48 protein-coding genes, 2 tRNA genes and 2 other annotated features (1 of these 52 only partly in view) are annotated in these 52,685 nt (G+C 56.2%); of the genes, 15 read left to right on the forward strand and 35 right to left on the reverse strand.

Annotation, left to right across the window (positions count from 1 at the left end; translation table 11 throughout):
• The 3 genes from B5F17_RS08705 to B5F17_RS08715 all read left to right on the forward strand — a co-directional run.
• On the forward strand, nucleotides 1–278 hold the 3' end of the coding sequence (locus tag B5F17_RS08705) for a DnaD domain-containing protein (RefSeq protein WP_087373068.1). Its footprint begins 700 nt before the window's first position; 278 of the gene's 978 nt are visible here — the last part of the coding sequence; the start codon falls outside the window, past its left edge; the stop codon is at nucleotides 276–278.
• Between the two features lie 3 nt (nucleotides 279–281).
• Nucleotides 282–1,280 carry an ATP-binding protein gene (locus B5F17_RS08710; RefSeq protein ID WP_087373070.1) on the forward strand — a complete coding sequence of 333 codons (999 nt, stop codon included), beginning with the start codon at nucleotides 282–284 and terminating at the stop codon, nucleotides 1,278–1,280.
• A gap of 348 nt (nucleotides 1,281–1,628) precedes the next feature.
• Nucleotides 1,629–2,720 carry a metallophosphoesterase family protein gene (locus B5F17_RS08715; protein ID WP_087373072.1) on the forward strand — a complete coding sequence of 364 codons (1,092 nt, stop codon included), beginning with the start codon at nucleotides 1,629–1,631 and terminating at the stop codon, nucleotides 2,718–2,720.
• Between the two features lie 416 nt (nucleotides 2,721–3,136).
• Here B5F17_RS08715 and B5F17_RS08720 read toward each other — a convergent pair whose 3' ends face one another.
• Genes B5F17_RS08720 through B5F17_RS08730 form a run of 3 tightly spaced genes read right to left on the reverse strand, consistent with a single transcriptional unit; the run spans nucleotide 3,137 to nucleotide 5,894 of the window.
• Complete coding sequence (locus tag B5F17_RS08720; RefSeq protein ID WP_016146361.1) at nucleotides 3,137–3,955, reverse strand: ABC transporter ATP-binding protein; 819 nt, start codon at nucleotides 3,953–3,955, stop codon at nucleotides 3,137–3,139.
• Nucleotides 3,933–4,847 carry an ABC transporter permease gene (locus B5F17_RS08725; protein ID WP_016146360.1) on the reverse strand — a complete coding sequence of 305 codons (915 nt, stop codon included), beginning with the start codon at nucleotides 4,845–4,847 and terminating at the stop codon, nucleotides 3,933–3,935. Before B5F17_RS08725 ends, B5F17_RS08720 begins: the two co-directional genes overlap by 23 nt.
• A 33-nt stretch (nucleotides 4,848–4,880) precedes the next feature.
• On the reverse strand, nucleotides 4,881–5,894 hold the full coding sequence (locus B5F17_RS08730; protein ID WP_016146359.1) for an ABC transporter substrate-binding protein: 1,014 nt from the start codon (nucleotides 5,892–5,894) through the stop codon (nucleotides 4,881–4,883).
• 102 nt (nucleotides 5,895–5,996) lie between these two features.
• Nucleotides 5,997–6,258, reverse strand: a binding site (T-box leader).
• Between the two features lie 161 nt (nucleotides 6,259–6,419).
• Here B5F17_RS08730 and B5F17_RS08735 point away from each other — a divergent pair.
• Complete coding sequence (locus B5F17_RS08735) at nucleotides 6,420–7,772, forward strand: MATE family efflux transporter (RefSeq protein WP_087373075.1); 1,353 nt, start codon at nucleotides 6,420–6,422, stop codon at nucleotides 7,770–7,772.
• A gap of 42 nt (nucleotides 7,773–7,814) precedes the next feature.
• On the opposite strand, the gene B5F17_RS08740 is transcribed toward B5F17_RS08735, so the two are convergent.
• The 9 genes from B5F17_RS08740 to B5F17_RS08780 all read right to left on the reverse strand — a co-directional run bounded on the left by B5F17_RS08740 (nucleotide 7,815) and on the right by B5F17_RS08780 (nucleotide 13,129).
• On the reverse strand, nucleotides 7,815–8,225 hold the full coding sequence (locus tag B5F17_RS08740; RefSeq protein WP_087373078.1) for an Asp23/Gls24 family envelope stress response protein: 411 nt from the start codon (nucleotides 8,223–8,225) through the stop codon (nucleotides 7,815–7,817).
• 95 nt (nucleotides 8,226–8,320) lie between these two features.
• Nucleotides 8,321–8,884 (reverse strand): SpoIIIAH-like family protein, encoded by a 564-nt coding sequence (locus B5F17_RS08745; protein ID WP_087373081.1) that lies wholly within the window; start codon nucleotides 8,882–8,884, stop codon nucleotides 8,321–8,323.
• A gap of 25 nt (nucleotides 8,885–8,909) precedes the next feature.
• Nucleotides 8,910–9,458 carry a SpoIIIAG-related protein gene (locus tag B5F17_RS08750; RefSeq protein WP_143287716.1) on the reverse strand — a complete coding sequence of 183 codons (549 nt, stop codon included), beginning with the start codon at nucleotides 9,456–9,458 and terminating at the stop codon, nucleotides 8,910–8,912.
• Nucleotides 9,440–9,931 (reverse strand): hypothetical protein, encoded by a 492-nt coding sequence (locus B5F17_RS08755; protein WP_087373085.1) that lies wholly within the window; start codon nucleotides 9,929–9,931, stop codon nucleotides 9,440–9,442. Before B5F17_RS08755 ends, B5F17_RS08750 begins: the two co-directional genes overlap by 19 nt.
• Complete coding sequence (locus tag B5F17_RS08760) at nucleotides 9,928–11,016, reverse strand: stage III sporulation protein AE (RefSeq protein WP_162608133.1); 1,089 nt, start codon at nucleotides 11,014–11,016, stop codon at nucleotides 9,928–9,930. Before B5F17_RS08760 ends, B5F17_RS08755 begins: the two co-directional genes overlap by 4 nt.
• Before the next feature lie 79 nt (nucleotides 11,017–11,095).
• Nucleotides 11,096–11,488 carry a SpoIIIAC/SpoIIIAD family protein gene (locus B5F17_RS08765; RefSeq protein ID WP_162608134.1) on the reverse strand — a complete coding sequence of 131 codons (393 nt, stop codon included), beginning with the start codon at nucleotides 11,486–11,488 and terminating at the stop codon, nucleotides 11,096–11,098.
• Nucleotides 11,485–11,679, reverse strand: a complete 195-nt coding sequence (spoIIIAC, locus tag B5F17_RS08770) for a stage III sporulation protein AC (RefSeq protein WP_016146351.1) — start codon at nucleotides 11,677–11,679, stop codon at nucleotides 11,485–11,487. Before spoIIIAC ends, B5F17_RS08765 begins: the two co-directional genes overlap by 4 nt.
• 14 nt (nucleotides 11,680–11,693) lie before the next feature.
• Nucleotides 11,694–12,215: a stage III sporulation protein AB gene (locus B5F17_RS08775; RefSeq protein ID WP_087373093.1), complete on the reverse strand. Its 522-nt coding sequence runs from the start codon at nucleotides 12,213–12,215 to the stop codon at nucleotides 11,694–11,696.
• Entirely contained in the window at nucleotides 12,206–13,129 is a 924-nt protein-coding gene (locus tag B5F17_RS08780; RefSeq protein WP_087373095.1) for an AAA ATPase domain-containing protein, read from the reverse strand. The genes B5F17_RS08775 and B5F17_RS08780 overlap by 10 nt, the downstream gene beginning before the upstream one ends.
• A gap of 130 nt (nucleotides 13,130–13,259) precedes the next feature.
• Nucleotides 13,260–13,511, forward strand: a binding site (T-box leader).
• A gap of 94 nt (nucleotides 13,512–13,605) precedes the next feature.
• On the opposite strand from B5F17_RS08780, the gene aroF reads away from it, so the two are divergent.
• The 8 genes from aroF to B5F17_RS08820 all read left to right on the forward strand — a co-directional run bounded on the left by aroF (nucleotide 13,606) and on the right by B5F17_RS08820 (nucleotide 24,348).
• On the forward strand, nucleotides 13,606–14,625 hold the full coding sequence (gene aroF, locus B5F17_RS08785) for a 3-deoxy-7-phosphoheptulonate synthase (RefSeq protein WP_016146348.1): 1,020 nt from the start codon (nucleotides 13,606–13,608) through the stop codon (nucleotides 14,623–14,625).
• A 113-nt stretch (nucleotides 14,626–14,738) separates the two neighbouring features.
• Nucleotides 14,739–15,782, forward strand: a complete 1,044-nt coding sequence (gene aroB, locus B5F17_RS08790; protein ID WP_087373098.1) for a 3-dehydroquinate synthase — start codon at nucleotides 14,739–14,741, stop codon at nucleotides 15,780–15,782.
• Nucleotides 15,783–15,800: 18 nt separating this feature from the next.
• Entirely contained in the window at nucleotides 15,801–16,898 is a 1,098-nt protein-coding gene (aroC, locus tag B5F17_RS08795) for a chorismate synthase (protein WP_016146346.1), read from the forward strand.
• Nucleotides 16,888–18,045 (forward strand): bifunctional chorismate mutase/prephenate dehydratase, encoded by a 1,158-nt coding sequence (locus B5F17_RS08800; RefSeq protein ID WP_016146345.1) that lies wholly within the window; start codon nucleotides 16,888–16,890, stop codon nucleotides 18,043–18,045. The genes aroC and B5F17_RS08800 overlap by 11 nt, the downstream gene beginning before the upstream one ends.
• A gap of 6 nt (nucleotides 18,046–18,051) precedes the next feature.
• Nucleotides 18,052–19,326 (forward strand): 3-phosphoshikimate 1-carboxyvinyltransferase, encoded by a 1,275-nt coding sequence (aroA, locus tag B5F17_RS08805; RefSeq protein WP_087373104.1) that lies wholly within the window; start codon nucleotides 18,052–18,054, stop codon nucleotides 19,324–19,326.
• Between the two features lie 5 nt (nucleotides 19,327–19,331).
• Nucleotides 19,332–20,720 carry a shikimate kinase gene (locus B5F17_RS08810; protein WP_087373107.1) on the forward strand — a complete coding sequence of 463 codons (1,389 nt, stop codon included), beginning with the start codon at nucleotides 19,332–19,334 and terminating at the stop codon, nucleotides 20,718–20,720.
• 158 nt (nucleotides 20,721–20,878) lie between these two features.
• Entirely contained in the window at nucleotides 20,879–23,818 is a 2,940-nt protein-coding gene (locus B5F17_RS08815; protein ID WP_087373110.1) for an S-layer homology domain-containing protein, read from the forward strand.
• Nucleotides 23,819–23,886: 68 nt separating this feature from the next.
• Nucleotides 23,887–24,348, forward strand: coding sequence for an acyl-CoA thioesterase (locus tag B5F17_RS08820; protein WP_087373113.1), 462 nt, complete (start codon nucleotides 23,887–23,889; stop codon nucleotides 24,346–24,348).
• Nucleotides 24,349–24,406: 58 nt separating this feature from the next.
• Here the strand turns inward: B5F17_RS08820 and B5F17_RS08825 are convergent, their stop codons facing one another.
• Nucleotides 24,407–25,768, reverse strand: a complete 1,362-nt coding sequence (locus B5F17_RS08825; protein ID WP_087373118.1) for an MATE family efflux transporter — start codon at nucleotides 25,766–25,768, stop codon at nucleotides 24,407–24,409.
• 114 nt (nucleotides 25,769–25,882) lie between these two features.
• Here B5F17_RS08825 and B5F17_RS08830 point away from each other — a divergent pair, with 114 nt between their 5' ends.
• Nucleotides 25,883–26,641 carry a MerR family transcriptional regulator gene (locus B5F17_RS08830; protein WP_087373121.1) on the forward strand — a complete coding sequence of 253 codons (759 nt, stop codon included), beginning with the start codon at nucleotides 25,883–25,885 and terminating at the stop codon, nucleotides 26,639–26,641.
• 50 nt (nucleotides 26,642–26,691) lie between these two features.
• Here the strand turns inward: B5F17_RS08830 and B5F17_RS08835 are convergent, their stop codons facing one another.
• From B5F17_RS08835 to B5F17_RS08910, 15 genes are all read right to left on the reverse strand, one after another.
• The gene (locus B5F17_RS08835) at nucleotides 26,692–29,952 is read right to left on the reverse strand and encodes an LXG domain-containing protein (RefSeq protein ID WP_087373124.1); all 3,261 of its coding nucleotides are present in this window, start codon (nucleotides 29,950–29,952) and stop codon (nucleotides 26,692–26,694) included.
• On the reverse strand, nucleotides 29,949–32,408 hold the full coding sequence (locus B5F17_RS08840; protein ID WP_087373127.1) for an efflux RND transporter permease subunit: 2,460 nt from the start codon (nucleotides 32,406–32,408) through the stop codon (nucleotides 29,949–29,951). The genes B5F17_RS08835 and B5F17_RS08840 overlap by 4 nt, the downstream gene beginning before the upstream one ends.
• A gap of 163 nt (nucleotides 32,409–32,571) precedes the next feature.
• Complete coding sequence (locus B5F17_RS08845; RefSeq protein WP_087373129.1) at nucleotides 32,572–33,291, reverse strand: SDR family NAD(P)-dependent oxidoreductase; 720 nt, start codon at nucleotides 33,289–33,291, stop codon at nucleotides 32,572–32,574.
• Nucleotides 33,292–33,362: 71 nt separating this feature from the next.
• A complete protein-coding gene (gene pfkA / locus B5F17_RS08850; RefSeq protein ID WP_016146335.1) occupies nucleotides 33,363–34,340 on the reverse strand; it encodes a 6-phosphofructokinase in 978 nt (325 codons plus the stop codon).
• Nucleotides 34,341–34,509: 169 nt separating this feature from the next.
• Nucleotides 34,510–34,767, reverse strand: a complete 258-nt coding sequence (locus B5F17_RS08855) for a hypothetical protein (protein ID WP_087373132.1) — start codon at nucleotides 34,765–34,767, stop codon at nucleotides 34,510–34,512.
• 287 nt (nucleotides 34,768–35,054) lie between these two features.
• Nucleotides 35,055–38,570, reverse strand: a complete 3,516-nt coding sequence (locus tag B5F17_RS08865) for a DNA polymerase III subunit alpha (protein WP_087373139.1) — start codon at nucleotides 38,568–38,570, stop codon at nucleotides 35,055–35,057.
• Nucleotides 38,571–38,587: 17 nt separating this feature from the next.
• Nucleotides 38,588–39,493 carry a DNA-binding protein WhiA gene (gene whiA, locus B5F17_RS08870; protein ID WP_087373141.1) on the reverse strand — a complete coding sequence of 302 codons (906 nt, stop codon included), beginning with the start codon at nucleotides 39,491–39,493 and terminating at the stop codon, nucleotides 38,588–38,590.
• Between the two features lie 27 nt (nucleotides 39,494–39,520).
• A complete protein-coding gene (gene rapZ / locus B5F17_RS08875) occupies nucleotides 39,521–40,384 on the reverse strand; it encodes an RNase adapter RapZ (protein ID WP_016146330.1) in 864 nt (287 codons plus the stop codon).
• An 18-nt stretch (nucleotides 40,385–40,402) separates the two neighbouring features.
• Nucleotides 40,403–41,302 carry a UDP-N-acetylmuramate dehydrogenase gene (gene murB, locus B5F17_RS08880; protein WP_087373143.1) on the reverse strand — a complete coding sequence of 300 codons (900 nt, stop codon included), beginning with the start codon at nucleotides 41,300–41,302 and terminating at the stop codon, nucleotides 40,403–40,405.
• Nucleotides 41,303–41,493: 191 nt separating this feature from the next.
• On the reverse strand, nucleotides 41,494–42,510 hold the full coding sequence (locus B5F17_RS08885) for an NAD(P)H-dependent glycerol-3-phosphate dehydrogenase (protein ID WP_087373146.1): 1,017 nt from the start codon (nucleotides 42,508–42,510) through the stop codon (nucleotides 41,494–41,496).
• Nucleotides 42,507–43,175 carry a glycerol-3-phosphate 1-O-acyltransferase PlsY gene (gene plsY, locus B5F17_RS08890; RefSeq protein ID WP_087373150.1) on the reverse strand — a complete coding sequence of 223 codons (669 nt, stop codon included), beginning with the start codon at nucleotides 43,173–43,175 and terminating at the stop codon, nucleotides 42,507–42,509. Before plsY ends, B5F17_RS08885 begins: the two co-directional genes overlap by 4 nt.
• An 18-nt stretch (nucleotides 43,176–43,193) precedes the next feature.
• A complete protein-coding gene (gene der / locus B5F17_RS08895; RefSeq protein WP_016146326.1) occupies nucleotides 43,194–44,519 on the reverse strand; it encodes a ribosome biogenesis GTPase Der in 1,326 nt (441 codons plus the stop codon).
• 31 nt (nucleotides 44,520–44,550) lie between these two features.
• Nucleotides 44,551–45,852, reverse strand: coding sequence for a DUF512 domain-containing protein (locus tag B5F17_RS08900; protein ID WP_087373153.1), 1,302 nt, complete (start codon nucleotides 45,850–45,852; stop codon nucleotides 44,551–44,553).
• A 104-nt stretch (nucleotides 45,853–45,956) separates the two neighbouring features.
• Nucleotides 45,957–46,139 carry a 50S ribosomal protein L32 gene (gene rpmF / locus B5F17_RS08905; RefSeq protein WP_016146324.1) on the reverse strand — a complete coding sequence of 61 codons (183 nt, stop codon included), beginning with the start codon at nucleotides 46,137–46,139 and terminating at the stop codon, nucleotides 45,957–45,959.
• Nucleotides 46,140–46,220: 81 nt separating this feature from the next.
• Nucleotides 46,221–46,730, reverse strand: a complete 510-nt coding sequence (locus tag B5F17_RS08910) for a YceD family protein (RefSeq protein WP_087373156.1) — start codon at nucleotides 46,728–46,730, stop codon at nucleotides 46,221–46,223.
• 151 nt (nucleotides 46,731–46,881) lie between these two features.
• Here B5F17_RS08910 and B5F17_RS08915 point away from each other — a divergent pair, with 151 nt between their 5' ends.
• The gene (locus B5F17_RS08915) at nucleotides 46,882–47,856 is read left to right on the forward strand and encodes an RluA family pseudouridine synthase (protein ID WP_087373161.1); all 975 of its coding nucleotides are present in this window, start codon (nucleotides 46,882–46,884) and stop codon (nucleotides 47,854–47,856) included.
• Between the two features lie 34 nt (nucleotides 47,857–47,890).
• On the opposite strand, the gene B5F17_RS08920 is transcribed toward B5F17_RS08915, so the two are convergent.
• The 4 genes from B5F17_RS08920 to B5F17_RS08935 form a co-directional block, all read right to left on the reverse strand.
• Nucleotides 47,891–48,373, reverse strand: coding sequence for a DUF2798 domain-containing protein (locus B5F17_RS08920; RefSeq protein WP_087373164.1), 483 nt, complete (start codon nucleotides 48,371–48,373; stop codon nucleotides 47,891–47,893).
• Nucleotides 48,374–48,620: 247 nt separating this feature from the next.
• Complete coding sequence (locus tag B5F17_RS08925; protein ID WP_087373167.1) at nucleotides 48,621–50,279, reverse strand: polysaccharide deacetylase family protein; 1,659 nt, start codon at nucleotides 50,277–50,279, stop codon at nucleotides 48,621–48,623.
• Nucleotides 50,280–50,394: 115 nt separating this feature from the next.
• Nucleotides 50,395–51,267, reverse strand: a complete 873-nt coding sequence (locus B5F17_RS08930) for a DegV family protein (RefSeq protein WP_087373169.1) — start codon at nucleotides 51,265–51,267, stop codon at nucleotides 50,395–50,397.
• A 42-nt stretch (nucleotides 51,268–51,309) separates the two neighbouring features.
• Nucleotides 51,310–51,489 carry a hypothetical protein gene (locus B5F17_RS08935; RefSeq protein ID WP_016146318.1) on the reverse strand — a complete coding sequence of 60 codons (180 nt, stop codon included), beginning with the start codon at nucleotides 51,487–51,489 and terminating at the stop codon, nucleotides 51,310–51,312.
• A 190-nt stretch (nucleotides 51,490–51,679) separates the two neighbouring features.
• Between B5F17_RS08935 and B5F17_RS15235 the strand changes: the two genes are divergently transcribed.
• Complete coding sequence (locus tag B5F17_RS15235; protein WP_016146317.1) at nucleotides 51,680–51,808, forward strand: hypothetical protein; 129 nt, start codon at nucleotides 51,680–51,682, stop codon at nucleotides 51,806–51,808.
• Nucleotides 51,809–51,900: 92 nt separating this feature from the next.
• Here the strand turns inward: B5F17_RS15235 and B5F17_RS08940 are convergent, their stop codons facing one another.
• The 3 genes from B5F17_RS08940 to B5F17_RS08950 form a co-directional block, all read right to left on the reverse strand.
• The gene (locus B5F17_RS08940) at nucleotides 51,901–52,392 is read right to left on the reverse strand and encodes a metal-dependent hydrolase (protein ID WP_162608135.1); all 492 of its coding nucleotides are present in this window, start codon (nucleotides 52,390–52,392) and stop codon (nucleotides 51,901–51,903) included.
• A gap of 83 nt (nucleotides 52,393–52,475) precedes the next feature.
• A tRNA-Thr gene (locus B5F17_RS08945) sits at nucleotides 52,476–52,551 on the reverse strand.
• A gap of 27 nt (nucleotides 52,552–52,578) precedes the next feature.
• A tRNA-Asp gene (locus tag B5F17_RS08950) sits at nucleotides 52,579–52,655 on the reverse strand.
• Nucleotides 52,656–52,685 lie beyond the last annotated feature (30 nt).

Here is a 52,685-nt window from a genome sequence, read left to right on the forward strand (position 1 = left end):
AGCGCATGAAGCGCGGTATCGGTCAGTTCTCGGCCAGCTATCTGCGCAAAATGCTGTCCTCCTGGGATCAGAAGGGCGTTCACACGGTCGCTGAGATCACCGCACTGGAACCGGAATCCATCCGCAAAAATCAACCGGCCGCTCCGGTCACCGAGCCGCCATTCGGCAATACCGCTGCCCCGGCTGCCGGATCTGCCCAGCCCGCTCAGCTGGCCGACTGGGAAAAAGAATGGCTCGAAGAAGTCAAGCGCCGCCGCGCTGCGCGTGAGGAGGGATAACCCATGCACTACAATCGTGAGATTTTATCTTCCGTCCTGCGGGACATGGAACGGGAACACACCGCCCGCACCGAACTGTTCGCGCAGCGCCGCGAAGAAGTTTATGCCCGTCTGCCCCGGGTGCGCGAGATCGACCGCGAACTGTCGGGCACGGCAGCTGCCGTCCTGCACGCCGCGCTCGCTGCCGGAGACGATCCGGCCGATGCCATCGAACAGCTCAAGACGCGCAATCTGGAACTCCAAGCCCAGCGCCGTGCGCTGCTTGAGCAGAATGGATTCGGCGCAAACTACCTGGATGAGACACCGCTGTGCGAAACCTGCGGTGACAGCGGCTATGTCGGTACCGAGCCGTGTGATTGCCTCAAAAAACGCTATGCTGCTCGTCTGACCGAGGAGCTATCCACCATTCTCCCCATCACAGACCAGAACTTTGAGCGTTTTCGCCTGGATTACTATTCCGATGTGCCAGATGGCCGTCTGGGCATGTCGGCACGCGAGAATATGGAATATAATCTGTCCATCTGCCGCGCGTATGCAGACAGATTCTCGGTACATTCTCCCAATCTGCTGCTCTACGGCTCGACCGGTCTGGGCAAGACCTTCCTGTCTTCCTGTATCGCTAAAGTCGTATCCGAACACGGATTCTCGGTCGCATACGACACTTCCATCCGTATCTTCAGCAGCTACGAGAGTGTAAAGTTCGGCGCTGCGGATGCGTCCGAGGCCGCTCGCCGCGTGCGCAAGTATGAACAGTGTGACCTGCTCATCATTGACGATCTGGGCACCGAGATGGCGACCGCGTTCACGGTCTCGGCACTCTACGGCCTGCTCGCCGACCGCCTCATGCGCCGCCGTCCCATGATTGTGAACACCAACCTGCTGCCTGCGGAATTTGAAAAGCGTTATTCCCCGGCCATCGCCTCCCGTCTGACCGGTGAGTTTGAACAATTACGCTTCTTTGGAGACGATATTCGTGCCAAAAAGCGCCGCGGAACGCTATAATTTAGGGACTGAAATGATTTGTTCACAATTTAAGAAAAAGGGATACAAAAGGTTCACAGGTCGTTCAAACTTTATTCACATATCCTCCTGACTTGTGGGGTATACTTAGTACATCAGCAAGGGATGCCGCAAACCCTTCCTGATAGAAGAAATGCCATCATTCTTTCAAATGTTTCTTTACCCCCCTATTTTTACCCCCTTATTTTGTGAGACAACCGGTGAAAGCCCGCTCGAAAGAGCGGGCTTTTGCTTTTGTTCGCGCCTTTTCCTCTTCCCAATGTCTTCGGTTGCATTCCCCTGCTGCCGCTGATATAATGAAAAGGACGATATAAGGAGGTTTTTTCCCCGATGCTCAGATTTCTCCACCTCGCCGACCTGCACCTCGGCGCGGCTTTCGATATGCTCTCTCAAAAAGCTGCGGAGTCCGCACAGCAAAAGCAGTTTGCTGCGCTGGAACACGCAGTACGCGTAGCCGGTCGGGAACGTGCGCATGCGATCCTGATCGCAGGCGATTTGTTCGACTCCCCGCTGCCCTCGGCAACGGTCTTTTCCCGTGCAATGTCTATTTTATCTCAGGCAGCTTGTCCGGTTCTGATCGCCCCCGGCAATCACGACCATATCTGCGCAGGCAGTCCTTACCTGACTTCCGCTCTGCCTTCCAATGTGCATGTTTTCACCCAGTCCACGCTGGAACCTGTCCATCTGGGTGAGGCGGCAACCGTTTGGGGTGCGGCCTTCCACGATCAGAGTGCGGTCATTCCGCTCACCCATCGCAAATTCTCCCGTCCGGTCAATATCTGTCTGGTGCATACCGACCTCAAAACCGATGGTGGATACAACCACTATGCCCCCGACGAGATCGCTGCCAGCGGATTCTCGTATCTGGCTGCCGGTCACAACCACGCCCCCAGTGGTCTGCGCCGCGCTGGCGGTACAGTCTTTTGCTGCCCGGGTGGTATGAGTGCAGTCGCGAGCACCGAGACCGGTCGAAAAGGCTTTCTGCGCATTGAAATCGGCGAAACCATCAAGGCTCAGTTTATTGAATCCAAGGCTGTGGAATTTTCCCGCATTGAAATTGACTTGACCCCCATCCCGTCGGATACTGGTTTACAGAAGGTACTTATTGAACGCATTCCCAAAAATCATGACCGCGTTTGTGCAACGGTTGCACTGGTCGGTGAACGCATCTATGAGCCAAACCTCACTGCCCTGCGTCGGGTATTGGGACAGGTCTTTTTGAGCTGTGAAGTTGTGGATGAAACTGTACCCAAAAAGCCGGTCTGGCGCTACTTACAACAGGATGACCTGCGCGGCGCAGTTAGCAGACGGTATCGTGATTTGATTGAAGCGTCGAACTCTTCGGAGGAAAAAGAAGCGCTCATGTTGGCGCTGCGCTATGCACTAGCTGCATTCGACGACGATCCCAGACCGCAAGCCTAACCCAAACCACCGCACCCAACGCTAAAAGTTTCGCCAGCCTTTTCAAAGGCTGCGGGTTCTCAGGGCAGCGCCCTGAGCCGGACTCCGGCCCGTAGGTCACTATCCTTATTTCCGCGCCGAGCGCGGATAAAATGAGTGCTAGAGTCCGGAACTCCCCTTTTGAAACCCGGTGTCCAACCCGGGTTTCAACTAAAACAAAACACAAAAGGAAAGACCGTCCTGTCGGACGGTCTTTCCAGAGAATTGCGCGTCTGTGGACGCGCTTTTATTTTTTTATTTTGGTTGATTCCGGTCAAAAGACCGGAATCAAAAAGGGGATTTCGCGGCTTGCGAGCCGCGACTTGAGGCTCTGCCTCAAGACTCCGCAAACCTTTGAAAAGGTTTGATCCAAACTTTAATTTTGCCCACGGGCGGGATTAAAGTGAATTGCCAAGTTCCAAACTAATCGTATTAAACTTCTCCAGAATATCATTCATCTGGAGTTTTTCCTTCTCCGCATCTGCCGCATCGATCACAGCGCGACCCTGATGCATCATCAACAGACGATTGCCATACTGCACGGCAAATTTCAAGTTATGGGTAACCATCAGCGCAGTCAGGTTCTTTTCTTTCACGATCTGATCGGTCAGTTCCATGACCGTTGCGCTCGAATTGGGGTCAAGAGCTGCGGTATGTTCATCCAAAATCAGCAGTTCAATCGGAGTCATCGTGGAAATCAGCAGTGCCAATGCCTGACGCTGACCGCCTGACAAACTTCCTACCGGGATATCCATTTTATCTTCCAAGCCGAGTTTGAGTCGTTCCAGCTGGGTACGGTATTCATCCATTCTGCGACGATTGACGCCTCGACCCAGACCGAACACTTTGCCCTTATTATCAGCAAGTGCCATATTTTCCAAAATAGTCAGTTCCGGGCAGGTACCGCGGGACGGGTCCTGAAATACACGACCAATCTTTCCCGCTCTCTGGTACTCCTTGAGTCCCTTGAGCGTCTTACCCCCCAGATAGATCGCACCCATATCGATCGGAATGCTGCCGCACAGCAGATTGAGCATGGTCGTCTTGCCCGAGCCATTCGAGCCGATGACCGAGACAAACTGTCCACGCGGAATATCCAGATTAAAGTCCTGGAACACGGTCACCTCGCTGACCGTATCCGGGTTAAACGTCTTATAAATATGCTGCATGCTCACGAGGTTATGCTGTGCACGCTCAGCGCTGGACGGGATCGACATACTGCTTTTTCCTCCTCTTGGAGACCAGATTATTAGAAACCAGGGCGACGGTGAACAGGACTGCCATGAGCAGTTTGAGCAGGTTGGTCGGCAGACCAAGCTGCATCGCAATGACCAAACAAGCCTTATACAAAATCGCACCCAGTACGACCGCGCAGGTCGCCTTGATGAACTTCACACGGCGAAACAGGCTGGTGCCGATGATGACCGAAGCCAGCGCCATGACCACCATACCCGTACCGCTTGCAATATTCGCGGTCTCGGTCTGCTGGCTGAGCAGTCCGCCCGACAGAGCGGCGCAGCCGTTACCAATGGCCAAACCGATAATCTTCATCTTACCCGGGTCACGTCCGAGCGAGACGACATACTGTGCATTGCTGCCCGCTGCGCGCAGCAGCAGACCGGACTTAGTTTTCAGATACAGGTCAAGCAATACCTTAACAATAACAACCGCGATCAGCGCGACGATGATCACGCGGTAAGACTTGACCGCCTCTGGCAGCAGCGCTGCCGGGCCCGATGTAAAGATGGTATTCTGATTGTAAAACTGCATGGTCGCCTGACCACCGGTAATCAGCAGGTTGATACTGTACAGACCGGTCATCACCAAAATACCCGACAACAGATCGCTGATATGCAATTTGACATGCAGCAGACCGGTCACGCAGCCTGCAACCGCACCGCACACGAACGAACCGATGCATGCGAGCCACGGATTGACACCCGCTGTGATGAGCACGGCAGTCACGCACGCGCCCATCGGGAAGCTGCCGTCAACCGACAGATCGGGAAAATCCAGAATTTTATAGGTGATGTACACGCCCATCGCCATAACGCCATAGATGAGACCCTCTTCCAGGACGTTGACGAGCAGACCAAGCAGAATATCCATAAGTGTGTTCCTTTCTTGCGTTTCGCGGTGAGATTACGATGCGCTGACATCCTCCGCGTTCTGATATGCCTCGGGCAGAGTCAGACCCAGTGCCTCGCAAACCGTCTTGTTATATACCGGGGTCGATTCCTTGATCTCCTCAACCGGCATGGTGGATACGTCCTCACCCTTGAGCACCTGTGCTGCCATGCGGCCGGTCTGCTCACCCAGTGCGACATAGTCAATGCCCTCAGCTGCCAGGCAGCCATTCTTGACCTGCTCGATCTCCGAACCAAAGACCGGAATGCCGCCGTCGTTTGCTGCCTTGATAACCGATGCCAGATTGTCAACGACGTTATTATCGGTGAAGTTATTGATGCAGTCGGCACCCTGTGCAACGACCGACGCTGCCGCCGATGCGACCTCAGACGAATTGGTGACGCCTACTGCGATGACCTCAAAGCCGTTATCAGCTGCGATGGTCTGGAGACGTTCCAGCTGGCTGACCGAGTTGGGTTCGCTCGTGGTATAAACGACACCGATCTTAGTCGCGTCCGGCAGGAATGCACGAATCATCTTGACCTGTGCTTCCAGCGGCAGAACGTCCGAAGTACCGGTGCAATTCGTGCCCGGCTCCTCGATGGACTTGACCAGTCCTGCCGAGACCGGATCGGAAACCGCAGTGAACACGATCGGGATGTCGCTATTCTTGGCTGCGCTGTACTCACTCATAACCGCCGGGGTTGCAATGCCTGCCAGCAGGTCAACCTTGTTGGTGACCATGGTCTTTGCCATCAGATCACAATTTCCGGTATCGCCCTGTGCGTTCTGGAACTCGATGGTCAGGTTTTCACCCTCCACAAAACCCTCGGCTGCCAGCCCCTGCACAAAGCCCTCATAGCAGTTATCCAGCGACGGGTGGGTCGCATACTGTACAACGCCAATCGTGTACTGTTCCTTTTCGCCGTCCGCTGTCGTGCTCTCTGCGGTTTGTCCGCCGCCGCACGCGGTCAGGCTCATCATTGCGGTCAGTGCTGCCAGTGCCATTGCAATCGTCTTCTTTTTCATCGTAAATACCTCCAAAATAGTGCGCCTTGCGGCTCGGTTTGTATTTTGATGGTCGGTCTGCGCCTGGCGGCAAGCATTAAAAAAGCTCTTGCCCCTGATTTTCTCAGGGACAAGAGCTGTAATTGACTCCTGCGGTACCACCCAGATTGGTAAATAAAAATATTTACCCGCTCGCTCCATGCACCATCATGCATGCTCCCTTGGTAACGGGTGGAGATCCCGTCGAAAGCTAATCGGCGCAAACGCCTTTCACCCTCGCCCTCGTGAGTCCATTCACCACACTGTGCCTGACCGTGATTCCACCATCCACGGCTCTCTTTGCAAGCAACTCTGTGAGGTTACTCCTCTCACTCATTGGTTTGCTGTGTTACTTTATGTACTGCATTATATGCTCGTGTTTCCCGTTTGTCAACCCCCTGTTTTGAAAAATTTTTGTATCACGTTTGTATATCACAACAGTAAAATCTATGTTATAATAAATTTAAGAATACAGTTCTTTTTTCCGAACAAGGAGGATTTTCACCGATGCAAAATGATTTTTCACGCGGCAGCGTGTCGGGTAACATCATCCGTTTGGCCGTGCCGCTGATGCTGGCACAGCTTGTCAATGTGCTCTACAATGTTGTCGACCGCGTCTTTATTGGACATATCGGAAATAGCGCTCTGCCGCTGACCGGTGTCGGACTGTGTATGCCGGTTATCACAGTTATTTCTGCCTTTTCCGGTCTGTTTGGCATGGGCGGCGCGCCGATCTGCTCGATGGCACGCGGACGCGGTGACATTCAGGAAGCCGAACAGGTACAGAACACCTCTTTTGTCCTGCTGGTCGGCTGCGGCCTGCTGCTCACCATTCTGGGCGAACTGTTTTTGCATCCCATCCTCACCTTGTTCGGTGCCAGCGCAGAGACCATGCCCTATGCGACAAGCTATCTGCGCATCTACTTAGTCGGCACGATCTTCGTTATGATCGCGCTGGGCATGAACTACTTCATCAACACCCAGGGCTTTGCCGGCATCGGTATGCTGACCGTCTCCATCGGTGCTGTGCTCAATCTGATCCTTGATCCGCTGTTTATCTTCGTGCTTGACATGGGTGTTGCCGGTGCCGCACTGGCTACCATCTGCTCGCAGGCGGTCTCCGCTCTCTGGGCACTCGGCTTCCTGTTCAGCAAACGTGCACTTCTGCGTCTGCGTCCCCATGCATTCCGCTGGGAATGGCATCGCATTCGCCGAATCATCGGCCTCGGCATGAGCAACTTTATCGCAATGGGCACAAACGGTGTCGTGCAGATTGCCTGCAACTCGACCGCGCAGGCCTTCGGCGGCGATCTCTACGTCGGTGTTATGACCGTATTGATTGCCATTCGCGAAGTCGTCCAGATGCCGGTCAGCGGTCTGACCAACGGCGCACAGCCGGTCATCAGCTTCAACTACGGCGCATCTCAGTGGGAGCGCGTCAAAAAAGCCATCCGCTTCACCGTGGTATCCGGCGTCATCTACGCGACGGCATGCTGGGCAATCCTGTTCTTCTTCCCCGCGCCCTTCGTTCTGCTCTTTAACGATGACCCCAATCTGGTCTCTGCCGCAATTCCCGCGCTGCATCTCTATTTCTTCGGCTACTTTATGATGTCCCTGCAATTTACCGGTCAGTCGGTCTTTGTCGCACTCGGACGTTCCAAACATGCCATTTTCTTCTCTCTTTTCCGTAAAATCATCATCGTTGTGCCCTTAACGCTCATCCTCCCCCATCTGTTCGGACTTGGTGTAACCGGTGTCTTCCTGGCAGAACCCATCAGCAACTTTGTCGGCGGTGCAGCTTCCTCCCTGACCATGTATTTTACACAGTATCGCAAACTCGGAAAACCGGAAAAAGTATAATAAAAAAGCACGCTCACGCGTGCTTTTTTGTTTTGTATGAAGTTACGGTTCAACCGGTGCCAGCGTTTCCTCAGCCGGCTTGGGCTGATCGAAGGTCACACCGCTCACGACGACATTCACAACCGCAGTCTTGAGACCGGTCATAGACTCGACCGCTGCCTTGACAGCCTTCTGAACGGCCAGTGCAACCTCGCCCACGCTCTTGCCAAACTCGACCAGAATGCTCAGCTCTACGCCGACCGTATCCTGCTCGCCCAGCTGCACGCGCACGCCCTTGTTCTGGCTCTTCTTGCCCAGCAGGCTTGCAATCTCAGCCGTCAGACCGGCAGCCAGACCGCCGACGCCCTCGGTCTCGGCCGCAGCCAGCGCCGCGATGGACGCGACGACATCCTCAGAAATCTTGATCGTACCCTGGTCACCGGCAGTGACCCAATAATCCTTATGCTCTGCCATACTGCCACTCTCCTTTGGCGGAATCTTCAAAATAAAGCTATTTGAAGTATTATACCACACAAGCGGCAAAAATTTAAGTCCCAAAACAGATTTATTTATGAAGCCTCTACGATCTTGATCTGATCGGCTGACGCACCGGTCTCACTCATGACGATATCACGCACCACGGCTGCGTCTTCGGCCTGGAATCCGGCCTCGGGCGGCTGAATAATCACATTCACCGCCTCTGCACTGACGAAAACCACCGCATCCGCGTAGCCTTTGGCCTTGATAAGGCTTTCTACCCTCGCTTCGGTCACTGAATCGTCCGCGAGCTGGGAGATCTGACCTGCAGCATCCTCCTTGGTCTTCTCGTCGGCCTTCTCATCCTGCAAACTGGTCTGCAAAATGCTGATTGCCTCGTCTCGCGCCTGCTCACGTGCCAGTCTCGACTGTGCAAAGTAATCGCTGCCCGAAGTCACAGTTGCCTGTTCCTCGGCCGCAGTCTCTTCTTCCGACCCGCTCTGCATCACCGATGCCCCCGACAGCTCGGCGTCTGCCTGTCCGGCGACCAGCAGTTCTTCGGGCGACTGGACATAGCTCCAGTTGAGATAGATTGCCGCGCACAGCATGACGCCAATCACACCGTATACCAAACCTCGTTTTTTACCCGTTGCCATAAATATATGCCTCCTTCTGCTCGTTTTATCTGTCCGTTCCCATCTGAATGACCGAAATCTTATCTGCGCCCAGTCCACAGACCGCGCCGACCGCCTCGGTCACAGCCAACCGCACCCCACTCGCGCCCGCACCATCGCACAGCACGACCGCGCCGCGAAAGGTCGGACAGGTCTCCTTGATGCGCACAGGCTGTTCCCCGTAACTGCCATCCGAGACCGTTGACAAGGTACTCTCATACGAACCGCTCTCGCTGCCGCTTTCCGACTCTCGGATATTGGAGGCGTAAACCGATTCCCCGGTCTGTTCGAGCGACAGCATGAGCTCCACCCGTCCAATCCCCGCAATCTTACTGAGCTTATCGGTCAGCTCCTGTTCGAAACTATCCAGATCAAAGCCTGCCTCCTCGGTTCCGCTGGACTGACTCGACTCCGGTCTATCTCGTGCGCCGCCGCCTGCGTACAACAGCAAAATACCCACAAGCAGCACGATCAGGGCATATTTATACTGACTCAGACGCGGCATCAGCCTGCCAAGCCCCTCCCGCACCTGCATTTTTATTCGATCCAGTTCCATGTCACAAGCTCCTTTGGTATGCCGCATTCCGACACGATCATGCTTTCAATTGTCTCCCGCTCGCTTTGTTTCGCTTTCTGTGCGGTCAGGGTCAACCCGGTCAGGACGGTGCGTCCGTCCGTGTCCTGACTGGTTGCAAGGGTCACGGTACAGGAAACGCCAAGCTGTGCCGCGCGCTGCTCGATGTAATCGGCAACGCTCTGCACGGCCGCCTCTGCCAGCACCGCCTCATTCTCCTGCTGATACTGCGCACTCTGCGCTGCGTTGTCCTGCACGGTCTGGCGGATGCTGCCCGCAAGATCGGGCAGCCGCAGTCCGGTCAACGGCTGGAGCACGGCCAGCAGGACAGCCAGCCCGCCCGCCAGACGGATGACCTCGCGCAAGGCGTTGCCTCTGGTCAGTGCCAGTGCCGCCCCGCCGCACAGCGCCGCTGCTGCGACGCCGGTCAGCATGGTTTGAAACAGCTCTATCATATTGGATTCACCAGCGTGATGGAAAATACCAGTTCAAAAAATAAAATTGCCGAACAGGTGCCGAGCATGCCCAGCATCAGTCCCATGCTATCGCTCAATCCAGCAACCAGACCGGACAGCGCACTGCCACATACCGGTGTCAGTACAGCCGCTCCGGCCTTAAACAGCAGGTAATTACAGCCCACCTTCAAAAACGGAATCAGACAAATCGCTGCGATGCACAGCATACCGATGACGCCCACCGTATTGCGGATGAGCATAGCACCTGCCAGCATGGATTCGGCAGCGTCCGAGATGATACCGCCCACGACAGGCACCGAGCCGGATACAGCAAACTTGGCAGTCTTGACCGCAAGGGCATCTGCGCTGCCACCAATGACCCCGGAGATGGTCAGGTAGGCGATAAACACGGTCAGGGTCAGTCTCATGCTGCCCGTAATGACCCACTTGATAAACCCGGCCAGCTGACCGAGCAATCCGCCGCCGATCGCGGTGTTGACGGTCACGACCCCGATGTACACGCCGACGCCCGGCAGCAAAAGTCCGGTCAAAAATCGCACAAGCAGGTCGAACGAAAACATGGTCACCCCTTGCAGTACGGTTGCGGTCGTCGGTGCACCAGTCGCCGAGATCGCGCCGGCCATCACGGGCAGCATGGCCTTGGAAAAGGTCGACACCTCGTGCAAGGTATCCTCGCATAGTGTCATCATACCGCTCAGGTCGCTCAGAAAGACCCCAGTCATGCCCAATGCACCCGCCATCGTCACAATTGGCAGGTCGCTGCCGCCCGCCGCTGCGCGGGCACTCTGCAAAATACCGCAGATGACCGCCACTACAAGCAATTTGCCAAGACTTGTCAGTGCAGCCGTCCACGCCGTCCGTCCACTGCCCTCCAAGTTGTCCAAAAGCTGGGCTGCCGCCTGTCCCACGCCGTCGTCCAGTGTGACCCCATCCATGAGTGCCGCCGACTGTCCGGTCAGCGAGCCAACCAGCACACCGCTCTGGCTGTCCGCCTGCTGCTGCGCGGCAGCGGTGGTCTGATCGGTCGCACCCGCGATCCCGATACACAGAAAAATACAGCTCACAAGGCAGACAAGCTGCCGCATCACGTTCCTGCATCTTACATGCCATTTCATCTTCCTCCTGCCTTTCCTCCTCTGTCCGTCAGGCGATCATGCGGTTGACCAGCTCGAGCACCTCGGTCAAAAGCGGCAGACAGACCACGATTGCTGCCGCCGTTCCGGCAAGCTCCAACTGTGCTGCAAGCGCGGCCTGTCCGGCATCCTGACACACCGCACCCGCAATCCGCACCGCTGCCGCAATCCCGACTGCCTTGATGATCGGAACGTAGATGGTCTCAGAGCCGTCCAGCTCGGACAGTAAACTTTTGGCCGCGTGGATGAGCTGCCCGGCCGGTTCGATCAGTCCGGTCATCAGCACCAGCACCCCGGCCACCGCGACCATCAGCGCGAGCGCCGGGCTGTCCTTTTTGAGCACAAGTGCCAGGACGGCTGCGGCCAATGCCGCTCCGATCAGCGTTACCATCTGCCCGCTCAAAATCCAAACACCGACTTCATCAGTGTAAACAGATTGCTGATCTGCTGCACCAGCACCATCATCACCACGATCAGACCAGCCAGGGTGGTCATCATGGCCTGCTCTTCCCGTCCCGATCGGATGAGCAGCTGATTAAAGACCGCGACCAGAATGCCGATGGCCGCGATCTTGAAAATCAAATCGACCTGCATGGTCTTCCCTCCCGTCAAATCAAAATCAGCACCACGAAAATGCCTGCCGCGATGCCGCAGGTACGGTAGACGCTGCCGTGTCTGCGGTAAGCTTCGCACGCCTGCTGCCGGCAGCTCTCCAACCGGGTCATAGCATACGACAGACATTGCAGCTGCTGGGATGCGTCATACCGTCCCAAAAATGCCGACGCGTCGCGCAAGATGGCTGTCGCCTCCTCCCCAAGCTGCAATTCTTCCCGCAGATCACGCACCGTACTGCTCCAATGATAGCCGAGCGACATCCCCGGAGACTGTTCCATCCGCTTTTTCATCTCCCCGAACAGTCTTCTCTGGTCGGGGTTCTGGCTGTGCGCCAAGGCTTCGATCAGGTCGGGCAGCGGTGTATGTGGACCTTCGATCTCGGCACGCAAAAACGTACACGCATCCAGCATAGACGACAGGACTGAAATACGGCGGCGCAATTTGCCGCGTGCCGCCATGCCCAGTGTCGTACATGCCCCCAGCGTCAGCATTGCACCCATTGCAGTCAACAGCATGGCGGCTTCCCTCCTTCCAGATGCTCAATCCGGCTGTCATGCCGGTCACCGTCGGCGGTCAGCACAACCAGACGGGTAAAGGCTCCGGTATCGCACAGCGCACGGAAAAACGGTTTGCGCGTCAGCTCTTCATGACCTGCGGCATGGATGGTCGCCAGCACGGTCACACCGCAGTTGGCGGCAAAGCGCACCGCGTCCAGATCGGCCGGGTCGGTGATCTCATCGAGCGCCAGCACACGCGGGGTCATGGTGCGCACCAGCTGCAAAGCGCCGACCGCCTTGGGGCAGCCGTCGAGCACGTCGCACGAAGGGCCGAGGTCAAACTGCGGCATCCCGCCGCGCATGGCTGCCAGCTCGCCGCGCTCGTCCGCAACCGCCACCCGGATGCCCTGCTGCGACAGCTGGCGAATGAGATCACGCAGAAATGTGGTCTTGCCGCCGCCCGGCGGGGACAAAATCAGCGTGCCGTGCACCTGTTCCCCGTTCTGTATGTCCTCCAGGCAGGCCGCAGCCGCACCCGGCACGGCTCGCGCGATGCGCAGACACAGTGAGGACACCGTGCGCACGCCGGTTGGTCGTCCACTTTCCATCGACACCGTGCCGCACACGCCCAAGCGGTGCCCGCCGGCAAGCGGCAGATAACCCTGCCGAATGGGGTCTTCATAGGTATGTACCGACCACCGGCTGGCGCGTGCCAGGGTGTCCCGCAATTCCTCGGTGCGGATGGGTTCACCCGCAATCTCGTGTTCCACACCGCCTGCGCACCAATACAGCGGTCGGCCCGCGCGCAGGCGCAATTCTTCCGCGTGTAGTCGGATATCGTCCGGTAAACTCAGTGCCGCGTGTGTCAGCCGCGGCGGCAGGCAGGAAATCGCCTGTGCATATGCCTGTAAACCTTTGCTCTTTTCGTCCATTTTGCATCACCTGTCCCAAGTCTATGTCCACCCCTCACCTGCACAGAACCCTTGTCCCAAAAGTTTTCAAAAAAATCTTCGACCACGCTTGACATTCTTTAGCAGAGTGATATAATAAAGGCGTATATTGAAAAAAGCGATGACCGAGGAAGTAGTTTCGTCACCCGCGCTTTTCAGGGAGTGTCCATCCAGACTGTAAGTGGACGCAGGCGCCGACCAAATGAAGTTCCCTCGTGAGCCGCAGAGCTGAATCACAGTAGGCTTTGCCGGGATTCCTCCGTTAACGGGATAGGATATGTTGTATCCGAAAAATGAGTGCGGCGCAGCCAAATCTGTGCCGAATGTGGGTGGTACCGCGGAATGTTTGTCTTTCGTCCCTAACTGTTTGTGGACGGAGGACTTTTTTATTTTCTAAAGTCCCTCTGAAATCACGTTTTTAAATTTAAATCCTCATAGATCGAAAGGAAGAAATCACCATGATCGTAGTCATGAAAGACGGCACAACCAACGAACACATCGACCATCTCTCCCACTGGCTGAACGAACAGTACGGCATCCATGTCAACACGGTTGTCGGCACCGGCACCACCGTTCTGGCTCTGGTCGGCGACACCGCCGCTGTCGACAAGGACGCACTGCTGCGCGATCCCCAGGTCGACCGCATCACCAAGGTTCAGGAGCCGTTCAAGCTGGCAAACCGCCGCATGCATCCGCAGGATACCACGGTCGAAATCGCACCCGGTGTAGTCATCGGCGGCAAGAAGATCGTCGTTATGGCTGGCCCGTGCTCGGTTGAGAGCCGCGAGCAGATCATTGATGTGGCAAAGCACGTCAAGGAACAGGGCGCAACCGTTCTGCGCGGCGGCGCTTGGAAGCCCCGCTCTTCCCCGTACTCCTTCCAGGGTCTGAAGGCCGAAGGTCTGGAGCTGCTGCACGAGGCACACAAGGAAACCGGTCTGCCGGTCGTCACCGAGATCACCAACCCCAAGAACATCGAACTGTTCATGGATAAGTGCGACTGCTTCCAGGTCGGCGCACGCAACATGCAGAACTTCGATCTGCTCAAGGAGCTCGGTCAGACCCGCAAGCCCGTCCTCTTAAAGCGCGGCTTCGCAAACACCATGGAAGAGTTCCTCATGTCGGCTGAGTACGTCATGGCTGGCGGCAACGAGAATGTCATCCTGTGCGAGCGCGGTATCCGTACCTACGAGACCTACACCCGCAACACGCTGGATATCTCGGCTGTTCCGGTGCTCAAGCGTATGAGCCATCTGCCGGTCGTTGTTGACCCGTCTCATGCAGGCGGCATCTACTGGATGGTAGAGCCCCTCGCCAAGGCTGCCATTGCTGCCGGCGCGGACGGCCTCATCATCGAGGTACACAACGACCCCGCACACGCGCTGTCCGACGGCGCGCAGAGCCTGACCTACGACTCGTTCCAGGAGACCATGACCTCCATTCGCCGCATCGCGGAAGCTGTCGGCCGCGAAGTCTGATTTTTAAGTCCAGGCAAATCCATGCGCGCTGAAACTTTTTCGGCGCGCATTCTGTCAATTTTCGGAACTATCCGGTCTTCCGGAACGTCTAACATAAAGGAGCGTTGACCCTTATGAAACAGCTCACCCTCAGCGGTACCTCGTCCCGCTCGGATATTCTCATCGGCCGCGGTCTGCTCGGTCAGGCGGCGTCGCACATTCTCGAGGTCTTTTCCCCCAGCCGTGTGCACATCGTCGCCGACTCCAACGTCGCCCCGCTGTACCTTGACAAGCTCGCTTCCCAGTTCGGTCTGCCGGTCTCCTCGACCGTCATCCCGGCTGGCGAAGCGTACAAACGTCTGACAACCGTCGAGACCATCTACCGCGATCTGCTGGAAGCCGGTATGACCCGCAAGGATCTGGTCATCGCACTGGGCGGCGGTGTGACCGGTGATATCACCGGCTTTGCTGCCGCAACCTTCCTGCGCGGCGTTTCGCTGTGCCAGGTACCGACCACCCTGCTCGCGCAGGTCGACTCCTCGGTCGGCGGCAAGACCGGTGTCGATCTGCCCGAAGGCAAAAACCTGGTCGGCGCGTTCTACCAGCCTCGTCTGGTACTCATCGACCCCGATGTACTGGACACGCTGCCCGCGCAGACCTTCATCGACGGCATGGCTGAGGTCATCAAGGCCGGCTACATTGCAAACCCTGACATTCTGTCCATGGTATCCGCACCCGATTACCGCGCAAACATCGAGAACATCATCTATGAATGTGTTAAGATGAAGCGCGACGTCGTGGCGCAGGATGAGCGCGACACCGGTCTGCGCATGATCCTGAATTTCGGTCACACAGTTGGCCACGCAGCCGAAAAACTGGGCAACTACACCGCGCTCACGCACGGCCAGGCAGTCGCCATCGGCATGGTCGCTGCGATGCAGATTTCCAATCAGCTGGGCACGGACACCGATCTGCTCCCCGGTCTGATCGACATTCTGCAAAAGGTCGGTCTGCCCACAGAACTGACCAACGACCGCGAGGAGATCTTCCACGCTCTGCTGTCCGACAAGAAAAAAATGGGCGCAACCGTCAACTTTATTCTGGTACGCACCCCCGGCAAGGCCGAAATCGTACCCATCGCAGCCGAAACGCTGCACCCGCTTATCTTAAATCTGTAATCTAAGGAGGTGCGCCACATGGGTTCTACCTGGGGCAACGCACTCAAAATTTCCATCTTCGGTGAATCGCATGGTGCCGGTATCGGCGTTGTGCTCGACGGCTTCCCGTCCGGTATTGACTACGACGAGGCGTTCGTACTGCGCGAGATGGAGCGCCGTGCACCCGGCCGCAACAAGCAATCCACCGCTCGCAAGGAATCCGATCTGCCGCAGATTCTGTCCGGTATCTACAACGGTAAGACCACCGGCACCCCCATCTGTGCGGTCATCGGCAACACCAACACCCGCTCGCAGGACTATCAGGCGCTGCTCGCCCAGCCCCGTCCGGGTCATGCAGACTACACCGGTTCGGTGCGCTTCCACGGCTTCAACGACCCCCGCGGCGGCGGCCACTTCTCCGGCCGTCTGACTGCGCCGCTGGTCTTTGCCGGTGCGCTGTGCAAGCTCTATCTCAAGCAGAAGGGCATCACGGTCGGCGCACATATCCAGTCCATTGCTCAGATTCAGGACACTGCATTCGACGATGTTGCCGTCTCGGCTGAGGAGCTGGACGCTCTGCGCATGCAGGAATATCCGGTCATCAATCCCCGTGCGCTGACCGCTATGCTGGCCGCCATCGAGGACGCACGCAACGACTGTGACTCGGTCGGCGGTGTCATCGAATGTGCTGCCGTCGGTTTGCCCGCTGGTCTGGGCTCTCCCATGATGGACACGGTCGAGTCCCGTCTGTCCTCCATCCTGTTCGCCGTCCCGGCGGTCAAGGGTGTCGAGTTCGGCGTGGGCTTCGGCTTTGCCGAGTATCGCGGCTCGCACGCAAACGACCCGATGTATCTGGACGAAAACGGTCAGGTACGCTCGGAGACCAACAACAACGGCGGTGTGCTGGGCGGCATCACGAGCGGCATGCCCGTTCTGTTCCGTGCAGCCATCAAGCCCACCCCGTCCATCGCCAAGCGTCAGAATACGCTCAACGTCACGACCGGCAAGGTCGAACCGCTGGAGATTCATGGCCGTCACGATCCCTGCATCGTCACCCGCGCCGCTCCGGTCATCGAGGCCGCAGCAGCCGTCGCGCTGGCCGATCTCTATCTGGAGGGTCACGGCTATGCAGAATAATCCCCGCCCTCTCGATGAGACGCGCGCAGAAATCACCGCCATCGATCAGCAGATTCAGCAGCTCTTCCTGCGCCGCATGGCTTGTGCTGAGCAGGTCGCAGCCTACAAGCTCAAGACCGGTGATGCCATCTTAAAGCCCGACCGCGAACAGTATCTGCTCGAAACACTGGGTGCACAGGCACCCGACGGTCTGCGTCAGGAATATGTGTCCATGCTCAAATCGGTCATGCGCGTATCGCGCAAGCACCAGTATGAGACCATCCTGTCCTGTGAACCTGCCCGTCTGGAGCTGACCCTCGCACCGCGCTGCGATCAGCCCGCCCGTGTGGTCTATCAGGGTCTGCCTGCCTCCTATCAGGCGCAGGCCGCAGCGGCAATGTTCCCGGATGCCAAGGAAGTCAGCCACGTTCCCACCTTTGAGGACGTGTTCCGCGCGGTCAGCGAAGGCCGTGCCGATGCCGGTGTGGTTCCGGTCGAAAACTCGACTGTGGGCACCATTCACGAAGCGTGCGACCTGCTCGTGCAGTACGATCTGCACATCTCGCACTCCCACGTCGACCACATCTACAACTGTCTGTGTGCCTGCCCCGGTGCAACGCTGCAATCGGTGCGCACGGCGTATTCCATCAAACCTGCCCTCGGTCAGTGTCAGAACTTCCTCAAAGAGCACGGTCTCGAACAGCAGGAAGCTGCAAACACCGCGGTCGCTGCGCAGATGGTCGCGGCTTCGGGCGATCTGACGCTGGCAGCGGTATGCTCCGAGCAGGCTGCTGCTCTGTACGGTCTGACCGTTCTCGCGCACAACATCAATGACGACAAGACCAATCAGACCCGCTTCATCGCGGTCAGCCGCGGTCTGTCCGCACGCTCGGACGACAATCGCATCTCGCTCGTCTTTACCCTGCCCCACAAAAACGGTTCGCTCGCGGCAGCGCTGTCGGTCTGTGCCGATCACGAGATCAATCTCACCGAGATTCACTCCCGTCCGCTGCCCGAGACGCCTTGGAACTACCGCTTCTACATCGATCTCGAGGGCAGTCTGTGCGACCCTGCGGTGCGCGCGATGATCTACCAGCTGTCCGAAGAGCTGTCCACCGTCCGCATTCTGGGCAGCTACCGCATTTCCGATTCCACCGAAACGAGGTAACGCGCTATGAAATTACATCCTTCCACCGGCCTGCACGGCACGATCTCGGTGCCGGGTGACAAGTCGGTCTCTCACCGCTCGGTCATGCTGGGCGCGCTGGCCGACGGCGTGACCCACGTCTCCGGCTTCCTGATGGGCGAGGATTGTCTGTCCACCATCGACTGTTTCCGCAAGATGGGTGTACCGATTGAGGTCGGTGACGACCGCACGGTCACCGTACACGGTGTCGGTCTGCACGGTCTCAAGCAGCCCGCCGAGCGTCTGTACACCGGCAACAGCGGTACAACCACCCGTCTGATCTCGGGCATTCTGTCCGGTCAGTCCTTCGAGGTCTCGCTCACCGGTGACGCATCCATCGAGAAGCGTCCGATGGGTCGCATCATCCAGCCGCTGCGCCAGATGGGTGCGGACATCACCGGTGTGGACGACAAGTTCTGTCCCCTGACCATCCGTCCGGGCAAGCTGCACGGCATCGAATACACCCTGCCGGTTGCCTCGGCACAGCTCAAGAGCGCCATCCTGCTGGCCGGTCTGTATGCCGACACCCCGACGACCGTCATCGAGCCTGCGCCCTCGCGTGATCACACCGAGCGCATGCTGCGCGCACTGGGTTGCCGCGTGGACACCGACGGCTGCCGTATCACGCTCTATCCCCCGGAAAAACTGACCGCACGTGACGTGGTCGTTCCGGCAGATATCTCCTCGGCTGCCTTCTTCCTGGTTGCCGGTGCCATCGTCCCGAACTCCGAAATCACCATTCGCGATGTTGGCGTCAATCCGACCCGCGACGGTGTGATCGAGGTGCTCAAGAACATGGGCGCTGATATCACGCTCTCCAACCTGCGCGACGAGGGCGAACCCATCTGCGATATCACCGTGCGCTCGTCTCAGCTGCACGGTGTCGAGATTGGCGGCGCGGTCATTCCGCGTCTGATCGACGAGCTGCCCGTACTCGCAGTTGCAGCCGCTTTCGCACAGAGTGAGACCGTCATCCGCGACGCGGCAGAGCTCAAAGTCAAGGAGTCAAACCGCATCGCTGCAATGGTCAGCGAGCTGTCCAGAGCCGGTGCAGATGTAACCGAAACCGAGGACGGTATGATCATCCGCGGCGGTCGTCCGCTGCACGGCGCGGCCTTTGAGACCTACCACGATCACCGCATCGCCATGAGCATGGCTGTCTGTGCACTGGCCTGCTCGGGTGACAGCGAGATCTTAGACGAGAACGTTGTCGCCATCTCTTACCCCGACTTCTTCGACGCACTGCATCGCTTGGGAGGCTGATCGTCATGCTGCTGTCTTTTGAAGAATTCCAGACCTTCGAGCCCCAGCGCGAGACCTACGCGCTGTTCGGCTATCCGCTCGGTCACACCATGAGTCCCGACCTGCACGCCGCGCTCTTCGCGGCGACCGGTCGGGATGCCGACTACATCGCGGTCACCGTGCCGCCCGAAAAGCTGTCTGACGCGCTCACACTGGCCAGAGAAAAACTCACCGGCATCAACCTGACCATCCCGCACAAAAAAGCGGTCATCCCGCTGCTCGACGAGGTCGACCCGAGTGCCGCAGATCTGCACTCGGTCAACGCAGTCGCCTTTCGAGACTGTAAAGCGATCGGCTTTAACACCGACATTTTAGGCTTTGCAGAGTCGCTCGAGAAGGATGGCATTTCCCTGCGCGGAAAGAAGGTATTATTGCTCGGTTATGGCGGTGCAGCGGCAGTTATGGCCTATCATTGTTTATGTGAAGGTGCATCACTTTACATCAGTGGACGCAATCTTGAGAAGGCGGACGCGCTGCGCGATCAGCTTGTAGAGGTTCTGCCCGGTGTCAAGTGCTTCACCTGCACCCGTCGCCGCATTCCCCGAGATATCCAGATCGTTCTCAACGCGACCCCGCTCGGCATGTTCCCGCACGAAGATAAGAGTCCGCTGTATTTCCTGCCGCACAAGGTCAGCTACGTCTTTGACGCGATCTACAATCCGCCGGTGACTGCGCTGATGAAGCTCGCCAATCCCAAGCGCACCAAGACACGTGACGGTCTGTTCATGCTGGTTATGCAGGCTGCCCGTGCGCAGACCATCTGGTACGATGCGCAGTTTGCCGACGCGGCATGCGACTCCATTCTGCGCCGCATGTACGGACAGATGGCGCGCAAGCGTCTGCACGACAAGTACCACAAGCGCAGCATTGCGCTGTGCGGATTCATGGGCAGCGGCAAAACCACGGTCGGCCGCAAGGTCGCCCGTCTGACCGGTCTGCCGTTTATCGATCTCGACCGCTACATCGAGGCGCAGGAAGGCATGACCATCCCGGAAATTTTTGCCCAGCATGGTGAGCCTTATTTCCGCGATTTGGAGACCAAATATGTAACCGAAATTTCCGCACGTGAGGAAGGCTGCGTGCTGTCTCTGGGCGGTGGAACCGTGCTGCGCCCCGAGAATGTCGAGATCATTAAGCGCACCGGTCTGCTCATTCTGCTCGACACGCCGTTCTTCCGTATCGTCAAAAACCTGTCGCACTCGACCAACCGTCCCCTGCTCGAAAAGGAGGACAAGCTGGCCGAGACGCGCAGGCTCTACCAGATGCGCAAGCCCATCTATGACCAGGTGGCCGACTGCCGTGTGCGCAGTCCGCGTCTGGGTGAGGTCGTCGAGCGCACGCTCAAATCGATCTGATTTCCAACCAGATCACAGATTTCGTGCATTCCCGATCTGTACGACTATCTTTTTCCAGTAAAATTTGATTGATTCGCCTGTCGTTTTGGCGTATAATATTCTTTATGGGGGGACGGTGTTTTTCTGTCCCCCTACACTTTTGCATAAGGAGCTGAATCATGAAACATCCGCTTGTTACCCGCTTGATTTCAGTGGGATTATCCGCCGTTCTGCTCGTAAGTGCGGCGGGTGCCTCCCTGATTGATGGTGGGTTCACCTACTCGTATCGGATTGGTTCCGGTACAACCTATTCCAATACCTATGCCATAAACTCGGCCGGTACTCAGCGTGCCAACGCCATCGAGTACACCCCTTCGTCGGCGGTCACACCTATGGGCGTGCGCTCGGGCACCCAGTTCTATGGCAACAAGATCACCCTGTCCCAGATGATTTCCCGTCTGGAAGGTCAGGGCTATGATGTCATCGGCGGCGTCAACGCCGACTTCTTCTCGACCGAGAACGGTATTCCGACCGGTCTAGTCGTGGACAATGGCCGCATTATCGCGTGCAATACCTGGCAGAATGCAGTCGGCTTCCGTGCAGACGGCTCGGCAGTCATCGGCACGCCGGTAAGCTCCATCACGGTTTCCGGTGCGTCGGGCAACGTCGGTGTATACGGCTACAACAAGACCCGCACCTCGGTCGGCCTCTATCTGCTCGACTCCTACTATTACAGTCAGACCCGCTTCTCGACCCCCGGACAGAGCATCATTCTGGAATACGAGAACAAGAACGATCTGCGCATCGGACATCCGGCGAAGTTCAAGGTCGTCGGCAAGGTCAGCGGCTCGGAGTCCTTCGCCATCGGTGAAAACCAGATGATTCTCACCAAGCGCGATGACTGCAAGTCGGCCTGGATTGACTATCCGATCGGCGAAGAGCTGACCATCACCTTCAACACCATGATGAAGGGTTGGGATGAGGTCAAGTACGCCGTCGGCGGCAAGGCTCTGGTCACAAACGGCCAGGCTACCCCGACTTCCATTGACCGTGCATCCGCAAACTGTGCCCGCACAGCAGTCGGCACCAAGGCTGACGGCACGGTCGTTATCTTTGAGGTCGATGGTGAGTCCTCTTACAGCCGCGGCCTCAACGCCAACGCACTGGCCGAAGAGATGATTGCACGCGGCTGCACCACGGCTGTCTGTCTCGACGGCGGCGGCTCGTCCATGATGAGCATTCAGCAGCCCGGCGAGTCCACCTCCAAGCTCATTTCCAGGCCGTCGGACGGCTCCGAGCGCAAGGTCTCCAACTTCATCGTTCTGGTCAACAACAAGAAGTCGGACGGCGTGGCAACCTATCTCTACATGCAGCCGGTCACCCGCTATGTACTGGCTGGCGCGTCCACGACCTTCTCTACCACCGCGATGGACGATGCTTCGGTCAAGACCTCCCTGCCCGGTGAAGTCACTTACACGGTAGCCGGCGGCGTCGGCTCGGTATCGGACGACCAGTTCCACGCTGGTTCCTCCACCGGTCCGGTTTCTGTCTACGCGCAGTCGGGTTCGGCAACCGGTGAAATGCAGCTCATGGTCGTTGGCGCCATCACCTCGGCAACCATCTCCTCGAGCGGCAAGGAAATCTCCTCGGTATCGGTCAAGGCCGACGAGAGCATCGATCTGGACGCTACCGTATTCTATAACGGCTTCACTACCGCGTCCCGCGACGATCTGCTGACCTGGACGGTCAAGGGCGATATCGGCACCATCGATAAAAACGGTGTGTTCACCGGTACCAAGAAGGGTTCGGGCTCGATCGTTGTCTCTTACGGCAGCTACTCCAAGTCCATCCCGGTAACGGTCGGCATGGGCGCACCACAGGATCTGACCACGATTGCAGACTTTGAATCCACCCAGCCGCTGACCACGTCGGACGGCACTGCGCTTACCCTGACCAAGGACGCCGATCAGGTTGCCCGCGGCTACGGTGCGCTTGCGGTTTCGGTCAACGGTTCGGCAGAACTCAACGTCCCGCAGACCGCTGTCACCAAGACCCCGACCGTTTCACTCTGGGCAAAGGCTGACGGTTCGGCAACGCTGACCGGTATCTTCACCACGGCAGACGGTGAGACCGTCGAGGCAGCATTCGGCCCGACCGCATCTGCAAACTGGCAGTTCCTGTCGTGCAAGGCACCGGACGGTGCACAGGCACTCACCGGCCTGCGCATCACCGGCAGCGGCTCGGTCTACCTCGACCACATTCAGGTCAGCGAGACCGCTCCCCTGTCCACTGGTGCGCCGGCGATCTCCTTTACCTCGGCACCGACAACCGCATCGGTCGGTTCCTCGGTCACCGTAACCGCCAAGATCACGCAGGAGAACGGTGCATACCCGATACGCAGCAAAAACGTCAAGGCATACCTCAACGGTAACCTGAGCTCGGCAAAGTATGACGAGGCTTCGGCTTCCATCTCGATTCCCACCGGCTCGCTGGGCGCTGGCCTGCACACGGTTGTCATCGAAGCGGCGGACGATGCGGGCAATCTGTCCCGTCAGGCTGTGACGATCACGGTCGGCAAGGTCACCGATCACGCATTCGTTGACATCGGTACCAGCTGGGCTGCCGGCTACATCGACCGTTTGGCGGCACGCGGCATCATGCAGGGCTCGACGGTAGACGGCAAGAAATACTACTACCCGAACTCCAACCTCAAGCGCAGCGAGTTCGCTGCCATGATCGCCCGCACGCTGAATCTGGACACTTCGTCCGAAGAAGGTCTGAACTTCGTCGACAACGACGATATTCCCTCTTGGGCACGCGGCCCGATTGCAGCCTGCGTCCGCGCAGGTCTGATGGAAGGCTCGTCCACCGGTCGATTTAACCCGAACTCCAACATCACCCGCGCCGAGGTTATGACCGTCATCTCGCGCAGCCTGCCCCGCGGTTATGTTCCGAGTTCCAAGACCTACACCGATCAGGCAGAGATCCCAGACTGGGCGCTGACCCATGTACAAATCGTCTCGGCCATCGGTCTGGTCGGCGGCTACAAGGATGGCTCCATCCAGCCCAACGCACGCATCACCCGTGCCGAGATCGCTAAGATCTTCTGTTATCTGTAACACCAATATAGGGGGAGATTTCTCCCCCTATATTTTCATTTCACCTCATGCAAAGGAGTTGTTTTATTATGGATTTCGTTCCTTATCGTCACAAGGTGCAGTACTATGAGACCGATGGCATGCGTGTCGTGCACCACTCCAACTATATCCGATTCATGGAGGAAGCACGCACCGACCTGCTCGAGCAGATGGGCTTCTCGTACAGCCGTCTGGAAGCGATGGGCTTCGGTATCCCGGTACTGAGCGTACACTGTGACTACAAGCAGATGTCCCGCTTTGGTGAAACCTTAGTCATCGGCGTTGAGGTGACCGAACTCAGCCCCACCCGCATGACCGTTTGCTATGAGATTCGCGACGATGCAACCGGCAGCCTGCGTGCGACCGGTGAGACCAAGCACTGCTTCCTCTCGAGCGCCGGCCGTCCGATCTCGCTCAAGCGCGAAGCGCCCGAGGCATTCGAGTACTTCCGTCTGCTGCTCGGTGCGGCGACGACAACCGAAAAGACTGAGACTGCGCAGCCCGAAGACTAATTGCAGGCACAAAAAAGACCGTCCAAATGGACGGTCTTTTTTGTTCTCACACGCGCATTCAATTTTGATCGGCAGATTGCAGGTTCATTTCTGCCTTTGTCTGTTTGAGTGTCTTTGGGAAAAACAGCAGAAATCCGAGCGCGACAATCAAGGTCAGGATCTCGGCTGCGGGCACGGCCAGCCAGATGCCGTTCATGCCCCAAAAACGCGGCAGGACAATTAAGAATAACAACAGCAGCGCAAAGGAACGCAAAAAGGTAATGAGTCCCGAGAAATATCCCTTTCCGTACGCCATCATGCGTATGGCAGAGAAAATATTAACACCGGAAAACAGAAAACCCATGCCATACAGTCGCATGCCCCAGACAGCCATGGTATACACCACGCTGTCACGCTGCGCAAAAAAGGATACGCCGACCGGCGCTAACAGATAGGTTGCCGCGTACATGACAAAGGGTGCAACGCACAGAAAGCGATGGGCATACCGTTCCAGCACCCGGCACACATCATATCTGTGGTCGCCATACGCATAGCTCAGCGGAGGTGCTAGGCCCATAGAAAAACCGAAGTAAATACCGATGCACAAAAACTGCAAGTACATGATGATGGACACGGCTGCAATGCCGTCCTCTCCAGCAAACACCATGGCAGTGCGATTGAAGACGATGGTTGTGATGGCGATGGCAAGCTGGTTAATGAACTCCGACGCACCGTTGACCATGCAGTACAGTCCGGTGCGTGCCGACAGGCCGTGTCGAGTCAGCCGCAGCGCACCCGATCGCACGACAAAATAGAGCGCACCCATAACAAACGAAAGGCACAGTCCCAGAATAGTCGCCAGCGACGCGCCCAGAATGCCCATCTGCATCCGTCCGACAAACACATAGTCCAGGATGATATTTAAAATACCACCCGCCAGCGCGGTCAGGAAGCTGTACGTCGGACTGCCGTCCACGCGGATAAAATAAGTGAACAGCTCTTTTCCAATGACGACCGGTGTGCCGATGAGCCACCAGAACGCATAGGTTTGGCAGTCCGCCATCGTTACCGGTGTTGCGCCCAGCAGGGTCAATATGACAGACAGGTTGGTCCAGACGAGCAGCGAGACCACACAGCCAAGCAGGATGTAGCCCAGCACGCTGATTGTAAATGCACGGTCGGCCTGATCTTTCCGTCCACCGCCCAGATGCAAGGCTGCAATCGAGCTTCCGCCGGTCGCAAAGGCCAGTGCAATACCGGTCAGCACGTTGACGATCGGATAAACAATATTGATTGCCGCCAGTGCGTTCGTCCCCACATAAGCCGAGACAAAAATACCGTCCACCATGGTGTAAACCGTGTTGAACAGCGAAGTGAGATAGGTCGGTATCATAAACCGCAGCACGCGGCTGAGGCGCACCTCGGATGCCGACCGAAACATCAATTTTTTTCCATTCTGATTCCTCCCCTCATCTATGATAAACCTTAAAGTTACTTGAAGGTCAACACCAAATATGGCATAATGTAGAAAAAGATCATTTGGAGGAATGTTTGCTTGGATCAGCAGTTCCATATCGGCCAGATTACTCGCTTTTTCGATCTCCCCGCATCCACCCTGCGCTACTGGGATGAGATCGGTATCCTGACACCGCACAAAAATCATACAAACAGCTACCGGGAGTACACGGTTTCCGATTTGATGACGATATCCGACATTATTTTCTATAAAAATCTCGGTATCTCTTTACAGCAGATCGGTGCGATGGAGCAAGCAGAACCGGAAGAACACACTCGCCTGCTGTGCGGGAAAATCGAGGAGCTGGAACGCCAGCAGCAGGAAATCGCACAGCGCATCCAAAAGCTGCACAATCACCTCGCAGCCATCGAGACGCTGGGCAAGCTCCGTCAGAGTCCTTTCTCTCCTGCCAAGATCGATACCGACTGCATCGTCTCCTTTGACTTAAACGAAATTGATAAGCTGCGCCAATACATGGAAAATCCTTATCTGTATTCCCGTGTGCAGCACTCTGACAGCCTTGCAATCGAGCATCGTGGACTCACCGTACCGCGCGTGCAGCGTTCTGCCATTCCGTCCGATCAAATTCTGTGGGAGCGTTCTGCGGATTCCCGATACGTCGCCTGTCTGGTGCAGGAATCGGTACCGGATGACTACCGCAGTAACCTGCCCGAACTGCTCTCGCACATCCAGAAAAGCCATCGAACCGGCACGATCATCAGCCGCTTTTTGCTCCATGCTGCCGAAAACGGCGTGGTCTATGACTTTTATCAAACGTTTGTGGAGATCTTAGACTAGTATTTTACACAGCAAAAAGGAGTCCCTGATTTCTAGGGACTCCCTCTTTTTTATTCCATCTTCTGGGGTTCTTCGTTCGGTGTCTGCTCGGTCTCATTCTGGATGTCATCCGGCGCTGCCGCTTCCTTGCGTCTGCGGCGACGGCGGACGATGCAGAATGCCAAGCCCAAAATGATCAGGACCGCTGCGCCGCCCAATGCAACAAACAGCACAGTGTGATTGCGTCTGACAACCAGCAGGCTGCCCTCCGGTGCGCCCTCACAGATCAGATAGCTGCCGTCGAGCGTGCTGTCGATGACCTGCATCTCACCATTCTGGATCACAGCCACGTCGGTGCCGTTCTCTCCGGCTGCAACGTGCAGCGTAACCGTATCGGGCATCGGGGTATCGTCCTCGATATCGTAGGCGTAGGCCGCAACCAGCTCATACCCGCTCGGAATCTGGGAATCATCCGGCGACCAGGTACGCACATCGATCTCAGCATCGGGTGAGAATGCACCCTCAGCCAGCAGCACCGGGACACGTCCGGGCGATGAAATGGTCGAGCGGAGATCGTCATAGACCGCATGGACGGTCTGGCTGCGCACGATGTCAGTCCGGTCAAATTCATCCCAGCTGCCGTACGTGCCGCCCGCTTCGGGAACCTCTGGAATCAGGCTCTCATCCACGGCGCCACCGTACGAAACCGGAATTTCGGCAATGGTCTTGCCGTCCGCGACAAAGGATACCGCAAAGGTCAGGAAATCCGCTGGGACACCGGACAGTGTGCCGAAGGTGGCAAAATCCACGCCGTCGCTCTTGCCCGCGTAGCTGATGCCGTCCACGCCTGCCAGGTCTTCGTTGAGGTAGTAATTTCCCGAAACCGTTCCCGAGGCTGCACCCGCAACCGCGCCCAGCTTTTCCCCGTCGCTGTCCACACGAGTCATGGCACGACAGTTCGTAATATCCTTACCCTGTCCGGCGATACCGCCCAGGTTGTCGCCGCCCTTCAAATCGACCTGCGCTGCACAGTTTTCAATGCTGCCGCTCGACTCACCCGCAATGCCGCCGGCTTTGCCGCCCGACTCGGTTTCAACCTTGCACTTGCTCACGCATCCAATGGCGGCGCCCAGCTCGGAGCGTCCCAGAATACCACCGGCGCACTCATTTTTCGCCGTAATATTTCCGTCGTTGCGGCAGTCCTTGAGCGTTGCCTTGAGGAATGCATGGGTGTCAACCGTGAGCTTGTCGCTGTCCAGATCAATATCTTCTTCGGGGTCAATGTCCAGCTCAGGTGCAATCATACCCGCGATGCCGCCGACATTGCTGTCTGCCTGAATGGCTCCGGTATTCTTGCACGAGATGACACGACCCGGACCGCTATCTCCTTGGCTTTCCGAAACGTCATCCACGGTCTTCTCCGGTACCTTGACCAGATTCTTGATGGCATCCTCGACCGTAGACATGGTGGTGATAATGGACTGTGTGGTCGCGTGCAGGTCGGTGTTCGTGCTGGCTGCACCATCGGTCATCTGTCCAACACGATCATTGATGATGGTCAGTTGACTATCCACGTCGTCCATGGTCTTCTGCCCCTTATCCCCCAACGTGCTGGTATACGAGCGCAGCGTATTTTCAATCGTGCTCACATGACCGTTCACCTGTCTGAGGCTGTTCATGGCGTTGCTGCTGTATGCAGCGGTGTCCGAATTGATGGTACTTGCCAGATTTTCCAGCTTCTTGAGTGCGTTATTGGCATCGCGCAGTGCAACCTGAATCTCGGTATTGGACTGGCTGATTCCCCACTTGACGTTATCGGTCATGAGCTTGACGGCATCGACTGCGTCTTGCATGGCCTTCCGTGCACGTTCCACACGTGCGGACGGGTCAATCTTACCCAAATCTTCCAGTGCGCTGACCAGATCATTCAGCTTATCCTCAGCAGAACCGCCGCCGAGCAGAATGTCCGATACGGTCTGGCTGAATGTTGCCAGCTTTCTCAAATCATTCTTTGCGCCGTTCAGCTCATCGATTGCCTGCTGGATGTTATTCTGCACCTTGCTCGTCGCTGTGTCCACCTCTTCGGTTGCGGTGGTGATACCGTTTGTCAGTGTGTACGGTACATCCATCAGGTTCTTACGCACCTTTTTGAGCTGTCGATTGACTTCGTCCAGATTGCCCGAGGTCTCCTGAATAAAGGCATCGGTATCCCCGATGAGGCCAGACAGTGCATGATTGATGGACTGTGCCGCCGTGTGCACATCCCCGATCATAACATCCGCGTCTTGGATCGCCTCGGTGCCTGCTGAGTGCGCGGTATCGCGAATGGAGTTCATGGCATCATTCATGACCTTAAAGTCATCAATCGCGCCGCCTGCCGCCGAAGATACCTGATCGGCCAGCTGGCTCATCAGGCTGCTCAGCTGGTCAAGCGCCTGATCGAGGGCATCAATGGGCGACGTGCCGTAGGTGAAATTGACATACGGCTCAAACTGTCCCACGATACCGCCGACGTCCTTGCGTCCGTAGATCTTGCCACTGTTGGTACAGCCGGTCACGACACCGTTTTGACTGCCCACAATGCCGCCGGTATTATAGCCTACGTGCTGATAACCAATCTCGGCGGTGTTCTTACAGTTTTCGATCAGTCCAGTGGATTTACCCGTGATACCGCCCGTGTTGGTCGGCGCCTGGTCGCCGTCTGTATTGATGGTGCCCTCGTTGACGCAGCCCGAAATCGTACCATCACTGCGTCCGGCAATGCCGCCCGCGTTGGTCGAGCCGGTCACCGTCACACGGCTGACGCAGTCGCGAATCACACCGCTCTTTTCGTTGACACCGACCAGACCGCCGATGCTCTCATCACCGGTCACAGTGCCCTCAGCGGCGCACGAACGGATGGTACCCTCGTTGCGTCCGGCAAGCAGTCCCAGACCGGACTTGGTGCCCTCGGGTGCGACCGAACCCGACACGGTCAGGCTGGTAATCGACGCGCCCGGCTTGACGTATCGGAACAAGCCGCGGTCAGAACCCTTTCCCAAGCTATTATATCCGGAAATCGTGTGGTGACCGCCGTCAAACGTACCGCAGAACACTGGAACCGTAACCGAACCATAGCCCGCGAGATCAATGTCGCGATCGAGCACCACGGTAAGTCCCTGAGAGTAGGTATCTACCGCGCACTTCTGCGCAAATTCCTTAAATTCACTGCCGCTCGAAATGTGTAGGGTATTTGCATCGGCTGCCCAAGCCGAAAATCCCGGTGCCAGCGGCATAAGCGCCACCAGCACTCCGATTCCCAGCGCGGACAGGCGTTTTACATACTGTTTCATTTGCTTGTCTCCTCCTCCGTGTGGGATTCCGGGTCCGCCGGGTCTTTCTTAATGGGTTTCTTGCTCTCGATCATGGCGTTGATGTCACCGCGAATCAGGCCGCGAATCTCACCGTCCACAAAGCCCGATACATGGCCGCGAATGTGTCCGTCGACGTGCATAATGCCGCCCGAAAAACGCTGTTTGCGGTCGATGTTGAGCGTGATGGCCGTACGCTCAATCAGGGTATCGCCCAGAATGAGCAGCTGCGGCAGTACGGTCATAACCAGGAAAATCGAGGTCAGGGTGCCGCGTCCCAGTGCCAGACCGAGCGAGCTGATGGGCGGGTTGGTCGAAATCATGCCGATCAGGAAGCCGGAAGCGGTCATAATCGAACCCGAGGTCAAAATGGTCGGGAAACTCTGGTTTAACGTCTCGATGACCGCATCTCTGTGACTCATGATGGTTTTCAGTTCCATATAGCGGTTGGTAATGACAATCGCGTAGTCGATGGTCGCACCCATCTGAATGGAGCTGACGACGAGGTAACTGAGGAAGAACAAGTTGGTATGGGTCAGATACGGGAAGGAGAAGTTGATCCAGATACTGCCCTGAATGGTCAGAACCAGCAAGATCGGCAGACCGGCCGACTTGAAGGTAAAGAGCAGGATGATCATAACAAACAGTGCGGTCAGCACACTGATCTTAAGGTTATCACCCGAGAACGACTCGGACAGGTCACGTGCGTTGGTCGAGTTGCCGACCAGCAGCACATCATCCCCGTAATACTGTGCGGCGATGGCGCGCATCTGATCGAGCAGCGCAAAGGTCTGCGGGCTCTCTTCGGGCACATCTGCGATGAACACCAAACGCGACCAGTGCTCACCTTGCAGCTGCGGCAGACCGATATCCAGCTGCTCTTGCAGATCGTCTACCATCTCGGCCTGTTCACCCTCCAGCTTGATGACGCCCTTATCCTTCTGTTCGCACAGGAACTGGAAGCTGTCGACCAGCGGAATTTCATAATCATCCGGGTTCTGGAAGATGGCGCCGTACTCCTCATGTTCCAGACCATACGCCTGATACAGCAGCCGTGCCATCTCGATATCGACACCCGCAATCTCGGCAAACTGGCGGGGCTTGAGCTTATCGGTCAGCATATACCCCTCGGCCTCAGTATTGGCAAGGCCCTGCGCGCGATCGATTTCGGGCAGTTCCGAAATCTTGGCCAGAATCTTGCCCTCCTTCTCATAGTCCCCCTTGGGTACCAAGAGCGCAATCGTATTCTGATTGCCGAAGGTGTCCGAAATACGGTCGAGTGCGATGCGCTGTTCAGGCGGGTTATTGGTGTCAATAACGTTCTCCGAAAAACAGTAGTCACACTTTCCCGACAGGAAAATACCAGCAATGATGGTCACAAGGAAGATGGGCGGCAGGATATAGCGCAACTTGACCACCGCTTTGCCCACCAGACTGATGCGCGGCACCAGATTGGGATGCCGGGTGCGCTCGATGCCGTTTGAAAACAGCATGAGCAATCCGGGCATGAGCAGGAACACCGTGAGCATACTGCAAATAATGCCCTTGGACATGACCGCACCCATATCAAAACCGATGCGGAACTGCATGAGCATCAGTGCAATCATACCCGAAATTGTGGTCAGGCTGGAGGACGAAATCTCGACGATCGCCTTGGACAGCGCCGCAATATCGGCCTCTCTGGCCGGTTTGGTCTCGCGCTCCTCCATGTATCTGTGACAGAAAATAATCGCGTAGTCAATCGCAAGCGCAAGCTGTAAGACAATAGCGACCGAGTTTGTGATATAGGATACCTCACCGAACCAGTAGTTCGTGCCCATATTGAGCACGGCAGCCACGCCGAAGACGATCACATAAACCGGCACCTCCATATAGCTCTTGGAGGTAAACAGCAGCACGATAACAATGACAATGGCCGCAATGACTAGGATAATGCCCATCTCACTTTGCAGCTGCGCCGAAGTGTCCAGTCCGACTTCGGAATAAATGTACGTGTCATAGGGTGCAAGGATGGATTTCAGATGATCCATGGCCTGAAGGGCGACCGGGTCGTCCTTCTCCCCGTCAAAGGTCACGGTGATGAGGGCCGACGAGCCGGTATAATGCTTTTCAGTGTCATCGAACTCCACACCTGACACGCCGTCTATGTGTTCGATCTCCTTGGCCACCTGGTCGGCCTCGTCATAGGTAATATTGGTCAGCATAAACTGTCCGCTGCCCAGCGTCGTGAATTCCTCTTCCATGAGGGTCAATCCCCGTCTGGTCTCGGTATCCGCCGGCAAGTACGAGGTGATATCATTATTGACATGCACCTTACTGACCGAGGCCGCGCAGAACAGGACTGCTGCCAGAAAGACCAGATAGAAGGCTTTGCGCTTATCGACGATAAATCGTGCGAGTTTGAGCATGAAGTCTTCGGATTTGCGTTCTTCAGACATGTGCGTCCAACCTTTCCCGGGGGAAAAAGGCAGACTTCTCCCCGCTGTATTTTTGATACAGCTCTATGATACGCGCACCTGCAACAAAGGGCAAGCCGTCACCCCGTGACAGCCTGCCCTCCCTGTTACCTTTTGGGACAAATTCGCAAAATTGTCTCAATCTTCAAATGACAAATCCACCGGTCACGCCCAAAATCTGACCGGTGACGAACGTTGCGTCCTCCGAACACAGATAACGAATGGTGCGTGCAACCTCGTCCGCCCGTCCCAAACGTCCGAGATCGGTCTCCTCTGCCAGTCCGCGCAGTGTGTCCGCATCGTGCATGGCGTTCATTTCGGTATCGATGACACCGGGTGCAACGCAGTTGACTCGAATGCCCGACAGTCCAAGCTCGTGTGCAAGCGACTTGGTCAGACCGATGAGTCCCGCCTTGGACGCTGCGTAATGGCTCTCGCACGACGCCCCGGCAACACCCCAGACCGAGGAAACAGTCACGATCGCGCCGTCCTTATCGTGCACCAAATCGGGCAGCGCAGCCTGAATGGTATAAAACACGCTGCGCAGATTGCCGTTCATCACATAATCCCAGTCGTCGTCAGTCAGATCACAGAACATTTTCTGCCGCGCGACACCGGCGTTACACACCACAGCACCCACCGGTCCCAGCACTTCATGGATACGGTTCATGCATTTCTGCACGTCCTCACGCTTGGTCACGTCCGCCTGAATGGCCAGTGCTCCGGTCTCAGCCGCCAGCGTTTCGGCCTGTTCGGTGCGGCTGCGATAGCAGAACGCGACCTTCCAACCGTCCTGTACAAAGGCGCGGACAGCCGCGGCACCAATGCCTCGTGAGCCGCCGGTAATCCACACGGTTTTTCTCATGCTTGTTCCTCCTGTTCCAAAAAAAGACGGACAGGTTTGCCCTGTCCGTCGGTATTCCACTTTGCTTCGGCTTAGATCGCAACCGTGGTCTGTGCCTCAAACAGGCACTGATTGAGATCCTTGGTCTGGCTGAGCGCTTCCTCGATATCGATATCGATGACGCTGCCGCTTCTCAGTGCAACGACACGCTTGCTCTTGCCTTCTTCCAGTGCGATCACTGCGGCATAGCCCATACGGGTACCCATCACACGATCCTGCGAGGTCGGAGAACCGCCGCGCTGGATATGGCCAAGAATGGTCAGACGGGTATCGATACCGGTCGCGTCATGGATGCGGTCAGCGACAACCTGTGCCGAGCCGTAGCCCTCTGCGACGATGATAATATGATGGTTTCTGCCCTTGATACGGCCCATGCGCATCTTCTCAATGACATCGGTCTCAAAATCAATTTCACGCTCGGGCAGCAGAATCGCAGTTGCACCGCAGGCACAGCCTACATTCAGTGCCAGATGGCCGGCATGACGGCCCATAACCTCTACAACCGAGCAGCGTTCATGCGACTGCATGGTATCACGCAGCTTATCGATACAGTCAAGCGCAGTATTGCACGCGGTATCAAAGCCGATGGTGTACTCCGAGCAGCCGATATCGTTATCGATCGTACCCGGAATACCGATGCACGGTACACCCAGACGGGACAGCGCCAGCGCGCCACGGAACGTACCGTCACCACCGACACAGATCAGGCCGTCAATGCCCAGATACTTACAGGTGTCGGCTGCCTTTTGCAGGCCTTCCTCGGTCAGCATTTCCTTACAGCGTGCGGTATACAGCATGGTACCACCCTTACGGCTGATGCCATCGACAGAGCGTGCTGCAAGCTCAATGATATCACCGTTGATCAGTCCGCTGTAACCGCGGCGAATACCCAAAACGGAAATTCCATGTGCAGCTGCGGTACGAACGACTGCACGGATAACGGCATTCATGCCGGGTGCGTCGCCGCCGCTGGTCAGCACGCCAATTCTTCGGATCGGTTTCTGTTCCATAACTACGCCTCCTGAAAAGAATCTTAATTCTTGATATTTGCTATTCTTCCCTCACCCTGCGGTCAGCAAAAAAATACCGCAGATTTATATATATTATAGCAGTTTTCATATCAAAGTACAAGACACTTCCCTCAGATGTTATGTCAATGTACGCGTATTGTGGACATATTTACCTTTTTGTGCGCCGAACGAAGTTTTTCAAAACATCAATATAATACCACAGAATGGCCGCCATCAACATCAGGCATATAAACCGTCTGGAAACACCTTGTTCAGCATGAAGCAACACGGCAGACAGCGCAAACACCGAAAGCGCAACCAGCGCAGTCAGAAGAAGCAGTCCCAGCACCCGAATCCACTTGGGCATCTTTTCATACTGCGACCCTTCCAGGAACACAGATAACATCATCTCAATTAAAAATCTCACCGGCTATTCCTCTTAGATCGTCTCAGCGTTTTTCTGAAGAATCCAACATCATACCATAAAACCAGTACAATCAGGGCCACATACCAGACCCGTTCCAATCTACCGGTTGATGCGTCGAGCAGGAGCGCTGCCAGTGCAGCAACCGCAAGTACCGACAACGCGGTCAAACATACAATGCCTAACACGTGCATCCATTTTGGCGCATACTCTGCCTGCGATTTTTCCAGAAAGTTGGTCAATCTCGTGTCACGAAGAAAACTCATAAATTTTTTTCTCACGGGGATGGGTCACTTCAAAATAACATTTTCATTGCCCAGCAAAAAGCGCAAGTTCTGCATGAGCTGCAAATTACCGGCACACCACAGACTGCGCGGTGCAAGACGCGGCTTCCCGCCCGAAGTCAGGCACAGGACGACCGGAATCTCACCCGGCTGCTTGGCCAAAAATCGTTTGACCTGTTCAAACTGCTCGCCCGACAGTTCAGGCAGACGCAAATACAGGCGCTGTCCAGCCTTTGCCAATGCCTGCTGACCGGTCAGGGTGGGCTTTTTCGCCAGTTCCTTGGATTCGAGTGCGCTTACGCTCTCCTCGCTCAGCGGCGCTGCCGACTGTACGATCAGCTTGGGTGCTTCATCTTCGCGTGCGTCAATACGTCCATTGATCAAAACGGCCTCGTCTTCCTTCAGATACATGCCAAACTGCTGCAAGGCATTCGGGAAGACCACCAGTTCCATCATACCGGTCATATCTTCGACGGTCGCGTACGCCATCATGCTGCCCGATTTGGTGGATTTCAGCTTGACAGCCGACACAACACAGGCCAGATTGACGTACATGCCATCCTTATACTTGGGCTGCTCGGCGTCCGGCATGAGATCATCCGCAATCGCGCGAATCTTGGCCGCATTCGCCCGCTTGGCAAGCGATTCATAGGCATCCATCGGATGACCGGACAGATACAGGCCGGTGGTCTGCTTTTCCAGCGCCAACAGCTCTTTTTTGCCCATCTCGGGCAGGTTGGGCATGGCGATCTCCTCGTCCTGCACGTTCTCAACGCCCATACCGAACAGGTCAAGCTGTCCCTCGACGTTCTTGCGCCGTTCATTGGCGACTGCGTCCACCACCCGCTCGTATACAGCCAGCATCTGGCTGCGGTGGAAGCCCATGGAGTCAAACGCACCCGCCTGAATCATGCTCTCCAACGCACGGCGGTTTAAGTCCTTATCGTACAGGCGCTCACAGAAGTCCATGAGCGATGCATACGGGCCGTTCGCCTGTCGTTCTTCGACCAGCTGGCGCATAAAGGCACGTCCGACGTTCTTAATCGCAGCCAGGCCAAAACGGATATCCTCGCCGGATACCGAGAAGCCATCCTCCGAGCTGTTGACATCGGGCGGCAGAACACGAATGCCCATCTCCTTGGCCTCGGCAATGTACTCCGAGATCTTACCCGGCACGTCAAGTACCGAGGTCAGCAGCGCTGCCAGATATTCGCGCGGATAGTGACATTTCAGATAAGCGGTACGGTAGGATACAACCGCATAGCACACCGCATGCGCCTTATTGAAGGCGTAGTTTGCAAAGTCCATGATCTCGTCAAAGATCTCTGCTGCGGTCTGCTCGGGCACACCGCGTGCGATCGCACCGTCGATGCCCTCGTCCGGATTGCCGTAAATGAAGCTCACGCGCTCCTTTTCCAGCTCCTTGAACTTCTTCTTACTCATCGCGCGGCGCACCATATCTGCCTTGCCCAGCGAGTACCCGGCCAGCTTACGGAACGCCTCCATAACCTGTTCCTGATAGACCATACATCCGTAGGTGACCGACAGGATGGGTTCAAGCAGAGGATGCTTATAGCGCACCTTCTCGGGATGGTGACGGCACTCGATATAGCGCGGGATGGACTGCATCGGGCCCGGTCGGTACAGGGCAACGACTGCGGTGATATCTTCGATCGACTGCGGGCGCAGTCCGGTTACGACGTTGGTAATGCCAGCCGACTCGAGCTGGAACACACCCATGGTGCGTCCCTGACCGAGCATCTGGAAGGTCGCCGCGTCGTGGTCGGATACCTTCTCGATAGAAAAATCTGGTGTATGACGGCGAATCATCTTCTCAGCGTCCGCGATAACCGTCAGATTGCGCAGACCCAGAAAGTCCATTTTGAGCAGACCCAGCTCTTCGAGCGTGGTCATGGTGAACTGGGTCACCATCTGCTCATCGTTGCGCGCCAGCGGTACATAGGTGTCAACCGGGTCTTTGGTGATGACCACGCCTGCCGCATGGGTGGATGCATGACGCGGCATGCCCTCGAGCGCCCGTGCGGTGTCGATCAGATTCTTGACCGTCGGGTTGCTGTCATACATCTTCTTAAGTTCCGGGTTGATGGTCAGTGCACGGTCAATGGTGATGTGCAATTCCATCGGCACCTGTTTAGCAACCGCGTCGGCCTCATTGTACGGAATGGACAGGGCACGTCCGACATCGCGGATGGCTGCGCGGGCTGCCATGGTACCAAAGGTGACGATCTGCGCGACGTGGTCGGCGCCATACTTTCGAGTTACGTACTCGATGACCTCGGGACGGCGCACATAGCAGAAGTCGACGTCGATATCAGGCATGGACACGCGTTCCGGATTGAGAAAACGTTCGAAGTACAGCGAATACTTAATCGGGTCAAGGTCGGTAATGCCCAAGCAGTAAGATACAATAGAACCCGCCGCCGAACCACGTCCGGGGCCGACCGGGATACCGTTGCGCTTGGCGTAATGGATAAAGTCCGAGACGATGAGGAAGTAATCGACAAAGCCCATCTTGTCGATCATGTTGATCTCATAGTCCAGTCGCTCACGCACCGTGCCGTCGTCGTCCGGGTATCGCTCGTGCAGGCCTTCCAGACACAGCTTATCCAGATATTCCCGTGCGGTATATCCGTCCGGTACGTCAAATTGAGGCAGGTGATATTTTCCGAACTCGAATTCTACCTGACAGCGGTTTGCAATCTCGACCGTGCGCGTAATGGCATCCGGGTGAGTCGGAAAAAGCGCAAACATCTCCTCTTCCGACTTGATGTAAAACTCGCTCGTCTCAAACTTCATGCGGGTGGGGTCGTCCACCGTCTTGCCCATCTGAATGGCCATCAGCACATCCTGAATGCGGGCATCTTCACGGGTCAGATAGTGCGCGTCATTGGTCGCAACCAGCGGAATGCCGGTCTCGTCCGACAGGCGGTACAGACCCATATTGACTTCTTTCTGTGCCTCGATGCCATGATCTTGAATTTCCAGAAAGAAATTATTCTCTCCGAAAATCTCACGGAACTCGAGTGCCTGTCTTTTGGCGCCCTCATAGTCGCCATTCATCAATGCCTGCGGAATGGAACCGGCCAGACAGGCCGACAGGCAGATGAGTCCCTTGCTGTGCTTGCGCAGCAGGTCGAGATCGACACGGGGGCGGACATAAAAGCCCTCGGAAAAACTCAGGCTGACCATGTGAATGAGGTTGCGGTAGCCCTCCATGTTCTCACACAGCAAAATCAAATGCCTATGCCACTGTCCCTGGGCGTAACCGCGCTCAAAGCGCGAGCCCGGCGTGACGTAGACCTCACAGCCGATGACCGGGTGAATGCCGCGCGCCTTGGCAGCTCTATAAAAATCAATGGCGCCGTACATGACACCGTGGTCGGTCATTGCAACCGCGGTCTGTCCCAGTTCGGCGACATGATCCATCAGCTTCTCGATCCGGCATGCGCCGTCGAGCAGGCTATATTCGGTATGTACGTGCAGATGTGCGAAATTTTCCAAATCGGCATTCCCTCCTTTTATTCCGAGTCAATGACATGCATGGCAATCTCCATGATTCGTCCCAGCCGGTGACTCAGACCGGGCTTGGAGATTGGCGGGTCAAACTTAGCCGCAAGCTCGGCCAGGCTGGCGGTCGGATTGGCGACGCGCAGGTCGACGGTCTGACGCAGATTTTCCGGGAAAATCTCAATGCCGCCGATTGCCAATGCCTTCTCGATGGCCGAAATCTGCTTGGTGGATGCGCTCGTAATCTTAATCAGATTGGCAGTCTCACAGTTGACCTTACGGTTGATCTCTCCGCGCAGCTGCTTTTCCACCTTGGCTTCCATAATCGCCAAAGCGGCATGCCGTGCGCCGATGAGGGTCAGAAAATCCTCGACCTGTGCGGTGTTCTTCCAGTACAGCAGCCAGGTCGACCGGCGCTCGATCATCTTGGGCATGAGCTCCAGATCAAGCAGCAGACTCATGACCTCACGCCCTAAAATAGCGTGTCCGGTCTTGATCTCCAGATGACTCTTTTTATCCGGCCCGGCGACGCTGCCCGCCATCAAAAACATGCCGCGCACAAACGCTGCGGCACAGCAATCGTTTTCAATCACATTGCGGTTCAAGTGATAGGTGATATAGCTGCGGAAGTCATAGCCCATGTGTTCCATGACTGCCGCAATCTCGCTCGGCTCGGTCAGCTGGATGACCTTGCGCCGTCCGACCGACACCGGCTGCGCGGACACGCCGCACACCTTGTTCAGCAGCATTGCTGCACGCCGGATAATGGACGGCTGTTCACTCACCAGACGAATTTCCCGGCAGGAAAATGCCGCGCCGAAGAGCAGCATGCCATACAGCTCGGCTGTGCGGCAGCAGGCTCGTCCAGCCGGTGCACGACACAGTTCATTTTTGGTTCTTGCAGAAAAGGTCAGCATAGTCGCCCTCCTTGGCGCGGTGACCGGTCAAGCACGCTGATAGTCCCGATGCACTACGGTCAGGTTCTTATTGCCTTCGGCGCGCAGATGTGCCGCCAGTGCCTCGGTGATGGCAACCGAGCGATGCTTGCCGCCCGTGCAGCCGATGCAGACCACAACCGAGGTCTTGCCCTCGGAAATGTATCGCGGAATCAGGAAATCCATCAGCGAGTTGAGGTGCATCATCAAGGCATCCGCCGTGCCGCCCTGGAACACGTAGTCCCGTACAGCCGGTTCGGTGCCGTTATGTTCGCGCAGGCTGATCTCATAGTACGGATTGGGCAGAAAACGCACGTCAAACACCAGATCAGCCTCGGTCGGAATACCGTGCTTAAAGCCAAACGACTCGACAATGATCTGGAAGACCTGTCCGCTGTCCGTACCTGCAAACAGGCGCACCAGGTGCTCGCGCAGTCCGGCAGCCGTCAGTTTTGTGGTGTCTACGACGTAATCCGCACGGCCGCGCACGGCTTCCAGACGGTCGCGTTCGCGGTCGATGGCCTCGGCTAGGCTCAGGCCCTCGTTCATCAGCGGATGCTTACGGCGCGTCTCCTTATAGCGCGTGATCAGCGTCTGCGTTGCCGTATCCAGATACAGGATGCGATAGTCACAGCCCATGCTGCGGATGCTGTCAAGCGACGTGAACAGTTTACTGAAGCTATCACCCGCGCGCACGTCGGTGACCAGCGCAACCTTGTCATACTGCTCGGTTGCAGCCAGGCAGATCTCCGCAAACTTCGGAATCAGTGGAATGGGTAGGTTATCCACGCAGTAATAGCCCAAGTCCTCGAGCACAGCCACAGCGCGGCTCTTACCCGCGCCAGACATACCCGTTACAATGAGAAAATGCACAATAATGACCCCCTTTGGTCAGACCAGCCGAACCTCACAGTGAAGTTCGACGCCAAAATTTTTCAAAACCGTCTGCTGGACATGCTCGATCAGCGCCAGCATATCCGCACAGGTTGCGCCGCCGCGATTGATGAGAAAACCAGCATGCTTTTCCGAAACCTGCGCGCCCCCCACGGTATATCCCATCAGTCCGCTGTCCTGAATCAGCTTACCCGCAAAGTATCCTTCCGGGCGCTTAAAGGTCGATCCGGCGGACGGAAATTCAAGCGGCTGTTTGTCCCGACGGCGCTGGGCGTAATCCTGCATTTTTTCGCGGATCACGTCGGCAGAGTCGGGCGACAGGCGCAGCTCGGACGACAGCACGATCCAGTCCGGATGGGACTTGAACACGCTCTCGCGGTAGCCGAACTGGTGCGCATCCCCCTCGATTGTCCCAATCTTCCCCTCACCGTCCAGATAGCGCGTGCGCACCACAATGTCATCCATCTGGCCGCCGTAAGCGCCTGCGTTCATAAAGACCGCACCGCCCAGCGTACCCGGGATACCTGCGGCAAACTCTGCGCCGCCCAATCCCTGACGCAGAGCGCACGATGCGATGGAAAACAGCGATGCACCCGCCTCGGCGCGGATGGTGCTGCCCGAGACCGTGATCTCGTGCATCTCAGCCGTACACAGCACAACACCGCGCACGCCCTCGTCGTGCACCAGCAGGTTGGAACCGCGTCCCACGACATAGAGCGGAACGCCTGCGCCGCGAATGATCGGAACGATTTCCTCGAGCGGTGCACCCGAAGCGCAGTCCAAAAACAGGTCGGCCGGGCCGCCGATGCGGAAGGTCGTATGATGTGCCATCGGTTCGTGTTCCCGGATGCGGATATATGATTCATAAGGCTTCAAAGCAGCAATGATATCTTGCATGAAGAGCCTCCTTTTTCAGAAATGATAAAATGGTATACAGGTTTATTATATCCCATTTGCACCTCCAGCGCAACAAGTTCGCCGGAATCTTGTTTGCGGGGTTTCTCTTTACTCTATGCCACGTTTGCACGAAAAAACCCGGGACTTTACGTCCCGGGTATATTGTGTCATCAGAAAAACAGGGGGATATATCAGGTCAGCCAGGTGGTCTCACTCTCGTGCTCGTCCTTCTTGGAGCGTCCCATGAGCGCCGCAATGCCGCGGTGCACATCGCCACCCTCATAGAGCACGTGATACAGTTCACTGGTAATGGGCATAGACACGCCGGTCTTCTGCGCCATGTGATGTCCGGCCTCGGTCGCGTAATATCCCTCGACAACCGCGCCGATCTCCTCCATGGCCTGCTGGACACTCTTGCCCTTGCCGATCAGGATACCGGCACGGCGGTTGCGCGAGTGCATGGACGTACAGGTAACGATCAGGTCACCCATGCCGGACAGACCGGCAAAGGTCTCCTGCTTGGCTCCCAGCGTCACGCCCAGACGTGCAATCTCGGTCAGTCCACGGGTCATCAATCCGGCCTTGGAGTTATCTCCCAATCCCAGACCATCAGCAATACCGGCAGCCAGTGCGATGACGTTCTTAAACGCACCGCCGATCTCTGCACCGATGATGTCGGACGAGGTATACACGCGGAATATCTCATTCATAAACACATCCTGACACAGTTCGGCTGCCGAACGGCTGGCTGATGCCGCAAGAATCGCTGTCGGAATGCCGCGTGCGACTTCCTCTGCGTGGGTGGGGCCGGTCAGGGCGACCACCGGATTCTGTCCGCCAAATGCGCGGTCGATGGTCTCGGAAAAACGGCAGTAATCGTGCGCTGCGTCCAATCCCTTGCCGACATTGACAATGGGAACGCCTGCGGGCACGATGGCTGCGGCCTTCTCTGCGGTCTCTGCGACTGCAAAGCTGGGTACTGCCAGCACGACCAGCTCGGCATCGCGTGCACAATCGATCTCGCTTGTCAGCGCAATCTGCTCGGGAATGTGCACACCGGGCAGCAGCTTGGCATTCATACGGGTTTCCCGGAGCTGTCTGCACTGCTCCTCGCGATGCGTCCAGGTGGTCACCTGATGACCGTTATGCGCCAGCACCAGCGACAATGCAATGCCCCAGCTGCCTGCGCCATAAACCGTGATCTTCATTTACCGTTCTCTCCTTTTCGGTCATCGCCCGTAATCTGCGGCTTGCCATGCAGCGTGAATTTGTTTTCCTTACCCGCTAAAATACGCTTGATATTGGAGCGGTGCAGATAGATGACCGCGCCCGACAGAATGACCGCAACCACGGTATACAGCGGACTGCGGTAGAAATAGTACATGGTGAACGGGAAGCTGATGGCGCCCAGAATGGAGCCGAGCGACACCCAGCGCGTCAGTGCGACCGCGATGATAAACAGTCCGAGTGCGACGAGGAAAATACGCCAGTCGAACAGCAGCAGTGTCATTGCGCCGACCAGCACGCCCTTGCCACCGCGGAATCCAAAATAGAGCGGATAGACATGTCCGAGGATGACAAACGCACCCGCGAGCAGCTTGCCGCCCGGACCGAGCAGCGCACCACCGATGGACAGTGCTGCCGCAGCCTTAGCCAGATCGCCCAACAGAACCAGTCCGGTCTTTGCGCCGCCCATCGTGCGATAGGCATTGGTCAGACCGGCATTTCCGCTGCCGTAGTCGCGGATATCCCGTCCGAGCGTCAGTTTACAGACAATGATCGCAAAACTCAGCGAGCCCAGCAAATAAGCACAAATCATGGTGACGATGGCGCAGCCTGCCGTGCCCAGTGTCTGTGTCAGTGATTGGATCATAACCACATTCCCCCACTTTTATTCCTTATCGCCGCGCTGGCGTACGATCATACGCACCGGCGTACCGGTCAGGTCAAATACCTCACGGATCTGGTTTTCTAGATAGCGCTGATACGAGAAATGGAACAGGCGTGCATCGTTGCAGAAGCACACAAAAGTCGGCGGGCATACACCGGCCTGGGTCATGTAGTAAATCTTCAGGCGGCGGCCCTTATCGGTGGGCGGCTGCACACGCGCGGTCGCCTCGGCCAAAATGGAGTTAAGCTGTCCGGTCGGGACACGCTTATGGTTCTGCTCGTAAACGTGGCAGATGGTCTCGTAGATCTTATCGACACGCTGTCCGGTCTTGGCAGAGATGAACAGCACCGGTGCGTACGGCATATAAGCCAGACCCTCGCGCACGCGCAGGGTGTACTCCTTCATCGTGCCGCCGTCCTTCTCGACCAGATCCCACTTATTGACCACGATGATGCAGGCCTTGCCGGCGTTATGCGCCTCACCTGCAACCTTGGTATCCTGCTCGGTTACGCCCTCAGTGGCGTCAATCATAATGACGCACACGTCAGCGCGTTCCACTGCCATGAGCGAGCGCATGACCGAGAATTTCTCGATCTTCTCCTCGACCTTGGACTTACGGCGGATACCTGCGGTATCAATAAAGGTAAATTTACCGTACTGGTTGTCCAGCTTAGCGTCTACGCTGTCGCGGGTGGTACCGGCGACATTGGATACAATGACGCGCTCCTCACCGAGGACACGGTTGAGCAGGCTGGATTTGCCGACGTTGGGCTTACCGATGAGTGCAACGCGAATGCGTCCCTCGTCCTCGTCGTCCTCTTCCTCGGGCGGGAAGTACTGGAATGCTTCGTCGAGCAGGTCGCCCGTGCCGTAGCCGTGCAGTGCGGAAATGCCGAACGGCTCACCCAGGCCGAGGTTATAGAACTCGTAGAACTCGGGCTCGGGCTGGCCGGGCTTGTCGCACTTATTGACCGCCAGCACAACCGGCTTGCCGCTGCGCTGGAGCATGGCTGCAACGTCCATGTCCGAAGCGGTCACGCCTGTGCGCAGGTCGGTGATGAAAATGATGACATCCGCGTGATGAATCGCGGTCTCTGCCTGAAAGCGCATGAACTTCAGGATCTCGTTATCGTTGGACGGCTCGATACCGCCGGTGTCGATGATCGAGAACACGCGGCCGCGCCACTCACATTCCGCATACAGACGGTCACGGGTGACACCCGGGGTGTCCTCAACAATGGACAGGCGCTTGCCGGCCAGTCGGTTGAACAGCTGGGACTTGCCCACGTTCGGGCGGCCGACGATCGCAACAGTTGGTTTGGACATGGCGTTTCGCCTCCTTTATCGCAATAGGGGGTTATTGTGCAAAAATTTGATCGACCAGTGCACCGCCGTCGATCTCAACGGTCTGTACCGGCACGCCGAGCGCCTCGGATGCCTGCGCAAGCGTCATGTCATCCAGGAAGACGTCGCCGCCGTCGCGCAGCATATTGGCCGAGATCAGCACCCGCTCGCCCAGATCCTTACCCTTGAGCTGTGCGACCAGATCCTGACCGGTAATCAGTCCGGCCACCGTGACACCATGGCCAAAAAAATCGTTCTGGATCGCGTAGACAGGTACAGTTAAATTATCGCATACCCGACGCGCTTCGTCAATGAGTGCGGTCATGGTCGGTGCAGCTGCCATACCGGTCGCGATACAGCACGGACGCGCACTCTGGCCTTCGTAGTCGGACAGCGCCAGTCGGAATTCCTCAGAGAACAGCGACAGCATACCGATACCGTTCTCAAACTGGGTAAAGTCCTCATAATAATCGGCATCGGGCAGCGGACGGCCAGCCTTGAGGTAAACCTCATCACCGCACCAGACCAGACGGGTGCCGTGCTTTTCCAAGCACTTTGCCGCGAACGATTCCACGATATCCAGCATCTCACATGCACCCTCATAGGTCATGGGTTTGAGCGGATACAGGCCGTCGCGGTGGTCGGTCATGCCGAACGGAACGACCGAAATGGAATTGACCGCTGGATAGAGCGCTTCCAGATCAGCAAGCGAACGGCGCAGCTCGTCGCCGTCGTTTAAGCCCTCGCAGATGACCAGCTGGCAGTTCATGGTGATGCCACCCTCGGCAAACCGGGGCAGCAGTTTGAGAGCCTCGCCCGCCTTGGGGTTTTGCAGCATCTTGACGCGCAGTTCTGGGTTTGTGGTCTGTACCGAGATATTGACCGGCGAAATGTGCATGCGCAGAATACGGTCTACATCGGCCTCGGACAGATTGGTCATAGAGATATAGTTGCCCAGCAGGAAAGACATGCGCGCGTCATCATCCTTGACGTACAGCGTCTCGCGCATGCCCTTTGGCAGCTGGTCGATGAAGCAGAAAACGCACTTATTCGAGCAGCGCTTCATCTTATCCATCAGGTAGTGCTCGAAGTTGAGTCCGAGCGGCTCACCCTCCTGCTTTCGAACGGACACCGTGCGCGTCTGGCCGTTCTCATCCAGCAGCTCGAGCGTGAGGCGGGCATCATAGCCGTAAAATTTATAATCCAGCACGTCGCGTACTGCTGCGCCGTCGATCATCAGCAGGGTCTCGCCTGCGCAGATGCCTGCGCGCTCTGCCGGGGAACCCGGATCGACCGATACGATCTTGGAAGCCATTTGCTTTTTCCTCCCTTTTGATTGGTCAGGCCGGTGCCGTTCCGGCTCTCTTGGCAAAAAAATAGAGAAAGCATTGCGCTTTCCCTACTTTTCTCTTTTTTTGCTTACGCTTCGGTCTTAACGACCTCACGGCCATTGTAGTAGCCGCAAGCCTTGCACATTCTGTGGGAGAGCTTGAACTCACCGCACTTCGGGCACTTGGTCATGCCCGGGAGCGAAAGCTTCCAGTGGGAGTTACGTCTCTTATCACGTCTTGCTTTAGACGTCTTTCTCTTAGGTACTGCCATGTGGTAACACCTCCTACTTTATGTTCTAAGTTTTTTGCAAACCAGTCCACGCCGTCGCTTCCGTTTCCGGAATACGGCCTGTCAGTCCTGCCGGCCCTCATTGCCTTCAAGCAGCTTGGCCAATACCGCCATACGCGGATCGACCTGCTTCGACCCACAAGAGCACACGGACTCGTTGAGATCACAGCCGCAGGAGGGACAAAGTCCTTTGCAGTCTTCCCTGCACAGATAGATCATGTCAACCTGCAGAATGAGCGCGGGGACGAGAACATCCTCGACCTCAAACTCGGTGCCCTCGACGACGAATACATCGTCTTCTTCCTCAGCGGACGGATCTCGTGAGAGGACCACGTCGACTTCGGCCGAGAGCGGGATTTCCAGAGGCTTTAAGCATCTGGCGCAGCAGGTATGATACGTTGTCTTGACTTCGCCGGTCAAGCGGAGCACGTCCAGATGGCTGGTGACTTCGCCGGAAAAAACGACCGGGCTTTGAAAGGGCTTGGCGCCATAGAGCTCTTCCCCGGACAGGTCAATGGTGCCGGAGAACGGAAGCGTATCGCTATGTGCCAGTTTTCTCAAATCAATCTTCATGTCTACCTCACATGGTACATATAACAGTATACTATAATCATTTCCCGTTTGTCAACCGCAATATCACAAAAAAACATATTTTCTTTTGCCGCGCAATCGCTTATACTATTGATACGACGAGAGACTACGGCATACGACAGGAGGCGCTCTTTTGAGAGAATTTCACATTCAAAAAAACGACAGCGGTCAGCGGCTGAACAAATTTCTGGAGAAAGCGGTTCCCGCCCTGCCCGGCGGCTTGATGCACAAGTATGTGCGTCTCAAGCGCATCAAGGTCAACGGCAAGCGAACCGAGCCCGCGTACAAGCTGTGCGAGGGTGATCTCTTACAATTATACATCAATGATGAGTTTTTTGAAAGACCCAGTGAGCAGGCGGCTTATGAAAAAATCACCGCGCCGCGGGTGCATGTTTTGTATGAGGATGACAACATCCTGCTTGCGGACAAGCAGCCGGGCATGGTGGTGCACGCCGATGAGCGCGGCGACACCGACACCCTGATCGCACACATTCAGGCACATCTGGCGCAGTCCGGTCAATGGAATCCCAAGGATGAGGCATCCTTTGTCCCGGCGCTGTGCAACCGCATCGACCGCAACACCGGCGGTATTGTCATTGCGGCCAAGAACGCCGAAGCGCTGCGCATTATGAATGACAAGATCAAAAACCACGAGCTGCAAAAGCGTTATCTGTGCGTGGTACACGGCTCGCCCAAGGTACGTTCGGGTAAGATCACCCATTTTCTGCGCCGAGACGAGGCCAAAAAGCAGGTCGAGGTATTCACCCGTCCGATGCCGGGTGCGAAGACAGCGCAGACCATCTATAAGGTACTTGCCAGCCGCGGCGGTTTGTCGCTGGTTGAATGCACTCTGCTGACCGGTCGTACCCACCAGATTCGTGCGCAGATGGCGGCAATCGGTCATCCGCTGCTGGGTGACGGAAAATACGGTACCAATGCCAAAAACAAGCCCTATGGAGAGACCAGCCAGCTGCTCTACTCCTACAAGCTGACCTTCAATTTTCAGACCGACAGCGGCATTTTATCCGATCTGGACGGCATGACCTTTACCGTTCACGATGTTCCCTTTGTCAAAAAATACTTCCCCGGTTTTCAGATCGGTGGATAACGAAAAAGACGCGGCCAAAACCGCGTCTTTTATTTTATGCAAGAATGGTGCCGACCGGGAACGCCTTGCGGAATACAAAGCGAACCAGCGGACCAGCGATGATGAGCTGGAACGGCAGCGCCATGATAAAGTTAAAGGGAATATTGTGCAGCCACTGCACAAAGATGCCCGACCACATACCGGTATGGAAGCAGCCCTCACCTGCGCCATACAGCGACATAATGAGCACCATGGGAACAACCATGCAGGAAGAAATGGTGATGACCTTACGGCGCACGCTGCTGTCCGGACGAAGCAGGAAGCCGAATGCGACGCCCTTTGCCAGCTTGGAGACAAAGAACCAGTCACAGCAGAAGGCAAAAATGTAGGCGATGGGGAATCCCAGCCATGCCTGCTGAACAACTTCCAGCGACAGGCCGCCGTGCTGAAGTGCGACATTGTAAATACTCATCCACAGCACCATACAGAAGCACATGATGACCGAGTAGACCAGACTTTCCCGCTTGTTTTGAGGCATTGTTATATTTCTCCTTTTTCTATTAAAAAAATACAAGATCAGGCAGAGGAGTACAGTACCAAATCGTACTGCCCTTCTTCGTGCAGGGATTATTATAACAAATCCAAAGTCCCGCTCGTAATTGTGAGTGTTTCCAAAATTTTCTCTCCACAGCTGCCCGCTTCCGGATAAAGTGCGCATGCAAACGATTTTTACCGCTTGACGGGCGACAAAAAAGCCACGGCATCAGCCGTGGCTTTCCTTGTCTTTATGCTTCTTCCGAAGTGCTGCTTTCGCCCTTGAGCTTTGCAACGGTCTCATCGCGGAAGTCGGTGTAAACTTCGCCCGGTTCCATGGTCACGCCCTTGATCGCCGCCAGTTCGGAGACGGTCACAAACGCAAAACCGCGATCTGCCAGGGTATCCATCGCACGGCTGACACCATCTACGGTGCACTGACGCAGGTCATGCATCAGCACGATATCGCCATCCTGTGCGTTGTCTACGATCTTCTGGTAAATGATGTCTGCATCACGGTTCTTCCAGTCCAGCGTATCCAAGCTCCAGTTGACAATGGGCAGGCCGCTTTCCTTCATGCACTGCTTGACGTTATCGTCATAAGCACCGCCGACCGGACGCATCACCGTGGGCTTCTGTCCAACATAAGACTCGATCAGATCGGTGTTGGAGTCTACCTCCTCGTGTACAAACGAGCTGCTCTGTCCCTTGAGCGTCTTCATCGGGTGGTTCATGGTGTGGTTGCCGACCTCATGGCCTTCACCCAGGTAACGATCCATGTGGGTGTGGAAGTCCTTGATGCGGTAGCCGCACATAAAGAAGGTTGCATGCGCGTTGTGCTCCTTGAGCGCGTCGAGCAGCTTGACGGTCAGACCGCTCGAACCGCCGGTCGGGCCATCGTCAAAGGTCAGCGCGATATAAGCATCCGCCTTGGGAATGTTGCCAAGGCTGGGCAGGCCGGAAGCCTGTGCCGCGATGGCATCCATCTGCATCTTGTGGCCATCCAGTACATAGCCGGTCAGTACTGCCATACCGTCAGCCGGTTCGCAGTAATTCTTGCCGAGTGCGCTTGCAAGGTCGCTCATCTTGACGTACTGGGTGTCATCAATGGTCTTGACTGCCAGATCCAGACGACTGCCATCCTTGGTAACTGCACCGTCTGCATACTTCAGGCTGCCGCTGGAAATCTCGGACAGCGACTCTGCCGGGAAGTACAGGCCGTCTTCTTCCTTCTTGACCTTGTCATTGCTCTCGAGCTGTACGGTATCGCCGTTGAGCATAACAGAGCTGGAGCCGTCACGCACTGCGAGGCAATCCTTCAGGTACTGCTGTACCGAATAGCCCAGCTTTTCCTGTGCCGTTGCCTTGAGTGCATCCATATCGCCCTCTGCAACCTCACCGATTGCGCAGATGACATAGCCGCCCTCTGCCGGAGGATAGTAAGCGATCTGGCCACCCAGTGCCTCGGTCACCGCACGTCCGGGAACGTAGAACGAGTTGCCGTTGCGGGTGGGCTTGACCGGGAGCGTATGGCTTTCGCCGTCTACGCCCTCGATGCTGTACGCATCCTGACCGAGCTCCACGGTCTTAGAACCCATCGTGATCTTGAAGGTCTCGTCTTCAAACACCAGCGAACCGCCCAGACCTTCTACCAGCGGACGGATCGGCACCAGCATGTTGCCGCTCTCATCAATATACGGGGTAATTGCATTGCCCTTGCCGTCGTCCAGGTTTACAACCTCACCGTCTTTCAGTGCCGCGCTGTTATCGATCTGCAATACCAGCTGGTGACTGTCCGGCTTTGGCGCAAACGAGGGCAGACCGCCTGTCTTCAGTGCGCTGACTGCTGCGGGGATCATGGCAATCAACAGCACCACGACCATCAAGGCCGCACCTGTTTTCCATTTCATATACAGTATCTCCTTCTATATAATCTATGTTGCTGTACGTATTCCATTATACCACAAGCTCAGCAAAAATCAGGTAACAGAACCGTTAAAAAACAGCCGATTTTTCCCGAACATGTTACAGTGCTCTCCAGTCCGGAATGACCTGAAAACCTGCGCCAAGCAGATGCGGGCCGACATAAGTGCCAAGGGTGCAGTCGATTTGACCACGAATGACCTCAGTACCGTCCGGCAGGGTCGGCATGAGCTGATCACGCAACGCATCCCCTTCTTCCGGGATTCCGCCATCCACAACCGCTGCCAAAAAGTCCCCATCTTTGGGGCAGGACTCGCGGAACAGCGCCATGAGTTTATCCAGCGCAGCCTTGCGGCCACGGCCTTTTGCGACGTTGATGAGTTCACCGGTCGGTGCAAATGTGATAATAGGTTTAATTTGCAGCAAGGAACCCGCAACCGCTGTGATCTTTCCGATTCGTCCACCCTTCTGCAAGTATTCCAGGGTGTCAACACAGAAAAATACTTTGGTACCGGCCAGCATTTTGGGTACAGCCTGCAAGAGTTGTTCCCAAGTGCAGCCCTTTTCGATCATGCGGGCAGCCTGAATCAAGGTCAAGCCGATGCCCAGCGAGCCGCTGACCGAGTCGAACGCGCGCACCTCAAGTGCTTCACAGTCCTCACCCATCAGGCGAACCAAATTATAGGTACCGCTCAGTCCCGCAGAAAGATGGACTGCAAGCACCTTCTCATAGCCTGCGGCGATCATCTGGTTAAAAATCTGCTCAACCGACTGTCCGGCAGGCAGCGATGTCGTGGGAATCTCGTGCGGCAGCCGCTCATAGACTTCGTCTGCTGTAATGGTCTGTCCGTCCAGATATTCACCGTCCGAAAACAGCAGCCGCAGCGGCAGGACAAAGATATCATACTGTCGGCACAGCTCGGCAGGGATATCTGCGCAGGAATCGGTCAAAAGTGCAATTTTTTGTGGATTCATCTCAATCTCCCATGTTTATGATCTTTTGTGCCGGTCATCGGCTTAAAAATCTTCCTGTGTCATGCAGGTCACGCCCTCGGGCACAATTTCGCCGGCCGGCTGACTGGTCGGATAACCAAACATATCGTACCATTGCCCGCACATTTCACATTGCCAAGCCGTGCGGGATTCTTCGTTGGAACAATACAGTTCATTTCCGCAGGCGCAGGTTAAAATAAACAAGGTTTCGTCTCCTTTCGACATATTGATACGTTCTTGCTCTTATTGCACCATTCTATGCGTTCTTTCGCCCTTTGTCAAGCGATACACCCAATCCAATGTTTACAAATCGTTCATGGTCTGTCCATGATTCCGTGATATCTCCCTGGCAAGATGTTGGTATAATAAGACCATCGAAAGGAGAGAATTTCTCATGTATCGTTTGTATAGATTTTTTGCAGAGCGCGGTCAGGGTACCCGCTTCATTCACACACTTTCCGTTCTGCCCCAGAGCATTCTGGAGCGCATCGGACTCGTTTTTGTTCCCTCTGCTCACCACTGATACGGGACTGTGCGGTTTCTCCCCCTTCCGCACTTTTCCCATCTGATCATTTGCCGCCTGTTCAATACGGGCGGCTTTTTTGTTTGGAGACATTAAAAGAGGATTTGGAAAGCGAACCATGCGGCAAGGCATAAGGCCAGAACGCCGATTGCACGATCCATTTTGCCGCCGGTCTGAATGGGCAGCAGCGAAATTCGCTTGCGTGTCATCGGCCAGAGCAACGGAATGCCACTCGGATTGAGCATATCCAAAAACAAATGCGACAATTCACCCACAAACGCGCCAAAGATTGCCGCATGAATCACGGGACTGTCCTCAAAAGACAGCGTTAATATTGCAGATAATATGATGTAGATAATAGGAGTATGTAAAATACCACGGTGTTTTAATAAATGACTGGAAAAAAAGCCAAATAACCCTGTTTTCTGCGTGACCTTACTTTTTCTATGATCAAGATCAGGAATCACACCGCCGATCAGGCCGGCTGCAGCAGCAATTCCAGCCTGTGCCAATGGTAAATCAGCCCATAATGCAAACGCTGTTCCAGCACATACCCCTGCACACAAATGTGTTTTGCCTACCAAAATAAACCGTTCCTTTCTATGGTGTCTTGCGTCGGATTGGTTATAGTAAAAAAATAAGAGAAGCCCATTATGAGCTTCTCTTGTGGAGCTGTTGAACAGATTCGAACTGTCGACCTCTTCCTTACCAAGGAAGTGCTCTGCCTGCTGAGCTACAACAGCATATTCAGTTTGTCACCAAAGAAAGAATGGCGACCCGGATGGGGCTCGAACCCACGACCTCTAGCGTGACAGGCTAGCGCTCTAACCAACTGAGCTACCGGGCCATTTTGGCAGGGGCAGTAGGGATCGAACCC

It is taken from the genome of Butyricicoccus pullicaecorum, assembly GCF_002160355.1.
Classification (GTDB): domain Bacteria; phylum Bacillota; class Clostridia; order Oscillospirales; family Butyricicoccaceae; genus Butyricicoccus; species Butyricicoccus pullicaecorum.

Bases quoted from the DNA above. Each gene is read 5' to 3' on its own strand.
- aroB (WP_087373098.1), top strand. From the start codon at position 14,739: ATGAAACAGCTCACCCTCAGCGGTACCTCGTCCCGCTCGGATATTCTC.
- B5F17_RS08885 (WP_087373146.1), bottom strand. From the start codon at position 42,510: ATGAAGATCACGGTTTATGGCGCAGGCAGCTGGGGCATTGCATTGTCG.
- B5F17_RS08910 (WP_087373156.1), bottom strand. From the start codon at position 46,730: ATGAAGATTGATTTGAGAAAACTGGCACATAGCGATACGCTTCCGTTC.
- plsY (WP_087373150.1), bottom strand. From the start codon at position 43,175: ATGATCCAATCACTGACACAGACACTGGGCACGGCAGGCTGCGCCATC.
- spoIIIAC (WP_016146351.1), bottom strand. From the start codon at position 11,679: ATGCAGGTCGATTTGATTTTCAAGATCGCGGCCATCGGCATTCTGGTC.
- B5F17_RS08835 (WP_087373124.1), bottom strand. From the start codon at position 29,952: ATGAAACAGTATGTAAAACGCCTGTCCGCGCTGGGAATCGGAGTGCTG.
- B5F17_RS08930 (WP_087373169.1), bottom strand. From the start codon at position 51,267: ATGAATCCACAAAAAATTGCACTTTTGACCGATTCCTGCGCAGATATC.
- rpmF (WP_016146324.1), bottom strand. From the start codon at position 46,139: ATGGCAGTACCTAAGAGAAAGACGTCTAAAGCAAGACGTGATAAGAGA.
- B5F17_RS08755 (WP_087373085.1), bottom strand. From the start codon at position 9,931: ATGATAGAGCTGTTTCAAACCATGCTGACCGGCGTCGCAGCAGCGGCG.
- B5F17_RS08775 (WP_087373093.1), bottom strand. From the start codon at position 12,215: ATGCTGTTGACTGCAATGGGTGCAATGCTGACGCTGGGGGCATGTACG.
- B5F17_RS08780 (WP_087373095.1), bottom strand. From the start codon at position 13,129: ATGGACGAAAAGAGCAAAGGTTTACAGGCATATGCACAGGCGATTTCC.
- murB (WP_087373143.1), bottom strand. From the start codon at position 41,302: ATGCAAGATATCATTGCTGCTTTGAAGCCTTATGAATCATATATCCGC.
- aroA (WP_087373104.1), top strand. From the start codon at position 18,052: ATGAAATTACATCCTTCCACCGGCCTGCACGGCACGATCTCGGTGCCG.
- B5F17_RS08815 (WP_087373110.1), top strand. From the start codon at position 20,879: ATGAAACATCCGCTTGTTACCCGCTTGATTTCAGTGGGATTATCCGCC.
- B5F17_RS08840 (WP_087373127.1), bottom strand. From the start codon at position 32,408: ATGTCTGAAGAACGCAAATCCGAAGACTTCATGCTCAAACTCGCACGA.
- B5F17_RS08725 (WP_016146360.1), bottom strand. From the start codon at position 4,847: ATGGATATTCTGCTTGGTCTGCTCGTCAACGTCCTGGAAGAGGGTCTC.
- B5F17_RS15235 (WP_016146317.1), top strand. From the start codon at position 51,680: ATGTATCGTTTGTATAGATTTTTTGCAGAGCGCGGTCAGGGTACCCGC.
- B5F17_RS08810 (WP_087373107.1), top strand. From the start codon at position 19,332: ATGCTGCTGTCTTTTGAAGAATTCCAGACCTTCGAGCCCCAGCGCGAG.
- B5F17_RS08720 (WP_016146361.1), bottom strand. From the start codon at position 3,955: ATGTCGATCCCGTCCAGCGCTGAGCGTGCACAGCATAACCTCGTGAGC.
- B5F17_RS08845 (WP_087373129.1), bottom strand. From the start codon at position 33,291: ATGAGAAAAACCGTGTGGATTACCGGCGGCTCACGAGGCATTGGTGCC.
- pfkA (WP_016146335.1), bottom strand. From the start codon at position 34,340: ATGGAACAGAAACCGATCCGAAGAATTGGCGTGCTGACCAGCGGCGGC.
- B5F17_RS08715 (WP_087373072.1), top strand. From the start codon at position 1,629: ATGCTCAGATTTCTCCACCTCGCCGACCTGCACCTCGGCGCGGCTTTC.
- der (WP_016146326.1), bottom strand. From the start codon at position 44,519: ATGTCCAAACCAACTGTTGCGATCGTCGGCCGCCCGAACGTGGGCAAG.
- whiA (WP_087373141.1), bottom strand. From the start codon at position 39,493: ATGCTGACCTTTTCTGCAAGAACCAAAAATGAACTGTGTCGTGCACCG.
- B5F17_RS08820 (WP_087373113.1), top strand. From the start codon at position 23,887: ATGGATTTCGTTCCTTATCGTCACAAGGTGCAGTACTATGAGACCGAT.
- B5F17_RS08925 (WP_087373167.1), bottom strand. From the start codon at position 50,279: ATGAAATGGAAAACAGGTGCGGCCTTGATGGTCGTGGTGCTGTTGATT.
- B5F17_RS08800 (WP_016146345.1), top strand. From the start codon at position 16,888: ATGCAGAATAATCCCCGCCCTCTCGATGAGACGCGCGCAGAAATCACC.
- aroC (WP_016146346.1), top strand. From the start codon at position 15,801: ATGGGTTCTACCTGGGGCAACGCACTCAAAATTTCCATCTTCGGTGAA.
- B5F17_RS08745 (WP_087373081.1), bottom strand. From the start codon at position 8,884: ATGGCAACGGGTAAAAAACGAGGTTTGGTATACGGTGTGATTGGCGTC.
- B5F17_RS08750 (WP_143287716.1), bottom strand. From the start codon at position 9,458: ATGGAACTGGATCGAATAAAAATGCAGGTGCGGGAGGGGCTTGGCAGG.
- aroF (WP_016146348.1), top strand. From the start codon at position 13,606: ATGATCGTAGTCATGAAAGACGGCACAACCAACGAACACATCGACCAT.
- B5F17_RS08710 (WP_087373070.1), top strand. From the start codon at position 282: ATGCACTACAATCGTGAGATTTTATCTTCCGTCCTGCGGGACATGGAA.
- B5F17_RS08735 (WP_087373075.1), top strand. From the start codon at position 6,420: ATGCAAAATGATTTTTCACGCGGCAGCGTGTCGGGTAACATCATCCGT.
- B5F17_RS08730 (WP_016146359.1), bottom strand. From the start codon at position 5,894: ATGAAAAAGAAGACGATTGCAATGGCACTGGCAGCACTGACCGCAATG.
- B5F17_RS08900 (WP_087373153.1), bottom strand. From the start codon at position 45,852: ATGGCTTCCAAGATCGTATCGGTCGATCCGGGTTCCCCGGCAGAGCGC.
- B5F17_RS08740 (WP_087373078.1), bottom strand. From the start codon at position 8,225: ATGGCAGAGCATAAGGATTATTGGGTCACTGCCGGTGACCAGGGTACG.
- B5F17_RS08825 (WP_087373118.1), bottom strand. From the start codon at position 25,768: ATGTTTCGGTCGGCATCCGAGGTGCGCCTCAGCCGCGTGCTGCGGTTT.
- B5F17_RS08920 (WP_087373164.1), bottom strand. From the start codon at position 48,373: ATGCCTCAAAACAAGCGGGAAAGTCTGGTCTACTCGGTCATCATGTGC.